This is a genomic window from Formosa algae (genome assembly GCF_001439665.1).
In the GTDB taxonomy this organism is placed as follows: Bacteria; Bacteroidota; Bacteroidia; order Flavobacteriales; family Flavobacteriaceae; genus Formosa; species Formosa algae.
Window position 1 is genome coordinate 1 of the sequence record NZ_LMAK01000002.1, and the last position, 52,884, is coordinate 52,884.

A 52,884-nucleotide genomic window follows, 5' to 3' on the forward strand; every position below is an offset into this window, starting at 1 on the left:
CTTCTCCTGCTCTTGGGATAGTATAATTTATTAAATATGCAGCAAAAACCGCCATGATACTATTAGGCAATTTTACATGATATCCCATAGGTTCTAACATAAATAACCAGCGATATGCCCGCGATAAATGACTTAGCAAACCTAGTATGGCTCCAAGTAAAATCCACCAATAATTGGCGTTTTTAAAATACACGAGAAGTTCGTCTATGGATACCTTAGACAAAGAATAGGCTATTAAAAAAACTCCCAATAAAATTGGGAGTGTGACTTTTAGTATTTTAGATAGTTTTGGATTCAATAATTTAGATCAACTTATTAGTAGCCTCGTCTGGAAATACCAAAGAAGGCTTAAATGTTTTAGCATCTTCCAAGTCCATAATACCATATGTAATTAATATTAACACATCGCCTGGCGCCACACGTCTAGCAGCTGCACCATTTAATGTAATTTCCCCACTATTACGTGGTCCTGGAATAGCGTAAGTTTCTAATCGTTCACCATTGTTATTATTTACTATCTGAACTTTTTCACCTTGAATAATGTTAGCAGCATCCATTAAATCTTCATCAATAGTTATACTACCAATGTAATTTAAATCTGCTCCTGTACATTTAACTCTGTGAATTTTCGATTTTACTACGTGAATTTGCATGTGGCAAAGTTAATTAATTTAGTGCTATATTGTCTATTAATCTTATATCGTCTGCATAAACAGCTACAAAAGCACGATATAAGGTGTTTTCTTTTTTATGTGCTATGGTTTCTAGAGTTTCAATATCTGCAATTACAAAATATTCTAACTCTAATAAAGGATGGCTTTTAAACTGACTCTCAACCCATTCTATTACTATATTAGCACGTTCTGTGCCAAACTTCTCTTTGGCGGTTTTCAATGTTTGGTATATAAAAGGTGCAGCGTCTGCATATTCAGGTTTTAAACGCACATTTCTAGAGCTCATGGCTAAGCCATTTTCTTCGCGTAAAATCTCGCAAGGCACTATATTTACAGGCACATTATGCTTGTCTACCATTTTTTTGATAATGGCTAATTGCTGAAAATCTTTTTCGCCAAAATAGGCATGATTAGGTGTAATTATTTCAAACAATCTTTTCACAATTGTTCCTACGCCGTCAAAATGTCCTGGTCTAAATTGCCCTTCCATTTTATGCTCTAAGCCATCAAAATCGTATGCGACAGCGGTAACATCTTCACCATAAATGTCTGCAACTTCGGGAGCGTACACTAAAATATCATTAGAAACGGTTTGCAATAAAGCTACATCGGTTTCTAATGTTCTTGGATATTTCACCAAATCGTCCGGATTATTAAACTGTGTAGGATTTACAAAAATGCTAACAACAAGAGCATCATTTTCATCTAAAGCACGCTTTACAAGAGACAGATGTCCAGCATGTAAAGCCCCCATAGTTGGAACCAATCCCAAAGTCCTACCTTGAGATTTTAAACGTTCTATTTCCTTTTTTAATTCCGATTGTTCTGTAATTATCTTCACTCCTCATAAAAAATTAACGGAGGCAAAGTTATTATTTTACTAGCAATCTGCATAAATTTTTGTAATTTTGCTTGTTATTTATTTTGAATTCTCAAAAGCCCAGTAATTTATGAAAGATAAGAGGATATTATATGTATCATCTGAAGTAGTTCCTTATTTACCTGAAACAGAAATCTCATCTATGTCGTTTGAAACGCCTAGAATGGTAAATCAACAAGGTGGTCAAATTAGGATTTTTATGCCTAGATATGGAAACATTAACGAGAGAAGACATCAACTACACGAAGTTATTAGATTATCTGGTATAAACCTAGTAATTAACGACTTAGACATGCCACTAATTATTAAAGTAGCATCGATCCCTAAAGAACGTATTCAAGTCTATTTTATTGATAACGACGAATATTTTAAAAGAAAAGCAACCCTAACAGACGAGAATGGCGCCTTATTTTCAGACAACGACGAGCGTGCTATTTTCTTTGCAAAAGGGGTTATAGAAACGGTAAAAAAACTAAACTGGTCTCCAGATATTATACATGTTCATGGTTGGTTAGCATCTTTACTTCCTTTGTATTTAAAAGAATATTTTGCTGAAGAACCCTTATTTAACGATAGTAAAGTAGTAACTTCTATATATAATCAAGGTTACGAGGGTACATTAAATAAAGATATGGGTGCCAAAGTAAAATTTGACAATATTAACGACGATGTTGTAAATACGTTAAGCGACCCGACTTACAATAACTTAATGAAAGTGGCTATAGATTATTCTGATGCTGTAATTATTGGTTCTGAAGATATTCCTCAGGAAATAGTAACACATATAGATAACTCTAAAAAACCAGTATTAGAATACAAAAACAAAGAAGAATTTGGCGAAGCGTATTCAAACTTTTACATGACAGAAGTTTTAAAATAATACGTTTTTATTGCTGAAAACATATGAAATAAAGGTTAAGAGCCATTACAATACTTTACATTCTACTGTTCTTTTTAACTCTTTTTATTGCTGTCAATACAAATTATTTTGATTGCAACCTAAAAACAACAGTAAGTATCGTTTTGCAAATGGTTCCAAGGACCAATTCTCCTCCCTTAGGTGAAACTTGTAAAACAGAATCTAACACTTTAAAATCACTGTATACTTCTGCAAATACAATTGCAGCTGTCACAATATCAGATTCTTATTTTAAACTATTGCAAAAAACACTTTTTTTAACACAAGCAACTAGGTTTTAAGTGTTATCAACCCTAATTATTTTAATATAGCACCTCTAAGCGTGCTAATTAATAGACGAAATAATTATAAAAGAAGACAAACAGTACATTTAAAAAATTTTCTAATAAAAGATTCTACTAATTCAAAAAATGACTTAGTTTTATCAACACAGGAAAATAATTTACTGCAGAATATCTCGTTCGAGAACTGTTTTAAATTATTTATCTAATGCATTAGATATTTATTATTTATAAACAAAAAAACTAAAATATATGTGCGGCATTGTAGGATATATAGGCTACAGAGAAGCTTACCCAATTGTAATTAACGGACTTAAACGCTTAGAATATCGTGGATATGACAGCGCAGGAATTGCCATCTACGACGGAGACGATTTAAAAGTTTGCAAAACAAAAGGTAAGGTTTCTGACCTAGAAGCGCGTGTTGAAAAAGAAATTTTAACCAAAGGTAGTGTTGCCATTGGGCACACACGTTGGGCAACACATGGTGTGCCTAACGATGTTAACTCGCATCCTCATTACTCTAATTCTGGTGATTTAGTAATTATTCACAACGGAATTATAGAAAATTACGAATCTTTAAAAAAAGAACTGATAACAAGAGGTTATACATTTAAATCAGACACAGACACGGAAGTGTTAATTAATCTGATTGAAGATGTTATGAAAAAAGAAGAAAACCTAAAACTAGGAAAAGCGGTACAAATTGCTTTAAACCAAGTGGTAGGTGCTTACGCTATTGCTGTATTCGATAAAAAGAAACCAGACGAAGTTATTGCGGCCAGACTAGGAAGCCCGTTAGCTATTGGGGTAGGTAAGAACGAATTCTTTATTGCTAGTGATGCGTCTCCGTTCTTAGAATACACTAAAAACGCGATTTATTTAGAAGATGAAGAAATGGCTATTATTCGTTTAGGAAAACAAATAAAAGTTAGAAAAATAAAAGACGATTCTATGGTCGACCCTTATGTTCAGGAACTTCAATTAAACCTTGAACAAATAGAAAAAGGAGGCTACGAACATTTTATGCTGAAAGAAATTTACGAGCAACCAAGCGCTATTCAAGATACTTTTAGAGGACGTTTATTAGCAAACGAAGCCATTATAAAAATGGCAGGTATTGAGGATAATATGAAAAAATTCTTAAACGCAGACCGTATTATTGTTGTGGCTTGCGGAACATCTTGGCATGCTGGATTGGTTTCAGAATATATTTTTGAAGACTTAGCTCGTATTCCTGTTGAAGTAGAATACGCTTCAGAATTTAGATATAGAAATCCAATAATTACTGAAAAAGATATTGTTATTGCCATTTCTCAATCTGGAGAAACTGCAGATACTTTGGCTGCTATTAAGTTAGCAAAATCTAAAGGCGCATTTGTTTTTGGTGTTTGTAACGTCGTAGGATCATCAATCGCTAGAGAATCTGATGCAGGAGCTTACACCCACGCCGGACCAGAAATTGGAGTTGCATCAACAAAAGCATTTACAACTCAAATTACAGTGTTAACCTTAATGGCGTTAAGATTAGCACGTGCTAAAGGCACCATTTCAAGTTCAGACTTCCGTCATCATTTAATAGAATTAGAATTAATCCCAGAAAAAGTTAAAAAAGCTTTAGAATCTGACGCTTACGTGAAAACCATAGCAGAAATCTATAAAGATGCTAAAAACTGTTTATACCTAGGACGTGGTTTTAATTTCCCTGTTGCTTTAGAAGGTGCTTTAAAATTAAAAGAAATCTCTTACATACATGCTGAAGGATATCCTGCTGCAGAAATGAAACATGGTCCAATTGCTTTAATTGATGAGCAAATGCCAGTTATTGTTATCGCTACTAAAAAAGGGCATTACGAGAAGGTAGTAAGTAACATTCAGGAAATAAAATCTAGAAAAGGTAAAATTATAGGAATTGTTACAGAAGGAGACGAAAGTGTAAAAGGTCTTGCAGACCATGTTATCGAAGTTCCAGAATCATCAGAATTCTTAACACCGCTTTTAACGACTATCCCGTTACAGTTATTATCATATCATATTGCTGTAAAACTAGGTAAAAATGTAGATCAGCCACGTAACTTAGCAAAATCTGTTACAGTGGAATAAAGAGTATTTATACTCGGTATAAAAAAGGCATTTAAAACTTAAGTTTTAAATGCCTTTTTTATTGTTTTAACGTTATCAAAAAATTTAAAATTCTGGCTTTATAAAGCCAGAATTTTATAAAATAGAATACTAAATCGGCTAACGTCCTGCTTTCTAGTTAGAGAGCACGTTCAAAAATAAATTAGATATATATTTAAAATCAAAAATCTCAGCTAAGAAAGTGTTCTTCTTACTCTGAATACAATTTACACACTAAAAAAACGAAATATCTTCAATTTAAAGGGGTTAGTTTTACGTAAAAAAGAGAAAAACATATTTCTTTTTAAATATAAACCATTATATTTGCAGCGCGAAAAAATAGTTATTTTTCAAGAAAATTAAGCAAAAATCTATAAACATTTAAGTAATGTCAAAAGTTACAGGTAAAGTTGCACAAATCGTTGGTCCAGTTATCGATGTTGTATTCGACTCAGAAGGAGCTCTTCCAAAAATTTACGATTCATTAGAAATTACAAGACCTGATGGTACACTTCTAGTACTAGAAGTACAATCTCACATTGGTGAGGATACTGTTCGTACCATCGCGATGGACTCTTCAGATGGATTAAGTAGAGGTACTGAAGTAGTAGCCACTGGATCTCCAATACAAATGCCAATTGGAGGTGATGTATATGGTAGACTTTTCAATGTAATTGGAGATGCTATTGATGGTTTAGGAAACTTGCCAAAAGCAGGTGACTCAGGATTACCAATCCACAGACAAGCACCAAAATTCGAAGATTTATCAACGTCTACAGAAGTTTTATTCACAGGTATTAAAGTAATCGACTTAATTGAGCCTTACGCAAAAGGAGGTAAAATTGGTTTATTCGGTGGTGCTGGTGTTGGTAAAACGGTATTAATTCAGGAGTTGATTAACAATATTGCAAAAGGTCACGGTGGACTTTCAGTATTTGCTGGAGTTGGAGAGAGAACTCGTGAAGGAAATGACCTTTTAAGAGAGATGTTAGAGTCTGGTATTATTAAATACGGAGACGACTTTATGCACTCTATGGAAGATGGAGGATGGGATTTATCTAAAGTAGATAAAAACATCATGAAAGAATCTAAAGCAACTTTCGTATTCGGACAAATGAACGAACCACCTGGAGCACGTGCGCGTGTAGCATTATCTGGTTTATCTATCGCAGAATATTTCCGTGATGGAGCTGGTGATGGTCAAGGGAAAGACGTTCTTTTCTTCGTAGATAACATTTTCCGTTTTACTCAAGCGGGTTCAGAGGTATCTGCATTATTAGGTCGTATGCCTTCTGCCGTAGGTTACCAACCAACATTAGCTACAGAAATGGGTGCGATGCAAGAACGTATTACATCAACAAAAACAGGATCTATTACATCTGTACAAGCGGTTTACGTACCTGCAGATGATTTAACTGACCCTGCTCCTGCTACAACCTTTGCTCACTTAGATGCAACAACCGTATTATCTCGTAAAATTGCTGAGCTTGGAATTTATCCAGCGGTGGATCCGTTAGATTCTACATCTAGAATTTTAACAGCAGATATTTTAGGGAAAGAACATTACGAATGTGCACAAAACGTAAAAGAGTTATTACAACGCTATAAAGAATTACAAGATATTATTGCTATTCTTGGTATGGAAGAATTATCTGAAGAAGATAAATTAGCTGTAGGTAGAGCAAGACGTGTACAACGTTTCTTATCTCAACCATTCCACGTGGCAGAACAATTTACTGGTATTCCAGGAGTTTTAGTAGATATTAAAGAAACAATTAAAGGATTTAATATGATTATGTCTGGTGAATTAGATCACTTACCAGAAGCAGCATTTAACCTTAAAGGTTCTATTGAAGAAGCTATTGAAACAGGAGATAAAATGTTAGCAGAAGCATAATTAGTTAATTGTTTTTAGTTGTTGGTTTTTAATTGAACCATCGGCCACAGACAAATAACAAACAACTATATATAATATGTATTTAGAAATTGTATCGCCAGAAGCCACTTTATTTAGTTCGGAAGTAGATGCCGTTACTGTACCAGGTGTCGATGGTGAGTTTGAAATGCTTAATCATCACGCGGCTATAGTATCACTTTTAACAGCTGGAACTGTAAAAATTAAAGTACATACACAGTCTCATTTAGATTATGATGAATTACATCCTGAAATAGAACCACACATGTCTGACAATAAGTTACTAACTGTTAAGATTAAGTCTGGTACTTTAGAATCTAAAGACAATAAAATTATAATCTTAGCCGATTAACAATTTTATTACTCATATAAAAAAGGCCTCAAAATTTAAATTTTGAGGCCTTTTTAGTTATATCAAGATTAGGTTTATTCTTTAATCAAAGTCGTGATCATCAGAATCATTATTGTTCTTATTTTATATATTAAAACACCCATTACAAGAATTGTAAAAATCAAGGATAAATAATCCTTCATATTACACTCTTTTAATCACATTAGTAACGATACCCCAAATTACAAAATCGTTGGCTTCTGTAACTAATATAGGCTCGTAATTAGGGTTTTCTGGTAGCAACCAAATTTCCCCACCATCTACTTTTAATCGTTTTACTGTAAACTCTCCATCTAAAAAACAGACTGCAATCTTATTATGTGTTGCAGATAAACTTCTGTCTATAACCAACAAATCATTATCATCTAAACCTGCACCAATCATAGATTGTCCGCTTACACGAGCAAAAAACGTAGCTTCTTTATTTCGTACCAACTCCGCATCTAAAGACAAACGTTCTTCTTTAAAATCGTCTGCTGGAGATGGAAATCCTGCAGAAATTCCTGAATCCACAAAAACAGCACCAGAATCTGGCATAATCTCTGGAGTAAAAAAGGTTAAATTTTGAGTTTTATGTAACATCATTTTACAATAATAATATCGTTAATATTGGTTGTATATTTTGGAGATAAACGCTCTTGTTTCATTTTCCAAGTACGCTGTAAATCCTGATTACCTAATTTTATAGTATGTCCTTTATACTTATTATTTAAAGCATCTATAACCTGCATTAAAGGTTTATGTTTGGGGTGTTCTGATGCAAATAAGTTTAATTGAAACGCATCATTAGGAACTAAACCTGTTACTACAATACCAGCACGTTTATATTTTACACCAGATTTAAACATCTGTTTTGCTGCAGCAATAGCATGCGTACTGATAATTAGAGACGAATCTGTAGGATATGGTAAGGTAATCATTTTACTGCCATATTCGCGTGCTTCATCCTTTTTATGCTTATCGCTACTTAAATGTACAACAATCATATGGCAACTGCTTTTTTGTTTCCGTAATTTTTCGGCACAACTTGTAGCAAAGGTAGATACTCGTTCTATAATGTTATCTAAATCAGAGATAGTTCCCTCAAAACTACGCGTTGTAGCAATGGCTTTTTTAGGAGATGGCATGTCTAAACTCAAGGTTGGTTTTCCTAACAGATCTTGTTTCAGTCGCCATTCAACAATAGAAAATTCTTTTCTAATAAATGCATCAGAAAGTTGAGTAAAATCGTATGCCGTATGACAATTAATAAATTTTAAACGTTTTGCTAAGCGTCTGCCTATTCCCCAAACATCTTCAATTTTAAACCATTTTAAAGCTTTAATTCTAGAGGCTTCAGAATCTATTAAAAATACACCTTTAGTATGATCGGGAAATTTACGGGCAATTTTATTTGCCACTTTAGACAATGCTTTTGTTGGCGCAATACCTACACAAGTTGGAATGCCTGTCCATTTTAAAATACGCATTCGCATATCGTGTCCGCAATTAACAAAATCGAAGTTTTCAAAGCCTTTAAACTCTAAGAACGCTTCATCTATACTATACACCTCAACATCTGGAGTAAATTGTTCTAAAATACGCATAACACGCGAACTCATATCTCCATACAAAGGATAGTTAGAAGAAAACACTTGAACTTGATTTGCTTTAAAGAAGGACTCGTATTTAAATGCAGGTGCGCCCATAGGCAACTGTAATGCTTTTGCTTCGTCACTACGCGCAATAACACACCCATCGTTATTAGATAAAATAGCAATAGGTTTTCCGCGTAAATTCGGATTAAAAACGCGTTCGCAAGAGGCATAAAAATTATTACAATCAACTAAAGCATACATGCGATAAAGGTACATTTTTTTCATATACCTTTATCGCTTGCAGCCTTTGCAAGGGTGTTAAAATTTAATAAGAAATGGAACTATTTGCACTTAAAAAATGTAAAATCGTCAATAGAATTTTATGCTTTTTTCAAACCAATTTTATGTCCGTAAACAGCGAAAAATAATATAAAAGCATAACATGGAATTAAAATCCAATATCCAGATGTTGCTGCGGTTGCTGTTGCAGTAGCTTGCTCCATGCCTTGTGCGATTAATACTTCCTTTTTAGAATCTACCAAAGCACCGTATAACGGCGGAATAATCGCTCCACCAGAAATAGCCATAATAAGTAATGCAGAAGCTGTTTTAGTAAATTTCCCCATTCCATTTAATGCCAAAGGCCAAATAGCTGGCCAAACTAAGGCATTAGAAATACCGAGTGCTGCTACAAATAAAACAGAAGTAAAGCCGGTAGTTGATAATACACAAATAGCGAATACTATACCTAGAATAGCACTAACTTTTAAAGCCGTTACCTGACTCACGTATTTAGGTATTAAAAACACCCCTAAAAGATAGGTTCCAACCATTGCAAAAAGTGTCATTAAAGTAAACGACTTCGCTTCTTCTCCTGGCATACCAAGGGATAAACCGTAAGAAATAATGGTATCTCCAGCAATAACTTCTACCCCAACATATAAGAACAAGGCTAATACACCCAACCATAAATGAGGGAACTGAAATATACTGGTCTTTTTAACAACAATAACACCATCTGTATCATCCTCTTCAACCTCTTCGGCTTCAACATGTGGCAATGGTGCTTTTGTAATTAGTACGGCCAAAATAAACAATACAACAGCCATAATAATATAAGGCATTACTACACTATCTGCCATTTCGTTTAAAAGGGTTGTTTTTTCTTCTAGAGACACTAAGGTTAACTGTTCTTTAATTTCGTCTATACCCGATAATAAAATAGCTCCAAAAATTAAAGACCCTAAGGCGCCTGCAACCTTATTGGCAATACCCATAATTGCAATACGTTTTGCTGCACTTTCCATAGGTCCTAAAATGGTGATGTATGGATTAGATGCTGTTTGCAATAAAGTCATTCCTAAACCTTGAATAAAAATTCCTGTTAAAAACAGCGTATATGTACGAGCTTCTGCTGCAGGAATAAACACTAAAGCACCAATTCCCATAAGCGCCAAGCCGAAAGACATTCCTTTTTTATACCCTACTTTTTCAATAATATAAGACGCTGGCAAAGCCATAACAACAAATGAAATATAAGATGCAGAAGCGACTAAATAAGACTGCGCATCTGTTAATTCATTTATAGTTTTCATAAACGGGATTAACGCCCCATTAATCCAAGTAACAAATCCGAAAATAAAAAATAATCCAGCAATAATGAATATAGGCACTAAAGAATTATTCTTCTGTGACTCTTGATTTTCTAAGGTTTTAGACATGATGATTTAGTAAGTGATTTTAAATTAATATATGATTATTTAGTTCTGAGAATCGTCACTATTAAAAATACGTTCGCGGGCTACTTTAACGTAATTTCTTCCTATTGGTATTTTTCGGTTGGCAATCTCTATAGTATTACCCTCAATAGATTTTATTTTATTTATGGAAATGGTATACGAGCGATGTACCCGTAAAAAATTAGATTTTGGTAGTTCTTCTGAAATGGCAACTAATGATTTATGAACCACATAATCTCCAAGAGGCGTAATCACTTTAATGTAATCTTTAAGACTCTCTATATACAGAATATCGTTTAAATTTACCTTAACTAATTTCTTACTTACCTTTAAAAAAATATGAGGCTCTTGCTGAATATTAGATTCTGAAGACGCATTATTTAAATAGACTTGCTGATAGACTTTATTGATTGTTTTTAAAAAGCGATTAAACGGAATAGGTTTTACCAAATAATCTAAAACATCAAGTTCAAAACTCTTAACAGCATATTCGCGATAGGCCGTAGTAAACACAATTAATGGCTTATAACTTAGGTTTTCTATAAACGCAAACCCATTAAGTTGTGGCATATTAATATCTAAAAAGATAACATCTATTTTTTCACTCTCAATTATAGGATACGCTTTTAACGGATTATTAAAAGTAGCAACAATCTCTATATGATCGAAGTTTTTTAAATGATCCTCTATAACTTTAATCGCTAAAGATTCGTCGTCTATTATTAAGCATTTAATTTTCATCGAATAGGAATTTTTAAGAACAGATTATACGTATCATCTTTAATAGTAGTTTCTAAAATGTAATTGCTACCAAACAATAAATTTAATCTGCGTTTGGTATTGGCAATGCCTATACCCTGTTCGTGTGTAATATCGGGATTAGATTTAAAACTATTCACTAAATTAAACTCTAAATGTTCTTTACCTACAACATTAAAGCTCATTTTAACGGTAACGGTGTCGCTATTTTTTAAACCGTGTTTAAAACAATTTTCTATAAATGTTAAAAACAATAAAGGCGGCACTTCTACATCTTCTATATCTCCTGTGATATCAGTTTCAAAATCAATACTTTCATTAAAGCGTAAACGTGCAATGTCTATAAAATTATTAATGTGATTTATTTCTTCAAACAAATCGGCTTTAGAGCTTTTAACTTCGTACAACACATATTGCATCATATCTGATATTTTAATTACCAGTTGCGGTGCATTATCAGACTTTGTTAATGTTAACGCATACAAATTGTTTAAAGTATTAAAAAAGAAATGTGGCTGAATTTGAGTACGTAAATATTTAAGTTCTGTACTTAATTGCAGCTTAGCCAACTCCTCATTACGTTGTTTTTCTATACTCCAGTCTATCAATAATTTTATGGCAGTAACAAATCCTATCACATACAACTCGCCTAAAACCACAGCAACTATATGATTTAATTCTAAAAATCGACCTGAATTTTCGGCTTCTGGCCAAATACTTTTAGTTACAAGCACATAATTTAACCCGGTTCTTACCAGATAAACCATGGCCAACATAAAGAGTATTGAAAACAAATAATGCCAATAGCGTTTACGTAAAATTAACTTTGGAATTAAATAGTACACATTAATATATACCACTATAATATGTATTGGAAACTCTATTAAGTTGGATTTCAATGAGTACCAATAATCGTTAAAATAACTGCCCCAACGTACAACGTTAAACATAAAGTAACCCAGCCAAAAAAGGATGTGGTATTTAACAGAAATGGATTGCTTTACTTCTAGTGTAAACAAAGGCATGATTTTTAAGATTCTACAGCGTTTCGTCGAAAACACGAACAATAATTAAGCAATTTTAATAATATAATAGTTAATTCACAATTAAATTAACCTTTCTTTATTTTTCAAAAAACGCTTATCCATAGCTTAATGTTATTTATATGTTAAATCATGTCGTTTAGATATTTTATTTTAAAACAAATGTAAAAAGGGATAAACTTGAATCAAATAACCGAGACTAAACAATCAAATTATGAAACAATTTTTAAGAATGACTTTCTTGTTTTCTTTTCTATTCTTAGGGATACAACATGTATCTGCTCAAGAAAAAGAGATTACTGGAACTGTAACCTCTCTTGGAGACGGCATGCCTGTTGCAGGAGCAAATGTACTTATAGTAGGTACAACCAATGGAACACTTACAGATTTTGATGGTAACTACACAATTACCGCAAACCTTGGCGACGTTATAAGATTCTCGTACTTAGGGATGACTACTAAAGAAGTAACCATAGCAGCGTCTAACACCTACAATGTAGAATTAAGCGAAGACAGCGAACAATTAAATGAAGTTGTAGTTACCGCTTTAGGAATTAAGAAAGAGAAAAAAGCATTAACCTACTCGGCACAAGAAGTTGGTGGAGACGAACTAACTCGTGTAAAACAAACCAACCCTATTAATAGTTTATCTGGTAAGTCGGCAGGTTTAACCATTACTAGAAGTTCTTCTGGTTTAGGTGGAGCAACTAAAGTAGTGTTAAGAGGAAATACCTCTACCACAAACAACGACCCATTATATGTTATAGACGGTATTCCAATGCTTAACAGCGGAAACGGATCTAACGGAAGTGAAGCAGGAACCGATATTTTTGGTAGCCAAACGGGTAACCGTGATGGTGGTGATGCAATGTCTTTAATTAATCCTGACGATATTGAAAGTATGACTGTTTTAAAAGGAGCATCTGCTTCTGCACTTTATGGAAGTCAGGGTGCAAATGGTGTTATTTTAATCACAACTAAAAAAGGTAAAGACGGTGCTTTAGCTGTAAACTTCAACTCTAGTTTTACGGTAGACAACGTTACATCTTTACCGGAATTACAATCGGAATATCAAAGTTTGTCTGTAGGACAAGCCATTGCAGAAAATGGTCGTGTTGCCGATGCCCAATCTTGGGGAGCGCAAACAGATGGTTTATCTAATGATGCTAAAGACTTTTTTCAAACAGGATTTACATCTATTAATGCCTTATCATTAACAGCAGGAAACCAAAAAGCTCAAACCTATTTCTCTTATGCAAATACTATTGGTGAAGGTGTTATTCCAGAAAACCGCTTAACGCGTAACAATATTACATTAAGAGAAACGGCTAAGTTTTTAGACGAAAAAATTGATGTATCAGCAAGTATAAACCTATCAGACCAACGTATTTGGAACAGACCTACAAATGGTTTATACTCTAATCCGTTAACTGGTGTGTATTTACATCCTGTTGGAATTAGCAGAGATTTATACAAAGACAAGTACGAGTATTTTAATACTGAATTAAACCAAATGGACCAGTATGCAACATCTTTCGATGAAAACATTCAGCAAAATCCATATTGGTTAATTAATCGTAATCCAAGTAAAGATATTGCACAACGTGTTTTAGCAAACGTATCTGTAAAATATCAAATTACAGATGCCTTCTCTTTACAGTCTAGAGGAAGTTTTGACAAATCTTTTTATACATTCGATAAAAGACAATATGCTGGAACAGATCCTGTAAACTCTGGAGATAACGGACGTTACATTTTAGAAAAAACGGAGAATTCTCAACAATACATCGACTTAATTGCTAATTACAATACAGATTTTAGTGAAGACTTTACATTTTCTGGACTTTTAGGAACAAGCTTAACAAAATACAAAATCGGAGATCAGGTGTATTTAGATTCTGGTCGTGATGGCGATGGTTTAATCTACCCAAACGTATTTACAATTGCGAATTTTGCTTCAACAAACAACATCAGACAATCTGTTTCTAACAGAGAAGTGCAATCTGTATTTGGATCGGCAAACTTTGGCTATAAAGACATGTTATTTTTAGATGTTACAGGACGTTCAGACTGGTCGTCTACTTTAGTGAATACAGATTCTAATTCATTCTTTTACCCTTCTGTTGGTTTAACTACAGTTCTAACCGAAATGATTGATATGCCTGATTTTATATCTTTCGCTAAAGTTAGAGGATCTTATGCCGAAGTTGGTAAAGATATTCCTGTATATGCTACAGTGCCTTTAAACGCTATTAACAATACAAATACCGGAATTGGAACAGCAACATTTGCCCCATTAGAAGGTGAAACGTTAGAACCAGAAAGACAAAAAGGTTTTGAAATTGGTACAGAATGGAGATTCTTAGGAAACAGATTAAGCTTAGATTTCACTTACTACAACTCGAATACATTTAACCAAATTTTCTATATCCAAGCAGAACCTAATCCTAACGGATATTCTCAAAACATTGTAAATGCTGGAGAAATTTCTAGTGATGGTATCGAATTAGTGGTATCTGGAAAACCTGTTGTAACAGACAAATTTACATGGAACACTACAGTAAACTTTGCACAAAACTCTAATAAAGTAGTTGCTGTACACCCTTCACTACAAGACGGCGAAGCTATTATTACAGCTAGAGGTGTAAATGGTTACGAGTATTCTTTAATAGAAGGTGAAGACTTTGGTAGTATTAAAGCAAGATCTTTAATTAGAGACGAAAATGGCACTCCAGTTATTAACTCTTCAGGAACCTTAATGTCTACAGATTTTGAAACTGTAGCGCATGCACAACCAGACTTTACTTTAGGGTGGAACAACAGTTTCGAGATTGGAAATTTTAATGTAAACTTCCTTATCGACGGTAAATTTGGTGGAGATGTAATGAGTGTAACAGAAGCCGTAAACGATAAATACGGTGTATCTCAAGCCTCTGCAAATACAAGAAATACTAATGACGGTATGGTTAACGTAGTTGATGAAAGCGGAGCTGCTTCTCAAATTAGTGCTCAAGAATATTACAATGCTATTGGAGGTAGAGATGGTATGTTAGGAGAATATGTTTACGACGCTACTAATGTTAGCTTAAGAGAACTGTCTGTAGGGTACAGATTACAATTAGAAAACACCAGTTTAGTAGATAATATCAACTTCTCTTTAATAGCAAATAATCTTTTCTTTTTCTATAAAGACGCACCATTCGACCCGAACATTGCTGCTAGTACAGGAATGGGATTACAAGGAGTAGACATTTATAACCAGCCTTCTACAAGAAGTATCGGGTTAAACATTAACGTAAATTTCTAAGAAACATGAAAAACATATATAAATACACACTAGCTACAGTTGTTGCTATGAGTTTAACAAACTGTACTGGAGATTTCGAAGATATCAATACCGATCCTTATGGAATTTCTCAAGAAAGCCTAACACAACAAAACAACCATATTGGCTCAAGATTTTCACCATTATTTTCAAATGTAATTCGTGCAGAACCTGCTTGGAACTACCAATTACAACAGAATCTTAATGCCGATGTCTTTTCGGGCTATATGACTGCGCCAACACCGTTTGCAGGTAATATTAACAATCAGACCTACGCCTTAGTTAATGGATGGAATGGTTTTATTTGGAGTGATGCTTACGATGCTAACGACGGTAACGGAGTAATGCCATACGCTAGGGAAATAACACAACAAGTTGAACTTTCAGGAGATGAAAGCGGTGTTAAATTCGTGTACTTAGCAAATATCATTAAAGTAATGGCCATGCACCGTATCTCAGATATATTCGGACCAATTCGTTATTCCAAATACAACGACTACGATACTACTGGAGAATACGACTCTCAAGAAGCAGCGTATACAGCATTCTTTTCAGATTTAGACGAAGCTATTACAGGATTAGAAGCTTTTGAAGGCGATTCACAATTTGTAGCCTTCGATCAATCTTCACTAGGCGGCGATATTGCAAAATGGAGGACTTTTGCAAACACTTTACGTTTACGTTTAGCAATTCGTGTATCTAAAGTAGATCCTACCCTAGCACAAACAGAAGGCGAAAAAGCCTTAAGCAGTCCAGTTGGATTATTAGATACTGAAAATATGTTAGTAGACATGGGCGGATTTGTTCACCCAGTACTTACTATTAGTAAAGTGTGGGGCGATATTTTAATGAGTGCAGAAATGGAATCTATTTTAACTGGTTTCAACGATAATAGAATTGAAAAATACTTTGATGCTCCTGCAGACGCTAGTTTAGGAAGTTACAAAGGTATCCGTCAAGGGATAGAAATTCAAGCTAAAACAGAGTATGGAAGCCACTCTACTGTTGGTGATGCTGTAGCAGGAACCGATAAAATTTGGATGACAGCTGCAGAAACATATTTCTTAAAAGCTGAAGCTGCCTTAAGAGGTTGGGCTGGCGCTGGAGATGCAAAAACAAATTACGAAGCTGGCGTACGTGCTTCATTTGCTCAATTTGGTGCAAGTGGCGTAGAAGATTACTTAGCAGACACCACTAGTTCTCCAGCAGATTATATAGATGTTAAGAATGCAGCAAATAACTACACTTACCCAAGTGATGTTAAAATAGCATACGATGAGTCTGGATCTAATGAAGAGCAATTGGAACAAATTATAACTCAAAAATGGATTGCGATGTTCCCTGACGGACAAGAAGCGTGGAGTGAGTTTAGACGTACCGGTTACCCAAGAGTATTCCCTGTGGTTGTAAACAACAGTGGCGGTGATATTGATACAGATATTCAAATTCGTAGAATCAATTTTGTAGATACCGAAAAGAATACAAACGGAGAAAATGTAGATGCTGCCGTGGGTATGTTAAAAGGTCCAGACACTGGAGGCACAAGACTTTGGTGGGATACAGGTTTATCTAATTTTTAATTCATAGACTACATTAATAAGTGTTGAATGAGTTCACAAAGCAAACGGGAGTGCCATCTCGTTTGCTTTAACAAAAAAAATATTAAAATGAAAGTAGATAGTACTGATTTAAAAAGTATAGCCTACACCGAGGCTGGAAAATTTGAAGATACACGGTTTGAAAAAATACACAATGTCATTTTCAACTCTTCAAATGAAGCATCAATTATTGTTGCAGAAGAAATAGCGGCATTAATCAAAGAAAAAGAAGCACAAAATCAACCTTGTGTTTTAGGTTTAGCCACAGGCTCTTCTCCTATAAAAGTATATGAAGAATTAGTTAGAATGCACAACGAAGAAGGCTTAAGTTTTTCTAATGTAGTTACATTTAACTTAGACGAATATTACCCCATGGGAAAAGACAATATTCAGAGTTATTTTCACTTCATGCATGAGCACCTTTTTAATCATGTAGATATTCTTCCAGAACACATAAACATTCCAAACGGAATGGTAAAAGCAGACGATTTATATCAGTATTGTATAGATTATGAATTGAAGATAAAATCGTACGGCGGATTAGATTTTCAACTTTTAGGAATAGGACGTACTGGACATATTGGTTTCAACGAACCTGGTTCGCATTTAAACTCTGGAACTAGAAGTATTACTCTAGATCATGTTACACGCGCAGACGCCGCACCTGCATTTTTAGGCATAGATAATGTACCAAGAAAAGCCATTACTATGGGTATTGGCACCGTAAAAAGCGCCAAACGCATTGTATTATTAGGTTGGGGATTAAACAAAGCCAAAATTCTTAAAAAAACTATTGAAGGCGAAGAAACCTCTAGCGTACCCGCAACTTATTTACAAGATCACGATAACACCACCTTTGTTATTGATAGCGAAGCCTCTTCTGAATTAACACGCGTAAAAACACCTTGGCTAGTAACCTCTTGTCATTGGACAGATACCTTAAAATTAAAAGCCGTAGTCTGGTTAAGCGAGTTATTAACCAAACCAATTTTAAAACTAACAGACAAGGATTACAACGACAATGGGATGTCTGGACTGTTAACCGAAGAAGGCACTGCTTACGATTTAAACATTAAAATGTTTAACAAACTGCAACATACCATTACAGGTTGGCCTGGAGGAAAACCTAATGCAGATGACACATATAGACCAGAGCGTGCAAACCCAGCTAAAAAACGTGTTATTATTTTTAGTCCGCATCCAGATGACGATGTTATTTCTATGGGTGGAACTTTCGATAGGCTAGTCGAACAAGGTCACGAAGTACACATTGCATACCAAACCTCAGGAAACATTGCTGTTTCAGATGAAGAAGCTTTAAAATTTGCCGAAATCATTTGCAAATTAAACCCAGATAATAGCGAAGCTCAGGATATCATCGCCTTTCTAAAAGAAAAAACAGACAAGGATATAGACTCTAAAGCATTAAGGCAATTAAAAGGCTTAATTAGACAAAGCGAATCGTTAGCGGCAACACGCTATTTAGGCGTAAACGATGCAAATGTTCATTTTTTAAATCTTCCGTTTTATGAAACTGGAACTATTAAAAAAGGAAATTTAACGGCAGATGACATTAATATCATGGCTTCTTTAATTGAAGCTGTAGAACCGCATCAAATCTATGCTGCTGGCGATTTAGCAGATCCGCATGGCACGCACAAAGTCTGCTTAGATGCTCTATTTGAAGCTATCGATATTTTAAAACCAAAACCGTTTATGGACGCGTGTTGGGTTTGGCTATATCGTGGTGCTTGGCACGAATGGGAATCTTACGAAATTGAAATGGCTGTACCCATGAGTCCTGACCAGGTGCTTAAAAAACGACATGCCATATTTTACCATCAATCACAAAAAGATGGTGTTATGTTTCAGGGTGACGATTCTAGAGAATTTTGGGTTCGTGCAGAAGACAGAAATCGCCTAACAGCAAAAAAATACAATGATTTAGGCTTAGCAGATTATGCTGCTATAGAAGCCTTTAAACGTTATCATTTCTAAGCAATGACAAAAATTTTCATATTCATTTTTGGTTTAATAACATGTAGTTGTTGGTCTCAATCCTCAGAGACCTTCAACGTAATGCCTTGGCCCAAAAGCATACAAGAAAACAAGCAATCGCTAACCATAACAGCAGATTTAACCATCTCTATAGACGGTCCGTCTCCAGAACGCGTTCAGTATAATGCGACACAATTTTTAAGACGATTATCCGGACGAACAGGTATATTTATAAATACAGGTTTCCCAACTTCGGCAAAAGAGAATAGCAATGCGACTATTAAAATCAGCTATAAAACCAAAGGTGAATTAAGTGTAGATAACGATGAATCGTACCAATTAAATGTAACCAACACCGGAGCAACTATAACCGCAAATACAGATATTGGCGCTTTAAGAGGTATTGAAACGTTATTACAATTAACGAGCAACAATGCTACACAATTCTACTTTAAAGGTGTTTCAATTTCTGATGCTCCACGATTTGTATGGCGTGGTTTAATGATAGATGTGTCTAGGCATTTCCATCCTGTGGCTGTTTTAAAACGGAATTTAGATGCTATGGCTTCGGTTAAAATGAATGTGTTTCACTGGCATTTAATAGACGATCAAGGCATTCGAATACAATCTAAAGTATATCCGCAGTTAACCGAATTAGCTTCAGATGGATTATTTTACACCCAAGAGCAAATTAAAGACGTTGTGGCTTACGCTTCAAAGTTAGGAATACGCGTCGTTCCAGAAATCGATGTTCCTGGACATGCAACTGCTATATTAACAGCCTTTCCTGAATTAGGAAGTCAACCTGGAGTAACATATAATGTAGAACGTTTTTCTGGGGTTTTCGATCCCACTTTAGATCCTACAAACGACCAAACTTATGTCTTTTTAGAAAACCTTTTTACTGAAATCGCACCATTATTCCCGGATCCTTATTTCCATATTGGAGGCGATGAAAACGAAGGGAAACATTGGGACGCTAATGAAACGATTCAGAAATTTAAAAAAGAACATCACTTAAAAACTAATCATGACTTACAGACTCATTTCAATATTAAATTAGAAAAAATACTAAATAAATTAGGAAAAAATCTTGTGGGTTGGGATGAGATTATGACACCAACCATGCCAACTACAGCAGTAATTCATTCTTGGAGATCGGAAAACGAAGGACTGCCAAAAGGAGGTTCTTTAATTGAAGCCGCAAAACAAGGCTACAATACTATTTTATCTAACGGATTTTATATAGACCGCATGGAGTCTGTTGTAAAACATTACCAAAATGAACCTATTGGCGACATTACATTAACAGCAGAAGAAGAAGCGCGAATACTTGGTGGAGAAGCCACCATGTGGAGCGAACTTGCCACTTGTGAAACTATAGATTCTAGAATTTGGCCAAGAACTGCAGCAATTGCAGAACGTTTATGGTCACCTAAAGATATCAACGATGTGGATCATATGTTAAAACGTTTAGAAGTGGTTAATTTTAGACTAGAAGAATTAGGGTTAACACACATAAAAAACAAAGCTGTTATTCTAAGAAACCTATCCAATAATCAAGATATTTCTTCTTTAGAAACCTTAATGGATATTTGTGAACCGCTTAAAATCTATTCAAGAAATGAAGGCGGAACGGAATATAAAACCTTCTCCCCGTTTCGGTTATTTGCAGATGCTTGTACCGTAGATGCTAAAGATGCGGTAAAATTTAATAGGTTAGTAAAAGACTATTTAACTTCACCTACAGAGACTACAAAATCAGAAATTAAAGAGTATTTAAGCCTATGGTCCAAAAACTACGAAGCCTTTTCTAAACTCAATAAAACACCACTTTTAAACGATTTAGAACCTCTATCTAAAAACTTGTCGGAGGTCTCAAAAATTATACTTGATAATTTCGACAACAAAACAATTAGCACGACTGATAAATCCAAATTAGAAAACAGTTTATCTGTTTTAAAACAAGATCATGTAGATGTCGAGATTGTCATTGTAACGGCTTTAGAGACTCTTTTAAAAAATAAATAGCACTTCATTTTAGTTTGTTTGACGGCCCCGACACTTTAGAAAGTTCGGGGTTTGTTTTGTTTTAACATGTCTTACATCTTCAGAAATACACTAAAATAATGTATCATAAATTTGCTTTAATGTAGACACCACCGCTTCTATTTCTTCTTCATTTAAATGGCCAAATCCAAAACGTATAGCACACGTATTTTTATCTTGATATAAAATGGTTTTAGGAATAAAGACATTCTGTTTTTCGGCTTCTTCAGCCAGTTTCAACAATGAAATTTCTGGTTTAAATTGTAACCAAATCGCTAATCCGCCAGAGGGTAATTCCCAATGAATCTTATCCCCAAAATGGGTATTTAAACTATCGCATAAAACATCGCGACGTTGTTTGTAAATAATAATATTCTTCTTCACTAAGCGGTTAATCTCACCTTCATAAATCAATTCAGAAAGCATTTGTTCCTGAATTAAATCGCCTTGCTGATCTAATAATTGCAAGTAATTTTTTGCCTCGGAAATTAAATTACCGGGTGCCACAACAAATCCTGTTTGAAAACTAGGAAACAAAGACTGCCCGAGTTTTCCTAAATAAATTACGAGTCCGTTAGCATCTGAACTCGCTAAAGGCAACATAGCGGAGCCTTCAAACTGAAAATCGTAATCAAAATCGTCTTCAATAATCGCAAATTTATACTGCTTTGCTAATTGCAGTAATTTTAATCGGCGTTCTGCACTTAATGTAATGGTAGTAGGATAATCTCTGTGCGCGCAAATGTAAACACACCTAATTCTCCCTTTTTGAAAATGTGTTTTAATATAATCTACATCTAATCCATCTGCATCAACAGGAATTGTTTTAATGGTGGCTCCAACTTGTTGAAAAATCATATTCGCTGCATAATGACTTAAATTCCCCACCAAAACAATATCGTTTCGTTTAATTAGTAATTGCGATACGATATACAAACTCATTTCTGTACTTCGCGTACTTATTAAATTATTGGGTTTAATATGGAATCCGCGAGTGGCATTTAAATAATTACATAACTGATTTTCAAATTCAGAATACGCTCCATCTCCTGCCCGATTCCATTTTTTAATTAAAGGTTTTCGTTTCATCGCACTACTATACCATCTTGAAAACTGAACGGTTGGATGTAAACGTAAATCTGGTTTTCCATCGTTAATAACATATTCCGCTTTAGTGGTTTGCTGTGTAGATGCTAAATGCAAAGCATTTTGAAACGGAAATCCCGTAGTTTCTGAATACGCATACGCCTGATTAAACTGCTGAACAGTGGCTTTAATTTTAGCCGTCTTTTGTTCAGGAAACAACACAAAAGTACCCTTATTAGCTAAAATTTCTACCCAGCCTTGAGCCGCCAACTCATCGTAAATGGCAACAGCTGTATTACGGTGAATTTTTAATAACTGACTTAAAACTCGTGTTCCTGGTAAAAGCGTTCCTTTTAGTAAATACCCACGTTGTATTAAATTCACAATTTGCTCTGAAACCTGAATATAGAGTGGTTTTGATTTCGTTTTATCAAAATCAATTAATTTTATAAAAAGAGCTTCAACCGGACTATTCATTGTTTTAAAACTGGACTATTTTAATAGTCCGTAAAGTTACGACATTTGTAGCGTTTTAATTTCAACACATGACAGTAACTAAAATTTTATCAGCCCTAACTATTCTTTCATCTACTTTTGCATTTGCACAAGAAGCTATGCCCGAAGAAGCACTAGATGAAGTTATTATAACTTCTAGTCGAATAGAATTACCATTCTCTAAAAACTCAAGATCCATAAATATTATTACAGCTGAAGATATTAAAGCATCTGCAGCAACAAATGTAGCCGATTTATTACAGCAAGTTGCTGGGGTAGATATTAGACGTCGTGGTACGGCAGGTATGCAAGCCGATTTATATATTCGAGGCGGTAGTTTTGACCAAACTTTACTACTTATAGATGGTATTAAAGTAGAAGATTCTCAAACTGGCCACCATACATTAAATATGGCTTTACCTATTGATGTTATAGAACGTATTGAAATTATTTCTGGTCCAGCAGCAAGAGTATTTGGCCAAAATGCATTTACGGGAGCTGTAAATATTGTTACTAAAAGACAAACCGCAGATTTACTTTCTGTAGAAACTCAAGCAGGTTCTTTTCACACTTTAAATGGCGCGATTACTGGCGGTGTAAATTTAAAAGATTCTAACCATTTGGTTCATGTCTCTAGAAATACGTCTGAAGGTTATAGACATAATACAGATTACGACAATCAGAATTATTTTCTTAAAAGTACATTCAATAAAAGTAAACTTCCTATAAATGTTATAGCCAGCATGTCTGAACGTAAATTTGGAGCCAATGGGTTTTACGCTACTCCAAGCGCTACAGAACAATACGAAGAAACACAAACTAGTTTAATAGGTGTCTCTACAAAAATTAAAAAAGACAGTTGGATTTTTAAACCTCAAGTATATTGGAGACGCAATCAAGACATGTATTTATATACTAGAGACCAACCTACAGGCTACAGAAATTTACATATTACCAATAAAGTAGGCACAGAATTAAACGGTTCTTATACTTCGGATTTAGGAATTACTGGTTTTGGTGTAGACTTATCTAAAACCTATATTGTTAGTAATAATTTGGGGGATCACAATCGTTTTATGTCTTCTATGTTTTTAGAGCATCAATTTAAACTACTAAATGATAAACTCGATATTACTCCAGGCGTTGCTGTCACTTATTTTTCAGATTTTAAATGGCATGCATTTCCAGGAGTAGATTTAGGTTACGAGATTAATTCTAATTTTAAAGTATACGGAAACATTGGCTACACTTACAGAATTCCTACATATACAGATTTATACTATAGCGATCCGACAACGCTTGGAAATGAAAATTTAGATCCAGAAGAAGCCATTGCAGAAGAACTTGGTATTAAATATAATCATCAGAATTTTTCAGCATCACTTGCTCTTTTTAACAGAGATTCTAAAAATTTAATTGATTATACTAAAACCAATGAAGACGATTTATGGGAAGCGTCGAACATTAGAGAATTAAACACTAAAGGTTTAGATGCTTACTTAAATTACGACTTTGAAATAGGCGCAAACCCTCAAACTATTAATGTGTCTTATACTTATATAAATGATGAAGTTCAAGATGTAAATGCAGACTATTCAAGATATTCTATAAACTCTTTAAAGCATCATATTGTAGGGAGATATAGTTCAGAATTTATAAAAAACGTATCCCAATCTATAATTTACAAATATGCCGAACGTACTGCTGGAGATAGCTATACAGTAGTAGATGCAAGTGTTAATTACACTTTAAAAACACTAGAGTTTTCGGTCATTGCAAACAATATTTTTAATGAAGAATACACCGAAGCGAATTTAGTACCCATGCCTAAAGGCAATCTGATATTTGGTCTAAAATACACCTTCAGATAAAATAATAAGCTAACATTTTATTACCTTGCAGGTTTAATTATTTTTCACTTTTGACTTTAAATCTGCAAGACATACCTCGCGTAAAAACAATTACTAAAGAGGAGTTTATAACCCACTATTTTAAGCCACAAAAACCTGTGGTAATTGAGCATTTTATAGATGATTGGCCAGCCTATTCTAAATGGAATTTAGAATATATTAAATCTGTTGCAGGCGATAAAACGGTTCCGCTTTACGATGATAGACCTGTAAACCACAAAGATGGATTTAACGAGCCACATTCTAAAATGAAAATGGCAGATTATATTGATTTGCTAAAACGTGAACCCACAAAGTATAGAATTTTTCTTTGGAACATTTTAAAGGAAGTCCCGCAGCTTCAAAACGATTTTACATTTCCTGATTTTGGCATTCGCCTGATGAAAAAATTACCGATGCTGTTTTTTGGCGGAACAGACTCGTATACCTTTATGCATTATGATATTGATTTGGCTAATATTTTTCATTTTCATTTTGAAGGAAAAAAAGAGATTATATTATTCGACCAAAAACAAAATAAATTCTTGTACAAAGTCCCTTATGCTTTAATTACACGAGAGGATATCGATTTTCAAAATCCCGATTTTAAACAATGGCCTGCATTAAAAAAAGCTAACGGTTATAAAACAATATTAAACCATGGTGAAGTACTCTATATGCCAGAAGGCTATTGGCATTATATGCGGTATATTACACCTGGTTTTTCCATGAGTCTTCGTGCTATAGCAAGACATCCTAAAAACTTAAGTCGTGCGATTTACAATGTATTTATCATGCGAAATATTGATAATGTGATGCGAAAAATAAAAGGACAAAAATGGATTGATTGGAAAAATAAAAACGCAATAACGAGAACTTCTAAATATAATTCCTAAATTTCAGTATAAAACCTATATTTGACCAAAATTTAAATCCTATGAAAAATCTACTATTAATCGCATGTTTATGCGTGGTTTCATTCGCAAATGCACAAGCTTTTAGAGGCAAAGGTGATCAGAAATTTCAAATTGGCGCAAGCTTTCAAGACAACGGCACAGGAATTAACGGTACTTACGATTTTGGTGTCGGAGAAAATATCTCGTTCGGAGTATCTTCAACATATGTTCTTGGTGTAAATGATAATTTAGATGCAGACTTTGGTGATCGTTTTGATATTAAAGCCCGTTTTAATGCTAATTTATCTTCTGTTATTGGTATGGACGAATTAGATGTGTATCCTGGTTTAAGTTTTAGTACCAAAAATTTTGGTGGTCACGTTGGTGCAAGATATTTCTTTACTGATGGTTTTGGAGTGTACTCTGAAATGAGTTTTCCAATTGCAAAATATGAAAGTGGAAGTTTAAGTTCTGAAGAAAAATTAAACAATCAGTTTGTATTTAATATTGGGGCATCTTTTAACCTATAAGTCACAACATAATAATTTAAAAAAGAGCTTCAATAGTATTGAAGCTCTTTTTTTATGGAATTAACTCTTTAATTTTATCGTAAACCATAGGCGATTCCCAACCACGATACAGTAAATAATCTGCTAATTTTTTTCGTTTTTTGTAGGTATTAGACTCTTTAATCGCTTCACATCTGCGAGCCGCTAAAGCATCAAAAGTGCCATAGTAATCTAAGGCGTCTAATTCTTTTAAACCGATTTGTATATTAAACCGACTTATTTGACGTCGTTTTAATTCTAGTGTCAAACGGTTTCTTCCCCAGTGTTTAAATTTAAATTTTCCACGTACATAAGCCTTAGCAAAACGTTCTTCGTTTAAAAAATTATGGTCTAATAAATGTACAATTACAGCATCAATGGCATCCGGAATCATGCGCATGCCTCTTAGTTTATCTTGTACTTCTTTATGGCACCGCTCTTGGTAAGCACAATAACGCTCTAAAGCGCGCTTGGCTTCTTCAACCGTATATGTTTTATGTGTATCTATATTCAATTCAAAAAAATATCTAAAATTAATCTACTAAATAATAATGAAAATTTATGATTTTATTAAAAAAAACAGATATAACATATCATATTAACTTCATTTATCACTAAAAATTATCACAAAAAATGATTTTATTATAATTTTTTATGTAATTTGTAAATACCAATTTAACATGTATCTCACAAAAGATACCATAAAAGTAACCTATTTCCTCCCATATGAAAAAAAACTACTACTTAACCTTAGTGCTAATTTGTTGTACCATAACTTTTGGTTTTGCACAAATATTTGATAATACCTGTACCAATTTTACTACTCCTGGATGGTCATTTTACAGTGTAGGACAACGTAATGGTGAAGAATTTTGGCGTTTAAATAACAATAACGACTATGTTATAAGTGAAACCTTTGGAGCTTATGAGAACCTAGTATTAACATCTAATTTGAGATATGCTGGGACAAATGGTGAATGTACAATAGAAATTTCTAATGATGGCGGAACCACCTGGAATGCTGGCTCTTACACAGCAAGTAATATATATAATACATATGTTAATTACATTTACAACATTGGAACTCTTACAGGTACCAATAACAAAATAAGATGGAAGAGAAACTCTAGTGGAACACAACCGCTTAGAATAAATCGTGTAACCTTAACAGGCGACACAATCACTACTAGTGGAGATTGTGCTAGCGAATCTTTTGTTGACGTAAATAATGACTCTAGCAATAGTTATTCTACAAAAAATTGGACTGGAGACAATGGTATCGATTGGACCGCTACAGACGCTAGGTCTGATGTTGACCTAGATGGAGATGAAGCCATTATGTTGAAAACAGGCTCACTAACTAATGATAGCTCTTTCCCTGGAGGTTGCGGTGTAATCTCTTTTAATTATGCCCAAATCTATAGCAACACCTCAACTTTAAAAGTTTTCATTAACGGCACTCAATATGGAGGTGACATTTCAGTATCTAGCACATCTAGTAGCACATTTACTACAACAATAAATGTTACGGGTTCAATAAATGTCGAGTTACGTAACAGCGGAAATAGAACTTTAATTTCAAATCTAAGTTGGACTTGTTATACAGGAACCCCTAATCCAGAACTACAATTAGTAGACAACACATCTACAAATCAAAATTGTGGTTACACCATAGATTATGGAAGTCAAGCAATTTCTACAAATACAGATCTTACTTTCGATATAGAAAATAATGGTAGTGCAGATTTAGATGTAAGTTCATTAAATATTACAGGAAATTATACAATAGTTTCTCCAGCAACACCATTTAGTATAGCTTCAGGCAATACACAAACTGTAACTGTAAGGTTTACACCAACAGTTACTGGTACTAGTACAGGGAGCATCACCATAAATAATAACGATTTAGACGAAGTAACTTGTACCGTAAATTTAACCGGAGAAGGATACTCACCAACTCCAGAGATAGATATTGAACGTAATACAGGTGCTTCCATACCAAATGGATCGACACCAAGCGTAGGTTATAACACTATTTTTGCAGCTACTGTCATGGGTAATTCTACAGCCCCAAAAACATACTATGTGAGTAGTGAAGGAACTGCAGGTTTAGACCTTACAAGTATCACCTCATCTAATCCTACAGAATTTACAATTATCACAAATCCAGGAACAACATCAATCACACCTGGTAATGAAGAAGGCTTCGAAATTACATTTTCACCAAGTAGTGTCGGGACAAGAACGGCAACCATTACAGTTATTAGTAATGATGCAGATGAAGACCCGTATACTTTCGAAGTTCAAGGAACTGGCGATTGCGCTGCCGGTACACTAACATTATCTCCTGCCACAGGTCCAATTGGGACTGTAGTCAATATAAATTCGACCACGAGTAATTTTGGAGCATCTACCACAGCTACTGTTAATGGTGTTTCTGCAACTTTAACTGTTATCTCATCATCAGAAGTAGAGGTTACAATTCCTGCTGGTGCAACGACCGGAAGTATAGAAATCACAGACGATTTAGGTTGCTTAAGTTCTAAATTATTTACCGTTATAGAGCAACAAATTTCTAGTTGCGAAGGGAGTTCTGGTATAACACCTTCAGATTTATTTATTAGTGAAGTTACAGATCACAGTACAGGCTCACACTCTTACGTAGAAATTTATAACGGTACTGGCGCTAGTATAAACCTTACAAACTACGAAATTCAAATTTTTAATAATGGAGGATCAAGTCCTACTAGTACCACAACATTAACAGGTACCATTGCTAATAATGATGTATTTGTCTTTGCTTTCGGAGGCTCGGATGCCACAACAAACTATGCAACGCATGGTTACGACCAATCTAGTAATATAAGTGGTGTTAATGAAGATGATAACATAAGATTGTATAGCACTGTAACAGGTAACTGGATCGATCTTTGGGGAGACACCACAGGGACCTCTTTTACTGTTGCAACTAAGGATTATACATACAGAAGAAAAAACTCTGGAATTACCGTTCCAAGCACCACATGGAATGCTAGTGATTGGGACAGCTTTACACCTGTAGATTATGACGATATAGGAACCTATGATTTTTCATCGGGATCAGCTCCAATCATTAACGGTATTACAAGTACAGCAACAGCCTGTAACGAAGTCACTATAAGCGTTTCTGCAAGCGAAGGTTTTAGTGGTGGTAATGCATTACAATATGTATGGTATGTATACAAACCAGAAGAGTCGGGTTTAGGATGGCAAACTATTTCTAATGGTGGTATTTACACCACATCTAGCGCTTCTCCCGATTTGATTATTTCTGATGCGAGTAGTGTTTTAGACTATCAGTACTATTGCGAAGTTAGAGAAGATGATGCTTCGTGCTATCAATCCTCTACAGCCACACAAGTTGATATAAGCGGCGCAGTCTGGAATGGCACAAATTGGACTTGGGACGATGGCACAGCAACAAACACAGTACCAACAATTGGAACAAATGTTATTATAGACGGAAATTACAACACCTCTACAGGCGGCGCAGAAACAAGTTTTGAAGCCTGTAAATGTACTGTAAATGCATCAAGTACTTTAATTATAGAAGACAACACTTATGTGGTTGTCGGAAACGATCTTACAGTAAATGGTAACATTATTGTTAAAACAGATGGGGCATTCGTCCAGATTGATGATGATGCTGTTGTAAGTGGAGCTGTGCTAACCGATAAAACTAAAATTCAAGTAGAAAAAGAAACGTCTAATTTAGGTTCTTCTTATGAGTACACGTATTGGAGCACTCCTGTAATTGGAGAAACGATTAGCGACGGCTTAAGCGATGCAAATAGTAATAGAATTTTCTCCTACAGCGGACAAAATTATTTAGATGCAACACAAGAAACGAATAATGACAATAGCGCATTGGCAGGCCAAGATGATATAGATGATAATGGAGATGATTGGCAATATACTTCAGGAAGTACCATAATGATACCCGGAGTAGGATATGCAGCAACACATAATCGATCTAGCTCTTTCCCCGGACAGTTTACATATGTATTTGAAGGACCATTTAATACGGGAGAATACAATATCCCTATTTACAGAAACGACTCTGAATTAAATGATAATAATTGGAATCTTATTGGTAATCCTTATCCTTCCGCCATAGATGCCGATCTGTTTTTATCTGCCAATAGTACAATCAGTCAAAATATAGGAGCTACTAATGGGGCAATTTATTTATGGTCTCAGATCACAGCTGCTTCAAATACCACTAATGGAAACGAAGGCAATAATTTTGCTCAAAGCGACTATGCAATTATTAACGGAACAGGACAAACTAGTGGCGGTGATGGTATTATGCCTACAAGACACATTCCTTCTGGACAAAGTTTCTTTATATCTATGGACAATGCAGCAACTTCTACAGTATTTTCTGGCGATATCAAAACCACCAATGTTGTTTTTAATAACAGCATGCGAGTAACTGGTAATAATACTCAGTTTTTTAGAACTACTGCAAATGAAGCTAATAAACTTTGGGTTAATTTAACCACAGACAATGGGGTCACTAATCAAACACTTATAGCATATCTGGATGGTGCAACAGATGACGATGATGGCACTTTTTATGATGCACAACGTAGTGTTACGGAAGACATTAATGCTGTAATATTCACGTATATACCAACACGTCCAGATAGCAGATACGTTATTCAAGCGAAGCAATCTAGCAGCTTATCTTTAGATGAAACAATTCCACTTGGATTTAAAACAACTATTGAAGACCCTACAATTTACAGTTTGTCTATACCCCAGACAGAAGGTTCGTTTATGACGGATAACATCATCTATTTACACGATAAACTCTTAAACACTGTACATGAGCTATCCAACAGTAACTATACATTTACGTCTGAAATAGGGCTGTTTGATGAGCGTTTCGAAATTATATTTTCACAACAAAAACTCTCTATAGACGACAGCGTATTAAATGCGAACAGCATAAGTATTATAGAATTAAGTGATGGAAAAGTAAAAATCACCTCTAGTAGCAATGTGACGATTACTCATGTTGATATTTTTGATTTATTAGGAAGACGCATTTACAATTTAGAAGGTACAAGTGCCTCAGAAATTTATGATTTATCTAGACTTAGTAATGCGGCTTATATTGCCAAAGTTTCGCTATCTAACGGACAAATAATTAATAAAAAAGCAATGAAGCAACAGTAGTATTACTCTAGCAAAACATAAAAAAAGCCTCATAAAATTATGAGGCTTTTTTAGTTTATAATGTATATTTTAATGCTAATATAAGATTCCTTCCTGGCGCAGAAATTCCCGAAGAATACGGGCGATAGCGCTGATCTGTAATATTTTCTAAACTCGCAGTTACTAATAATTCAGAGTTAAACTTATATTGAGTCCTTAAGTTTAATGTGCACCACGATGGCGAATACGGATTACCATCTGCATCACTTGCATAAATATAATCTTTACTTTGTTCGGAAGGTGCTAAATCCAAATAAGACATTTCAGCATTATACATTGCAAAAGCATCAATTGTAATTTTGTTATGTTGCCAAGACAGATGTGTATTTCCAAAATTAGGTGCTGCATGTCGTAACGGAGACTGCTCCCCTTCTTCTAATTCGTAACCTCCAATAACATTATATTGCGAAGTTAACTTTAAAGCCTCTGTAAAAGAAATTTGTATACCTGCTTCAAAACCATAAATACGAGCTTCTGCTGCATTCTGCATAGCCTGCACTCGGCTGTCTTCTCCATTATATTCTATATAAGATGCTCCATTCAATTCAAAATCTCTGCGTACTAAAGCATCATCTAAAAAGGTATAATAAGTTGCAGCATCTATTATTATTTTATCTTCAAAATTAAGACGCACACTTAAATCTCCTGTATAAGCATATTCTGGATTAAGATCATCGTTAGGCACTACAACAGCTCCTGGCTCAGAATCGAAAACCTTTCCAATATCGTCAATATTTGGCGCTCTAAAAGCTGTTGAAAAATTCAATTTCCATTGAATAATATCCGCAGGAATCCAACTTACACCCGCAGTTCCGGTTAAAGCACCAGTATTAATATCGGCAGTATCAAACGGAAGATTTAAAAATACATTGTTTTCTTCAAAACTCGCATTTGCTATAACATGATTATATCGCAATCCCGTTTGTAAAACAAACTGAGAACTTGGTTTATATTTTAAGTTGGTATAAGCAGACATAGACGACCAATCTGAGCCATTTGGATATCTTGAAATCGCAGGAATTATAATATTGCTTTCTATATCTTCTTCTCTTCCGTAAGAATGCACTTTATTATACACGTACTCTAAACCATAAAAGAATTCTGTTTTTAAGCTTAACTGCTTTTCAAAATCTAAATTGGCTGAAATTGCATCTACATGTTCTTCGGTTGAGTTTCTTGTGGTAGATTGATAATCTCTATCGATTCTACTTTCTTGAAAATTCTGATAGGCAACATTGGCTTGAATTTTATCGTAAAATGCGGAACGACTACTCAATTTTGTAAATTGAAAGTTAGACATAAACCAGCGTTGTGGGCCATAATTCCATTCTGCAGAACGCAAATGATCGTCCTTATAACGTATCAACCTATCATATCTTGAGTATTCTGAAGTTGTAGAATAATACAGGCCCAAATCGTAAGTTACATTATCTTTTGGTGCAAGTCTTATCTTCTGCATCAGGTTGATTTGATCGTAACCTGTAGGATTCTGAATTTTAGGATTTTTATTTTCAACAATATTATCTACACCATTTTCAGTTACTACATATTCTGTTCGCAAATAATCATCTGGACCATGACTTCCCATTCTTAAATCGTCAAAATCAGTATAACTCACACTACTTAAAAACGCCCATTTTTTTAAGCCAATATTAAAATCCAAATGCCCCGTCTTTTCATTATTAGCTGTAGCATAACGCAACACTGAGTTTGCAGCAAAAGACGCATCTTTAGAATAAGACAATTCTGGTTTTTTAGTATAAAAACTCATGACTCCACCAATAGCATCACTCCCATACACCACAGATCCAGCACCTATAATGACTTCTGTATGTTGTATAGAAAAAGGATCTATAGAAATCACATTCTGTACATTTCCATCTCTAAAAATGGCATTATTCATACGTACACCATCTACCGTAATTAATAATCTGTTGGTAGACAATCCACGAATCATAGGGCTTCCTCCTCCCAATTGACTTTTTTGAATGTAAACATTACCTGTGTTTTCTAAAAGATCTGCGCTTGTTTGAGGATTATCGAACATAATTTCCTCTAAAGATAGCGACACCACTTTTTGAGGAATATCGCGTTTAACTTGTCCAAATTTAGATGCTGAAATTAGCACTTCGTCTAAGCCTTCTGTAGACGGATCTAAATACACAACAACAGCTTTTACTAACCTAGATTTCGTTGCAGAAAATTCTTGAAACGACAAATGCTTAAAGAACACAACATCTTCATTTTTAAATGTATTAAGCGACACTTCTCCTTCTAAATTAGAAATTTCACTTTGTGTTTTATCTATATTAAAAACCGCTACTCCAGCAATAGGTTCCTTATTCTGGCTATTTAAAATGGTAATATTTTGAGCATGTATAGAAAGGGAAATAAGTAATAGAAATACTAAAAGTAATTTTTTATTCATACAGAATATTAGGTCGATTGTTAATTAAATACTTGACTAAAAATGGCTAATGATTTTGGCTTCCTAAACTGCCCAAGATGCAATTCGTAGTACAACAGTAACATATCTAAGAACGATTGTCGTTGCTTAGAATTCATTTTCATTGTTCCTAAGTCATCAAAAATTATGCCTAATGAAGACTTTAAATATTTTAAATTATCTCCAGATATGGAATATATTCCGGTAGCGTATTTTTCGAACTGTCCGGTAGACAAATTAAAATAATTATAGTCGCTATTTGTAGTGTCTGGTGCGCAGCCTAAATATTTGGTTAAATGCACTAAAAACACCAGATGAAAGTTTGCAGACTCTGAGGTTTCGTCTAAAACCATAAATGCATTTTCTAAGAATTCAAACAATTCTGCATCGCCTTCTTCTTCTTTTAAAACCATTGCTAAAACATCTGCTAAAAACATAACAATAGCACTCTTTACAACCTGAGTGTGCAAGGTAGAATACAACACATTAAGCTTGACATCTTTTAAGGTTTGTAACGATCTGTTTTTTTTGAAATCTGCTTCAATCTGAATTTGAGACAACAGCTGAAAATATGCTACGCGGGCTTTCCCTTTTCTACTTTTAAAAACACCACGCAATAAAAAACTCACGACACCAAAATCTTTGGTATAACAACTTACAATAAGATCGTTATCGCGATACTTTAGCTTGGATAATACAATGGCACTTGAAGAATTAAACATTACCGAATAATCATTAATTTAAGCACTTTAGTTTGAAATGTTTCGGTATCTGAGAGCATGATAATATACACCCCGGAATGCACGACGTTATTTGCTAAGTTTCTGCCATTCCAAAACGCAGTTCCTCCATCAATCTCTAAATTATAACCACTATATCTTGAATTAATATTTGATTGTGCTTCTGCAACCAAATTTCCTTCAATATCTGTAATTTTAATATTTACATGATCTGTTAAACCTTTAATTTTCACTAAATCTTCTGTAATATTAAAGGTTGGTCTGACCGGATTTGGATACACATAGGCATCTTCGTAAGAATCTTCTGTTGAAGAACTCCCAGAGTTATATGCGACTAATCCGCTTTCTGTAGCAATATACACCTTACCGTTACTGCTATCTATACTAATATCTGTAACATTATTTGATGGTAAAGGTGAATTGTCTTTTGTGAAATGAAAGATCGTTTCTTGCCCGTCTGATGAAAAATAAAATACACCTGAACCAATAGTTCCAATCCATTTATTATTAGAACCGTCGACTTCTATACTTGTAATAAATTCTAACGATAATAATTCGCTGGCTACACCATCATCTAAAACAACAATTTCACTGGCTTCAACAGTACTTGCAGTAAAAAAACTAGACGTATTATAAAGCACACGTAAGCCTCTAATGGTACCAATCCATAACTGATTGCTGTTATCTATAGCAACAGCCGTAACTACAGTACTAGGCATATTTTCAGACTCTTCGCTTAAGCTTCTAATTTGAGAAGTTCCTGCGCTATAATCGTAACCAACTACACCATTAACATAACCTCCGGTCCATACAACTCCAGAATTATCGATAGCAATATCTGAAAACCCCCATTCTCCATTTAATCCATCAGAATATAAGCCTTCAAAACTGTACGATTTCCATTGATTTGTATCTGGATCGTAAGATTTTAGAGGACTCGATATACGTCCGCTTAAACTCCATAACAATCCGTCACTATCAAAAGTTGAAGGATTTACACGAATATCTGTAGATCCTGAAATCTCTATAGGCTCTAAACCACTGTTAGTTTCGTCATGTAAAGTCGTTACTACATCTGCTTCGACTTCTAAAATACCATCGTAAAACGAACTTATAAAGACCTGATTAATCTTATTAGGGTTGATGGAAATGTTGGTTAAATTTCGAGCTCCTAAAATACTATCTGTAGAAATGTTTTTCCAGACATCACTTTTTAAATGACTAATACCACGTGTTCTAAGCGGAAAAGGATTATAAGACACTGTATAATCGCCATAAGTCACCCAAACATTGTTATACTCTGCCTCTACAGAATAAGGTATATTCATTAATGGCCCATCCGGACGAATCTCTTCAAAATTAGTAGTGCTTCCTATTGCCGTTTTTAGAACACCGGAACTATCTGTCCCTATATAAAAATGGTCTATGGTAGTTATTGCCGATGTATAATTAGTATCATTAGCACCAACTTCTTCCAATAAACTAAACGAACTTGAATATAAATACACATGATCTGCTGTGGTAATAATCAACTCGTCGTTTGCCGACTTAACATCTACTGGTGCACTTGAAAAGACTCTTAAACTACTAAGACTAGTTCCATTAACACTTAATATAGCACGACTTGAATTCACGGTATACACAACACCACCTACAGCTTCTACAGCAGTAAAATTACCTGAAGAAATTGTGGTCCATTGGTTATAATCTATTAAATTACTATTATCTATTTCGGCACGTTTTAAACCTGTACCATCCATGCAAGACGCATAAATGTAGCCATTAGCAATAGTAGTTTGTGTAACTATAGTTTGTACACCTGCATTACCTATAAAATAAGTATCACCAAATTCTAAGCGACTTAAATCGTATACAGACACGCCATAATTTGTAGAAATATATAGCAAACCTTCATATTCATTAAAATGATTAATTTGCTTATTTACTGTTGGAATAGTAGACTTATCAACAATATCGACAACGGTTAAAACTTCTGAGGTTTCTTCTAAAACAACTTCCATTAACCCACTCTCGTAGCCTATAACCAAAGCACCATAATCTGGACTATAATGAAGTGTTGAAATATTTTCTCCAGACAAACCTTGTATAGTAGAAAGCGTATTGATTTCTTGAGTTAAAATATCGTAAGTAAAGACTGCATTTTCTGCTACGGCATAAATTTTATTCTCGCTAGCAGTAACATCTATAATATTATAATATGAAAAATACCCATCCCATGTTTCAGAATAATCTTGAGCCATTGAAATGAATGGACACAATACCAAAAAAAGGATAAATACACGTTTAAACATAAAAGCTTTTTAATGTTTCAAATATATTTATAAGTAACGAGTTTTATAGCAAAATAATATATTAAAGAAAAAAAGCTTCCTAAAATAGGAAGCTTTTAAATATTTTAGCCTTCAAACTCCATCTCGTCTCCGCCACCGCCTTCGTTATCTCTGCGGTCTTGACGACTTTTCTGTTGATTGAATCTATATGTAAATGCCAAATTGAATGAGCGTTGTCTGAATTGAAATTCGCTATCGCTAATATACGTTTCTGTAGTAGAAAGCATAGATCTTTTCATAGAATTAAACACATCGCTTACATTAAAAGTAATAGATGCATTTTTATTAAACACTTCTTTACTAAACGCTAAACTACAATAAAACATACCGTCTGTTTTATTTTGTGCATCTTCTTCTGGGCCACGATACATTAATCGAGTTTGCCAATCTATTTCTCCAGGTAGAGTTACTTTGTTATTTAAACGAATAAACCAGCTTAAGTTATCTGCATCAAAATTAACCCCATTATAATCCCCTCTTGTAATAGAATTATAGAAATTGAAATTCGCATTTACGTTCCATTTTTTAGTTGGACTATAAGTTGTTGTAAACTCAAATCCGTAACGGTCGTTTGTTGCCAAGTTAATTGGCGAACGCTTAATTACTGGAATATCTGTACCACCAACCACAACAGTTTCTCCTGTTGCTTCTGTTATAAAAGTAAATACATCTGTAGCATGTTGGTAATAAATAGATGAGTTTAAAGTAACATCTCCAAACTTGTATAAATATCCTAAATCTACAGAAGACGAATAACTAGGATCTAAATCTGGATTTCCTTGAAATAAATTCGTCGTACTACTTCGGGATGGGAACGGATTTATATAACGTGATCGTGGTCTTCTAATACGTCTGTTATACCCTAACATGATGCTTTGATCTTCAGAAAATTCGTATCCTAAATTTACTGTAGGAAACAATCCTAAGTAATCTTTATCTTCATAATCGTCGCTAGTGACTTGGTCTATAACAATTCCCGTAGCCTCCATTCTCAGTCCTAATAAATAAGAAAATTTATCTTTTATCTTGTTTCCGTATTGCGTATACACCGCATTAATACGCTCTTTATAAACTAAGTTATTACTAACATCTGTATCGGTAACAAATTCATCATCTATATAATAAGCCAACGTATAATCTGTGTCTAACGTATTGAAATTACCACGGTATCCAAATTCAAACTGACTATCTTCTCCCAACGGAAGTACGTAATCTGTTTGTAATAATACACGATCTTGTTCTTCTAAAGTTCTTACTTGCTCAGAATCAAAGCCATTTTCTGTAATAAGAGAATTTTCATCTTCTGAAGTATTTTCATATTGAAAATCGAAAGTTAATTTATGGCCTGGCTTATCTGAAAATTGCTTATCGAAATTTAAAGCGTATTGTATGGTTTTATCATCTTCTAATTCCGGATCGAAACGATAGGTTTCATTAATAAGATTTCCGTCACTATCAACCTCTAAAATATCATTAGTGGTATTTGAACTGTTATCATTGTTTTTATAAAACACAGATCCCGTTACCGATGTATTATCTGTAATATACCACTCTACACCAAAATTGGTATTTAATCCTTTTCTTATTCTATCGTAATCACGATATTCATTTAAATAAGTATTCTCAAGATCGTCTATAACATTACCATCATCATCGTACTCATAATTAAAGTATTCTGTTTCTGTAGTAGATTCTCCAGGAGATTCTCGGTATGAATACCCTGTAGTATTAAAAAAATTAAAATTCCCTGTACGGTAGTTAATATTCCCAGAAATACCCGCAGCGTTTGGATACCCTCCATTTGCTGTGATAGAACCGTTTAAACCTTGTAATTTACTACGTCTTAAAATGATATTTAAGATTCCTCCTGTTCCTTCTGCATCATATCTTGCTGATGGAGATGTTATAACCTCTACACGCTCTATAGCATCTGCAGGTAATTGATTTAGAGCTTCATTAGAGCTTAACCCCACTAAACCAGAAGGTTTCCCATTAATAAGAATGGTAACATTATCATTTCCCCTTAAAGCAATATTCCCCTCAACATCTACAGAAACTGAAGGTACATTATCTAACACATCGCTTACCGTACCACCACTTACAGTTAAATCTTGACCAACATTATAAATCTTTTTGTCAAGTTTAATATCTACTGTTGTTTTTTCTGCAATAATCTCTACTTCGGCTAAAGATTCTGTATCTAATGCTAAGCTAATATTACCTAAATCTATGTTTTTAGATAAATTTCTATTTTGAAGTGTTTGTTTTTTGAATGAAATATATTCAAAAGAGATATTGTAAGTTCCAACGGGCACAGAAATACTAAATTTACCTTGATCGTCTGTAATACCACCGGTAACCACACTATTATCAGTACTATTTCTAAAGGCTACTGTTGCATATTCTAGAGGCAGACTTGTTTCTCGTTCAATAACGTGTCCTGTTATTGTAATCTCTTTACCTGATTGCGCTTGCACATTAAGGCAAAATATAAAAAGCAGCAGACTACATACTACTTGTTTTATTAAATTCATTGAGTTGTTGTTTTAATTAAATAAGACCGCAAGAAACGAAATTGGTTTAGTTGATCTTAGTTAAAAGATTGTTAAAAGAAAAAAGCCCCTAAATTTTTAATTGAATTAGAGGCTTTACTATTTATATGATGCTTGTAATATCTTGTGGTGGCCTGCCTATTACAGCACGCTCTCCATTTACAACAATCGGGCGTTCAATAAGTTTTGGATACTCAATCATAGCATCGATAATTGCTTCATCTGTTAGATTAACATCTCTAAAATTTTCTTTCCAAACTGATTCGTTTTTCCGCACCAAATCGATGGGCATAATATCTAACAATTCGATAATACGTGTTAGTTCTGCTTTTGTTGGAACATCTTCCAAGTATTTTACAACAGTAAATTCTTTTCCTGAAGCTTCAAGAATATCTAATGCTTCGCGCGATTTACTACATCTGTTATTGTGATAAATTGTAATCATATTTTAATTGTGATTATAAGTTATTAGTATCTTCTGTTTTTTGTCCCATCATCATTAAATAGGCTTTTAAAAAGGCATCTATATTTCCGTCCATAACAGCATCTACATTTCCAGTTTCGTGTGCTGTTCTAACATCTTTTACTAGTTTATATGGATGCATTACATAGTTTCGAATCTGACTTCCCCACTCTATTTTCATCTTTCCTGCTTCTATATCTTCGCGTTGTGCTAATTGTTTCTGCAATTCTATTTCGTACAACTGAGATTTTAACATTTGAAGGGCTCAAGATCTGTTATCGTGTTGCGATCTTGTTTCTGAACATGAAATTTGAATACCTGTTGGTTTATGTGTTAACTGCACTTTAGTTTCTACCTTGTTCACATTTTGACCGCCCGCTCCGCTTGAACGTGCCGTAGTAATTTCAATATCTGCAGGATTAATATCTATCTCTATCGTATCATCAACCAAAGGATAAACATACACTGAAGCAAAACTTGTGTGTCGTTTCGCATTACTATCAAACGGAGAAATTCGTACTAAACGATGCACACCATTTTCTCCTTTTAACCAACCAAAAGCAAAATCGCCTTCTATCTCTAAGGTTACTGTTTTTATTCCGGCTACATCGCCTGCTTGATAGTTTAATTCTTTGATTTTAAATCCGCTTTTTTCGGCATACATTAAGTACATGCGCATAAGCATATTTGCCCAATCGCAACTTTCTGTTCCTCCAGCCCCTGCTGTAATTTGCAATACCGCGCTTAAACCATCGCCTTCTTCAGACAACATATTTTTAAACTCGATATCTTCTAAAAGGGTTTGTGCTTTTTCGAATTGTTGGGTAACTTCTTCTATAGACGTATCGCCTTCTTTGTAGAACTCGTACAAGACTTCTAAATCTCCTACGAGTGTTGTTGCAGTATTAAAATCTTCTACCCATTTCTTTTTAACACGAAGTGATTTCATAATCACTTCAGCTGCTTTTGAATCGTTCCAAAAATTAGGATCGAAGGTTTGCTCCTCCTCGTTTTGTATTTCTATGAGTTTGACATCTATGTCAAAGATATTGCCTTAACGACGTAAGGCGGTGTGAAAGATCTTTAATTTGATCTGCTGTTATCATATGCATTAAATTTTACTCAAAAGTACTATACTTTTTTTCAAAAAATAAATCTCATGGCATATTATTGTTCATAGTTTACCTCTACAGCAAATTTAGATTCTTGCTCGCCATAAGCGTACATAATTTGTTTTAATGGCGGACAATCCTTATAATCTCTACCATGGGCTACTTTTATATGATTGTGATCTGCAAGAATATTATTTCCCGGATCAAAACCTATCCAACCTAAATTAGGGATATAAACTTCTGCCCAAGCATACATTTCTGAATCTCCAAAAAAGCCATCGCCCTGATGTAAATATCCTGAAACATAACGTGCTGGCACTTTATTTACTCGCGCTATAGCACAAAACAAATGCACAAAATCTGAACTCACACCTTCTTTTTTTTCTAAAACGGTTTCCAGAAGCATGTCTTCTGTAGTTTCTCCAGCTTTAAAAGTAATCAAGTCGTAAACCCAAGTGTTTAATTGTTTTACATTATCTAAAATATGTTTTGATGTTTCAAATTCAAAAAGTTTCACAGCGACTTTAGGTAAAGCCGTAAGCTCTGTAGCATTTAGAAACGCTTCAAAATCTACTTTAAAATCAAGAACCTCAATGGCTTTATAATCGTCTTCTACAGTAAACTCAGGATTTGGTTCAATTGGACTAATTTCACTTTTATTTAATTTAAAAATAGCTTCAAAGGTTAAATTATTGAAAGGCTTCTTGGTATGAATTCTAGTCGTTTCAAAATTATATCCATTTATAGATTTTTCAATAGAGTTATCATCTGAAACGGAATAACTACTTGAAATTAAATCTTGACTTGAATTAGTTTCTGGTGTAACCATAAACTGCCAATACGATTCAAAAACAGGGTTTTCGTAAGTGTTTTCTGTCGTATATTTTATTGTATAATTGAACATATTTTAAACTAGATTTAAAATTCAAATTAAAACATTTTATCAATACCTTTTTCTTTTAATGATAAAAATATTCATCTTCAAGTTTTTCACTTAATTTAATTAAGCTAGAAAACGTATGTGCGATAAATTCTTTCACATTGTCTTCAATATCTTCAACCGTCTTGTATTTATACTCGCACATCATTTTTCCTATTAAAAACAAAGCCGTATTTTTTTCGTGCGCTTTTAATGGATCTAACATGGTTATATGCTCTTTAATCTGAGACAAACAATATAAAACTGTTCTAGGACTATTCGGATTAAGCATTAAAAATTCTATAACCGTACTTTGAGTTGGCGGCTTTCTATAAACTCTTCGGTTAATATCGAAAGAATCTACACATTTTAAAAGTGTAGTCCACTCGTAACTCTTTTTTAAATGCTTTGGTTTGCTTGAAGTCACTTGTTCTGCAGCATCGTATTTTATTTGTAAGATTCGTGTAACCTGTGTAGCACGTTCTATGTTTATACCTAATTTAATTAATGCATATACTTCGTCATGTAACATTGTACCTCTAATCTTACCTTTTAAAATGGTAGATTGATGCATAATGTGACTTGTAAAATCATGAAGTCCGCGAGTTACAAAATAGTCTTTAGAGTAATTCATCACCGAATGATAAAACTTATTTATCGTTTCATAACAGTCGTTAGAAATTAAATCTCTAGAACTATTTGCATTTTCACGCGCATAACATATACACTTTAAAATGGAATAGTGTTTATCTGGATTAAGCGCTACATTATAAAGCACATCTTGCTCTATCAATACCTCATCCTTTTCATCTTCTTCTCCCACCATTTCGTATATAGATTGTAGTACAAATTGGCGATCTCTAGATAATTTATTGGGTGCATCTAAAGACGAAAAGTAATTTACGTTTGTAAAGCGCGCTGTATGTTCTGCACGTTCTATATAACGTCCCATCCAAAATAAGTTATTGGCTATTCTTGCTAACATATATTATTTATTTTTTTAAAACCCAAGTATCTTTTGAACCTCCTCCTTGAGACGAGTTCACTATTAAATTTCCTTTCTTTAAGGCGACACGTGTCAGACCTCCTTTTAATACAAACTCTTTATCTTGACCTAACAATGTAAAGGTTCTTAAATCGACATGGCGTTGCTCGAAAGATTGGCAATCTTCGATATACGTTGCATGCACAGAAAGCGACATAATAGGTTGTGCAATATATTTTCTTGGATTTTGAAGAATCACTTTTTTAACATCTGCAATTTCAGCTTTAGTTAATCTGTTACCTATTGAAATACCATAACCTCCTGCTTCATCTACTGGCTTAACAACTAAATTATGAATATTTTCTAGAACAAACTTTAAGTCTGTTGGTCGACTACAATGGTAGGTATGCACATTATTTAAAATAGGTTTTTCGCCTAAATAAAATTTAATAATTTCTGGCATGTAGGTATAAATCGCTTTATCATCGGCCACTCCTGTTCCAGGTGCATTTACTAAGGTTACATTTCCGTTTTTATAGGCCGAAAATAATCCAGGCACACCGATAGCAGAATCTTTTTTAAACTCTAAAGGATCTAAGAAACCATCATCAATTCGTCTATAAACAACATCTACTTTTTTAAGTCCGCTAATGGTTTTCATGTACAGAAAATCGTTTTCTACAACCAAATCACGACCTTCAACTAATTCTATACCCATAGTTTTTGCCAAGTAGGAATGTTCAAAGTATGCAGAATTGAATACTCCTGGCGTAATTACTACACAAGTAGGAACATCGACACCTTTTGGCTTAACAGATTCCATAATCTCTAATAAATTCTCTGAATAGTCTGTAACCGTATGAATATCATAATGATTAAAAACCCCAAATAACGAGCGCTTTAGTGCATTACGATTATAGATTACATAACTCACACCAGACGGACACCTAATATTATCTTCTAAGACATAATATTTACCGTCGGAGTGTTTAATAAGATCTGTACCAGAGATGTGGTTATAGATACCTCCTACAGGATCCAAATTATCCATTTGTCTCAGGTAGTTGGCAGAAGAGCTTATTAATTCCATAGGAACCAAACCAGCTTTTATAATATTCTTATCGTGATATATATCCCAAATAAATGCATTTAAAGCCTTACACCTCTGAATGACACCCTTTTCAATAGTAGCCCATTCTTCGCCGTCTATAATCCTAGGAAACAAATCGAAAGGAAATATTTTTTCCTGTGCTTTCTCATCATTATAAACTTGAAATGTAATTCCTTGATTAAAAAATGACGTTTTAGCTTTATTATTTAAATTGATAAAATCTTCAATGGATTGATCATTATATATATCAAAAAGTTTCTGATATACTTTTCTAACATTTTGTTTTTTATCGAAAATTTCATCAAACAAATTTTCATTACCATCATATGAAGAAAAAAGATGCTTAAAATTAGTTGGCTTCATGCATTTTACGTTTTTTCTAAATTACTTATTATTTCTTATCTAGTCTATAAAATATGTTTATTAATTTCACATTATTAACTATATTTTAATAAAAATAACAAGTTGTTAATAAAAAATTCATAATTATAACACATCCAAATAAAATTTAATGATTTAAAAAGATATTAAGAGAGAATCTGTTAACTTTCTTCATTAATTATTTTTTAAATATAGATTCATGATTATTGATTTAAGAAGTGACACGGTAACTAAACCAACTTCAGAAATGCTGGACGCCATGATGTCTGCAAAAGTTGGTGACGATGTTTATAAAGAAGACGATACTATAAACAAATTAGAAAAACGCATTGCTGAAATGTTTGGCAAATCGCACGCCATGTTTTTCCCAAGCGGTACAATGGCTAACCAAACAGCCATTAAAATACACACACAACCTGGAGAACAAGTGATTTGCGATAAATATGCACACATATATAATTATGAAGGCGGAGGCGCATCTTTTAATAGCGGGGTGTCTTGCAAACTTATTAACGGCAATCGCGGCATGTTTACAGCTGAAGATGTGACAGCAGCCATTAATCCACCAGATTTTTATCACAGTCCGTTATCATCACTAGTCGAAGTTGAAAACACTACAAATAAAGGAGGCGGCGCATGTTGGGATCTTAACGAGCTTGAAAAAATAAAAACCATCTGTAAAACCCATAATTTAGGCTATCATTTAGATGGTGCACGTTTATGGAATGCATTAGTTGCTAAAAATGAAACTGCTACTCAATACGGAGCATTATTCGATACAATTTCTGTTTGCCTTAGCAAAGGATTAGGATGCCCAATAGGATCTATATTAACAGGTGATGAAGCATTTATGAATAAAGCTCTACGTGTACGAAAAATACTTGGTGGCGGTATGCGCCAGGGAGGATTTTTAGCAGCAGCTGGTCTGTACGCTCTAGACCATAATATAACACGTTTAGCAGAAGACCATAAAAGAGCGAAAGAATTAGGCCAACAATTAAGTACATGCTCTAGCATAAAATCTGTCGAACCCTCTGAAACAAATATTGTGATTTTTGAACTCCATGATGATGTTGATAGTAATCAATTCATCTTAAAACTAAAAGCTCATAATATATTAATAAGTGATATGGGACAAGGTAAATTAAGATTAGTAACCCATCTTGATTATACAGACAGCATGCATAATAAGGTATTAGAGATTTTGCATACATTATAATAGTAAAGAAAAAAAAGCCATCAAAAACATATTTCTGATGGCTTTTAAATGTATTGAAATCTATACGCTATACAACACCTTGCGCTAACATCGCGTCTGCGACCTTAACAAACCCGGCAATATTTGCCCCTTTTACATAATCTACATATCCGTCTTCTTCTGTACCATAGGCCACACAAGATGCATGAATATCGTTCATGATTTGATGTAATTTAGAATCTACTTCTTCTCTTGTCCAATTTAAACGTAATGAATTTTGACTCATCTCTAAACCAGAAGTAGCTACGCCACCTGCATTTGATGCTTTACCTGGAGAAAATAATAATTTAGCACCTTGAATAATGGCAATTGCTTCTGGAGTTGTTGGCATATTAGCACCTTCTGCAACAGCAATTACATGATTAGCGACTAACGCTTCCGCATCAACTGCATTTAATTCATTTTGTGTTGCACATGGCATGGCCACATCGCAATTTACAGACCAAGGTCTTTCTCCTGCAACAAATTTAGCCGATGGATACGCTTCAACATATTCGTTAATACGACCGCGTTTAACATTTTTAAGCTCTTTAATAAAGGCTAGTTTTTCTTCATCTATACCCTCTTCATCAAAAATATATCCTGAAGAATCTGAAAGTGTCACAACTTTAGCTCCAAATTCTGTAGCTTTTTCACAAGCAAATTGAGCCACGTTTCCAGAACCAGAAATCACGATTGTTTTCCCTTCAAAAGATTCGTTACGTGTTTCCAACATGTTTTTTGCAAAATACACTGCACCATAACCTGTAGCTTCTGGTCTAATTAAAGATCCGCCATATTCCATACCTTTACCTGTTAATACACCGGTAAACTCATTACGTAATCTTTTGTATTGACCAAACAGGTATCCTATTTCTCTTCCTCCTACACCAATATCTCCCGCAGGAATATCTGTATTCGGACCAATATGACGACTTAATTCAGACATGAATGATTGACAAAAGCGCATCACCTCATTATCACTTTTTCCTTTAGGATCGAAATCACTTCCACCTTTTCCACCACCCATTGGTAATGTTGTTAAGGAGTTTTTAAATGTTTGTTCGAAACCTAAAAACTTTAGAATACTTAAATTCACTGAAGGGTGGAAACGTAAGCCTCCTTTATAAGGTCCAATTGCCGAATTAAATTCTATTCTAAAACCTCTATTCACTTGAGTCGCTCCTTTATCATCTATCCAAGGCACCCTAAATATTATAGTACGTTCCGGTTCAACCATACGTTCTAATAACATTTTACCCTTGTATTTTGGATTGTTTTCGATAAACGGAATTACAGTTTCTGCAACTTCGTGAACAGCTTGAAGGAACTCTGGTTCATGACCATCTCTCTGTTTTACAAGCTCTATAAAAGCATCTATTTGTTTTTTCATTTTAAAAAAATTATGATACCGCTAAGTAATCATTCGTTTTGAAGTACAAATATACATTATCTCTAATTATTAAACTCTTTCTGTCTCAAATTCGTAATTATTTTCGTGTTAAATAATTCTTAACACATAAAATAAGTTTTATTTGATTGATAAAAATCATTTTATATATTTGTATCTGCTATTAATGCTACTAACAGCATATATTTAACTCAAATACAATGCTTGATAAACAAAAGCTACTTTTAATCTTAATTTTATTTAGTTCATTAAACTTTTCTTATGCTCAAACAGGGTATGAGATTGGCTTATTAGTTGGTCCCGCTCAGATGCGTTCGGATTTCGGATTAAGAGAAGACAAAGATACAAACTCAGGAAACATTGGATTTGGAGCAGGTTTAATGTTTGACATTAACCCTATGGATTGGGGGTCTAGACGTGATTATGTTTACGATCATTTCAAATTGCGTTTCGACCTGTCTTACAACAAAACAAATTTACAACACTACGGTCAATATGTAGACCCAGATCAAACTGGTGAAAATGCAGAAAGATTAAGAAACCAACGTGGTGAAGCTAAAAATTTTAGCGGAGGTATTGCTTTAGAATATTACCCTTTAAGTTTAAGAAACTTTTTTTATAACTTTTTCGACTTTTCTCCTTATCTTATTTTAGGAGCTCAAATGACATATGCTAATCCAGATTCTAACGTTACTGATGCTAGCCAAATATATGCTCCTTGGGGATTAAGCGCTGTAAATACAGAATCGTTCTACACCACTGCCTTAAATACAGGTGTTGGGATACGATATAAAGTGAGTGGTTACTCAGATTTTTTATTAGAAGCAAAGTGGCAATTCTTTAATAGCGACTGGGTAGACGGATTAAATCATGATTTAAGTTACAACAAAAACAACGACTCATTAATTTGGGTTAGTGTAGGTTATGTTTACTATCTTAATTAAGATTTTCTCACATAATTTAGTATCCTTAAGCATACTATAAAAATTTAGATTTCTCTTCAAATATCAAACTTCAATATGTACCTTTATTTTTAAATAATAAAGCTATATCATGTGCCCTAAATCACACTCATTTTTCATCATTTTCTGTCTTTTTGTATTGGCTTCGTGTACCGAAAAAAAAGAAATTACATTTTCTGAACAAAATATTACCACACCAAACAACACTATTGTCGACATTAATATTCCTAAAGCAGAAGGAGGAGATAATGTTTCTGTACTTATAAACGAAAGTTTAAATCAGTTTGTAGAGACCGCTTTACAGTACAATCAGGAGGAACCATCTCAAGGTTCTATTTCTGAAAACATTGATAATTTCAATACAGAATACATCAATTTTAAAAATCAATTCCCTGAAAGTGTCCAAGAATGGGAAGCTCAAATAGACGGAGAAGTTATGTTTAAATCTCCAGACATTATCAGTATTTCTCTATCATCCTACACAAATACAGGAGGAGCCCATGGTGTTTTAGTGATTACCTTCTTAAATTTTAATGCACATACAGGCGAACTTATTACTACCGATAAACTCTTTAAAAACACTGAAGAATTCATCTCGTTTGCAAACCCATATTTTAACGAAGAGATCTCAGAGAAAGAAGATATGTATATGGATCCAGAAAATTTTATCTTGCCTCAAAATATAGGGTACAGCCCAGATGGATTAATATTATTATATAATACTTACGAAATAGCACCTTATGCTGCAGGAATAACAGAGTTTGTTATACCGTTTAGTGAAGCAAATTCCTATTTAAATATTAATGGCATTTAAAAAATAAATACGATTATGAACAAGATATATTATTTGAAAACATGTAATACATGTATGCGTATTATTAAGGAATTAAACTTACCAAGCGAAGTAATTCTTCAAGATATTAAAGAAACACCTATAACGGTTGCTCAGCTTGAAGACATGCATAAATTATCGCATAGTTATGAAGCCCTTTTTAGTAAACGCGCTAAATTATATAAAGAAATGGATTTAAAAAATCAATCTTTAGAGGAGCTAGATTACAAAAATTACATATTAGAACACTATACGTTTTTAAGCCGTCCAGTACTTATTTACAATAACGAAATCTTTATAGGAAACAGCAAGAAAAACGTTGCAGCAGCCAAAGCAGCTTTACATGAATAAACGCATATTAGCTTTAATTGCTCTATTTTTAGTTCAGCTCTTTTATGGTTTAAACTACTCTTTTGCAAACGATGTTATTGACGGCGGATATATTAAACCTTTCGGGTTTATACTCCTACGTTTATTGGGAGCAACTACCCTATTCTGGATTGTTGGTTTGTTTACGCCAAAACAAAAAATAGATAAAGAAGATTACTTAACATTTATTATCGCCGCATTTTTTGGCATGTGTTTAAATATGCTCTCCTTTTTTAAAGGATTAGAATTTACCACACCCATTCATGCTTCAGTAATATCTACCATTACACCTATTGTAGTTATTGTATTGTCTTCTATTTATCTGAAGGAAAGAATAACGCCATTAAAAATACTCGGCATTATTCTAGGTTTTACAGGTGCTGTAATTTTAAGCGCTTACGGAAAACCCATTCACCCTGCAGATAATATTATTTTAGGAAACTGTTTAATTATTCTCAATGCCACAGCATTTAGTGTATACCTTATTATTGCAAAAAGGCTGACTGGAAAATATCATCCGTTAACCATTATTAAATGGCTCTTTTTACTCGGTTTAATAATGACAACACCCTTTGGCTTACAAGAATTTAACGCCGTACAGTGGCATACATTTTCGCCTTATATTGCATTTTCTGCATTCTTTGTCGTTGTTTTTGCAACCTTTGGAGCTTACCTACTAAACATCCTTGGTCTCACCCAATTAAAAGCATCAACAGCTGGTACATTTGTATATATACAACCTGTTATAGCTGCTATTTTTGCTTTAATTATAGGGAGCGACACCATTAACATAGTAAAAATAATAACCGCTATTTTAATTTTTATGGGTGTCTATTTAGTGACCAAAAAAACAGAGTAATCTTACTTTTTTAAAGGTTTTGGTACTTTATTAAATACCCGTGTATCGGCTTTAGTAAGCACTTTAAAATCTTCTGTTTTAGGGAAAGCATTCGCCATATCCATTAACACTTCTGGTAACGATGTCAGTTTTCTTTCTTTTAAATCGATCCATCCACCTAACATTTCGCAGTGTGCAAGATTTTCGCCTTTATCATTATAAAAATTGTGCTCAAATTTAAAGAATCTTCCATCCTCGCTAATTCCAGAAACTTCAAGTCCAACGGTAATTGGCTGACCTAAAAATGCTTCCTTAAAATAATACATATGCTCGTAAAACACCACTGGACCAATGTTGTGCTTAGCCATATCTTTAGACGAAAACCCACTTTCTAATAAAAATGCCATTCGCGTATGACTCATAAAATTAGTATAAGCAGAATTTGCTAAATGCCGATTCGCATCAATATCACTCCATCTAATTTCAAATTGTTTAGTATACATGCCTTAAAATTTATTTCAAAAATAAAAAATAATAGTCTGTATACATTCAGTTTTAGAATTTTCTATACGCTTAACTTTAACTACCTTTGCATAACTTTTTAATTATAGTTTATGATATATTCAATGACGGGTTACGGTAAATCTGTAATACAATTACCAACCAAAAAAATTTCTATAGAAATAAAATCACTTAATAGTAAGAATCTGGATTTAAACACGCGAATGCCGTCTTTCTATAGAGAAAAAGAATTGAATTTACGTAAACTTATAGCCGACAAGTTAGAACGTGGGAAAATTGACTTTTCCATTTTTGTTGAAATTACTGGTGAAGAAACCTCTACACAAATTAATAAACCCGTTGTAAAAGAGTATTTAAAGCAACTTCGCGAGATTGTTGATGGTGATGAAACCGAATTGCTTAAAATGGCTGTACGTTTTCCTGATGCCTTGAGTACAGAGCGCCAAGATATGGACGAAAACGAGTGGGCTACTATTCTAAAAGAAATTCACGAAGCTTTAAACCATATTAGCGAATACAGACTTGACGAAGGTAAAGTTTTAGAAGCCGATTTTAAAAAACGAATAGTAACTATAGAGTCGCTATTAGAACAAGTAATTACTATAGATCCAGAACGTATTGAAGGTGTTAGAGAACGCTTACGTAAAGGTGTTGAAGAATTGAAAGAGAAAGTTGACGAGAACAGATTCGAACAAGAATTGGTGTACTACATTGAAAAATACGATATCACTGAAGAAAAAGTCCGCTTAAAAAATCATTTAGAATACTTTATGACCTCTTTAAATTCTAAAGATTCTAACGGAAAAAAACTAGGATTTATCGGACAAGAATTAGGTCGAGAGATAAACACTATTGGTTCGAAAAGTAACTATGCACCTATGCAAAAATTAGTTGTGCAAATGAAAGACGAATTAGAAAAAATTAAAGAACAACTTTTAAACGTTTTATAACATGTCTAAAGGAAAACTTATCGTGTTTTCTGCACCATCTGGTTCTGGAAAAACAACCATAGTAAGACATTTACTTGGTCTTGAAAATTTAAATTTAGAATTCTCAATTTCAGCAACTTCACGCGAAAAACGCGGTACAGAAGAACACGCTAAAGATTATTATTTCTTATCGCTAGAAGAATTTAAAAACAATATAAAAACCGATGCCTTTTTAGAATGGGAAGAAGTCTATCGCGATAACTTTTACGGTACTTTAAAAACTGAAGTTGAGCGTATTTGGGCCCAAGGTAAACACGTTATTTTTGATATTGATGTCTCTGGCGGATTGCGTATAAAACGTAAATTTCCAGAAGAAACCCTTTCTATTTTTGTAAAACCACCAAGTATAGACGAATTAAAAATTCGTTTAAAAAAGCGTAAAACAGAGTCTGAAGACAAAATAAATATGCGTGTCGCAAAAGCATCTGCCGAACTTGCAACAGCACCACTTTTTGATTGTATTATTGAAAACGACACTTTAGAACATGCGCTTGTAGAAGCAGAGAAAGTGGTTTCAGAATTCATAAATAAAGATTAATAATTTATGAAAATCGGGCTTTACTTTGGCACCTTTAACCCTATACATACGGGACATTTAATTATTGCAAACCACATGGCAGAATATAGCGACCTAGAACAAGTCTGGATGGTTGTAACGCCACATAATCCGTTTAAAAAGAAAAATACACTATTAGACAATCATCATAGATTTGAAATGGTATATCAGGCTACCAAAGATTATGACAAACTAAGTGTAAGCGATATTGAGTTTAATTTACCACAGCCAAGTTATACGATTAACACGCTGACTTATCTTTTTGAAAAACATCCAAATCATGAGTTTTCATTAATCATGGGCGAGGATAATTTAAAAGGGTTCCATAAGTGGAAAAACAACGATATTATTCTAAAAAATCACGATTTATATGTGTATCCGAGAATTTCTGAAGGCAAAACAGAAGCCCAACTGAAAAATCACCCGAAGATACACCGTATAGATGCTCCTGTTGTAGAAATATCTTCAACATTTATAAGACAAGCCATACGTGACGGCAAGAATTGTAAACCTCTACTTTCTGAGCCTGTAGCGCATTATATAGACATTATGAATTTTTATAAATAAAAAAAGGCGAGATTTAAATCTCGCCTTTTTTGTTTGTCTTTTTCAATACATCTTTTAATATTCCCAACGCACAAAAGCTTCCATAGCGGCATAATG

Annotated in this window: 41 protein-coding genes and 1 pseudogene; 20 read left to right on the forward strand and 22 right to left on the reverse strand. The window is 34.0% G+C overall.

Annotated features, from left to right (window positions below):
- The 3 genes from AST99_RS18390 to panC all read right to left on the reverse strand — a co-directional run.
- Positions 1–223, reverse strand: a 223-nt coding sequence (locus AST99_RS18390; RefSeq protein ID WP_338044061.1) for a lysylphosphatidylglycerol synthase domain-containing protein, incomplete at its 3' end; no start/stop codon positions are given.
- Between the two features lie 79 nt (positions 224–302).
- A complete protein-coding gene (gene panD, locus AST99_RS00010) occupies positions 303–653 on the reverse strand; it encodes an aspartate 1-decarboxylase (RefSeq protein ID WP_057777829.1) in 351 nt (116 codons plus the stop codon).
- Between the two features lie 13 nt (positions 654–666).
- Positions 667–1,515 (reverse strand): pantoate--beta-alanine ligase, encoded by an 849-nt coding sequence (gene panC / locus AST99_RS00015; protein ID WP_057777832.1) that lies wholly within the window; start codon positions 1,513–1,515, stop codon positions 667–669.
- Positions 1,516–1,624: 109 nt separating this feature from the next.
- Between panC and AST99_RS00020 the strand changes: the two genes are divergently transcribed.
- Positions 1,625–2,434: a glycogen/starch synthase gene (locus tag AST99_RS00020; protein WP_057777834.1), complete on the forward strand. Its 810-nt coding sequence runs from the start codon at positions 1,625–1,627 to the stop codon at positions 2,432–2,434.
- A 103-nt stretch (positions 2,435–2,537) separates the two neighbouring features.
- Here AST99_RS00020 and AST99_RS18520 read toward each other — a convergent pair whose 3' ends face one another.
- A complete protein-coding gene (locus AST99_RS18520; protein ID WP_157486266.1) occupies positions 2,538–2,687 on the reverse strand; it encodes a hypothetical protein in 150 nt (49 codons plus the stop codon).
- Positions 2,688–3,006: 319 nt separating this feature from the next.
- Here AST99_RS18520 and glmS point away from each other — a divergent pair, with 319 nt between their 5' ends.
- From glmS to AST99_RS00035, 3 genes are all read left to right on the forward strand, one after another.
- A complete protein-coding gene (gene glmS / locus AST99_RS00025; RefSeq protein ID WP_057777835.1) occupies positions 3,007–4,857 on the forward strand; it encodes a glutamine--fructose-6-phosphate transaminase (isomerizing) in 1,851 nt (616 codons plus the stop codon).
- A gap of 406 nt (positions 4,858–5,263) precedes the next feature.
- Positions 5,264–6,772 (forward strand): F0F1 ATP synthase subunit beta, encoded by a 1,509-nt coding sequence (gene atpD / locus AST99_RS00030; protein ID WP_057777837.1) that lies wholly within the window; start codon positions 5,264–5,266, stop codon positions 6,770–6,772.
- Positions 6,773–6,848: 76 nt separating this feature from the next.
- Complete coding sequence (locus tag AST99_RS00035; protein WP_057777839.1) at positions 6,849–7,142, forward strand: F0F1 ATP synthase subunit delta/epsilon; 294 nt, start codon at positions 6,849–6,851, stop codon at positions 7,140–7,142.
- Positions 7,143–7,325: 183 nt separating this feature from the next.
- On the opposite strand, the gene AST99_RS00040 is transcribed toward AST99_RS00035, so the two are convergent.
- From AST99_RS00040 to AST99_RS00060, 5 genes are all read right to left on the reverse strand, one after another.
- Positions 7,326–7,766: a LexA family protein gene (locus AST99_RS00040; protein ID WP_057777841.1), complete on the reverse strand. Its 441-nt coding sequence runs from the start codon at positions 7,764–7,766 to the stop codon at positions 7,326–7,328.
- Positions 7,763–9,019: a Y-family DNA polymerase gene (locus tag AST99_RS00045; protein WP_057777902.1), complete on the reverse strand. Its 1,257-nt coding sequence runs from the start codon at positions 9,017–9,019 to the stop codon at positions 7,763–7,765. The genes AST99_RS00040 and AST99_RS00045 overlap by 4 nt, the downstream gene beginning before the upstream one ends.
- Before the next feature lie 119 nt (positions 9,020–9,138).
- Positions 9,139–10,479, reverse strand: coding sequence for a sugar MFS transporter (locus AST99_RS00050; protein WP_057777843.1), 1,341 nt, complete (start codon positions 10,477–10,479; stop codon positions 9,139–9,141).
- A gap of 39 nt (positions 10,480–10,518) precedes the next feature.
- On the reverse strand, positions 10,519–11,238 hold the full coding sequence (locus AST99_RS00055) for a LytR/AlgR family response regulator transcription factor (protein ID WP_057777845.1): 720 nt from the start codon (positions 11,236–11,238) through the stop codon (positions 10,519–10,521).
- Positions 11,235–12,281, reverse strand: a complete 1,047-nt coding sequence (locus AST99_RS00060; protein ID WP_057777847.1) for a sensor histidine kinase — start codon at positions 12,279–12,281, stop codon at positions 11,235–11,237. The genes AST99_RS00055 and AST99_RS00060 overlap by 4 nt, the downstream gene beginning before the upstream one ends.
- A 232-nt stretch (positions 12,282–12,513) precedes the next feature.
- Between AST99_RS00060 and AST99_RS00065 the strand changes: the two genes are divergently transcribed.
- The 4 genes from AST99_RS00065 to AST99_RS00080 all read left to right on the forward strand — a co-directional run bounded on the left by AST99_RS00065 (position 12,514) and on the right by AST99_RS00080 (position 21,251).
- Entirely contained in the window at positions 12,514–15,606 is a 3,093-nt protein-coding gene (locus tag AST99_RS00065; protein ID WP_069727770.1) for a SusC/RagA family TonB-linked outer membrane protein, read from the forward strand.
- A gap of 5 nt (positions 15,607–15,611) precedes the next feature.
- Positions 15,612–17,204 (forward strand): RagB/SusD family nutrient uptake outer membrane protein, encoded by a 1,593-nt coding sequence (locus AST99_RS00070; RefSeq protein WP_057777851.1) that lies wholly within the window; start codon positions 15,612–15,614, stop codon positions 17,202–17,204.
- An 87-nt stretch (positions 17,205–17,291) separates the two neighbouring features.
- A complete protein-coding gene (nagB, locus tag AST99_RS00075; protein ID WP_057777852.1) occupies positions 17,292–19,220 on the forward strand; it encodes a glucosamine-6-phosphate deaminase in 1,929 nt (642 codons plus the stop codon).
- An 81-nt stretch (positions 19,221–19,301) separates the two neighbouring features.
- Positions 19,302–21,251 carry a beta-N-acetylhexosaminidase gene (locus AST99_RS00080; RefSeq protein ID WP_232301559.1) on the forward strand — a complete coding sequence of 650 codons (1,950 nt, stop codon included), beginning with the start codon at positions 19,302–19,304 and terminating at the stop codon, positions 21,249–21,251.
- Positions 21,252–21,341: 90 nt separating this feature from the next.
- Here AST99_RS00080 and AST99_RS00085 read toward each other — a convergent pair whose 3' ends face one another.
- On the reverse strand, positions 21,342–22,832 hold the full coding sequence (locus AST99_RS00085; protein ID WP_057777856.1) for an aminotransferase-like domain-containing protein: 1,491 nt from the start codon (positions 22,830–22,832) through the stop codon (positions 21,342–21,344).
- A gap of 68 nt (positions 22,833–22,900) precedes the next feature.
- Here AST99_RS00085 and AST99_RS00090 point away from each other — a divergent pair, with 68 nt between their 5' ends.
- The 3 genes from AST99_RS00090 to AST99_RS00100 are packed head-to-tail and all read left to right on the forward strand — an operon-like array spanning position 22,901 to position 26,165.
- Positions 22,901–24,721, forward strand: a complete 1,821-nt coding sequence (locus AST99_RS00090) for a TonB-dependent receptor plug domain-containing protein (protein ID WP_057777858.1) — start codon at positions 22,901–22,903, stop codon at positions 24,719–24,721.
- 50 nt (positions 24,722–24,771) lie between these two features.
- Positions 24,772–25,635 (forward strand): cupin-like domain-containing protein, encoded by an 864-nt coding sequence (locus tag AST99_RS00095; RefSeq protein ID WP_057777861.1) that lies wholly within the window; start codon positions 24,772–24,774, stop codon positions 25,633–25,635.
- Between the two features lie 41 nt (positions 25,636–25,676).
- Positions 25,677–26,165 (forward strand): DUF6646 family protein, encoded by a 489-nt coding sequence (locus AST99_RS00100; RefSeq protein ID WP_057777863.1) that lies wholly within the window; start codon positions 25,677–25,679, stop codon positions 26,163–26,165.
- 52 nt (positions 26,166–26,217) lie between these two features.
- Here the strand turns inward: AST99_RS00100 and AST99_RS00105 are convergent, their stop codons facing one another.
- Positions 26,218–26,691 carry a regulatory protein RecX gene (locus tag AST99_RS00105; protein WP_057777904.1) on the reverse strand — a complete coding sequence of 158 codons (474 nt, stop codon included), beginning with the start codon at positions 26,689–26,691 and terminating at the stop codon, positions 26,218–26,220.
- A gap of 218 nt (positions 26,692–26,909) precedes the next feature.
- Here AST99_RS00105 and AST99_RS00110 point away from each other — a divergent pair, with 218 nt between their 5' ends.
- Positions 26,910–31,406, forward strand: a complete 4,497-nt coding sequence (locus AST99_RS00110; protein ID WP_057777864.1) for a choice-of-anchor D domain-containing protein — start codon at positions 26,910–26,912, stop codon at positions 31,404–31,406.
- Between the two features lie 55 nt (positions 31,407–31,461).
- Here AST99_RS00110 and AST99_RS00115 read toward each other — a convergent pair whose 3' ends face one another.
- The 9 genes and pseudogenes from AST99_RS00115 to AST99_RS00155 form a co-directional block, all read right to left on the reverse strand.
- The gene (locus tag AST99_RS00115) at positions 31,462–33,873 is read right to left on the reverse strand and encodes a TonB-dependent receptor plug domain-containing protein (protein WP_057777866.1); all 2,412 of its coding nucleotides are present in this window, start codon (positions 33,871–33,873) and stop codon (positions 31,462–31,464) included.
- Positions 33,874–33,893: 20 nt separating this feature from the next.
- On the reverse strand, positions 33,894–34,613 hold the full coding sequence (gene recO, locus AST99_RS00120; protein WP_057777868.1) for a DNA repair protein RecO: 720 nt from the start codon (positions 34,611–34,613) through the stop codon (positions 33,894–33,896).
- On the reverse strand, positions 34,613–36,943 hold the full coding sequence (porZ, locus tag AST99_RS00125) for a type IX secretion system anionic LPS delivery protein PorZ (protein ID WP_057777870.1): 2,331 nt from the start codon (positions 36,941–36,943) through the stop codon (positions 34,613–34,615). Before porZ ends, recO begins: the two co-directional genes overlap by 1 nt.
- Positions 36,944–37,047: 104 nt before the next feature.
- Positions 37,048–39,516 carry a TonB-dependent receptor gene (locus AST99_RS00130; RefSeq protein WP_057777872.1) on the reverse strand — a complete coding sequence of 823 codons (2,469 nt, stop codon included), beginning with the start codon at positions 39,514–39,516 and terminating at the stop codon, positions 37,048–37,050.
- A gap of 121 nt (positions 39,517–39,637) precedes the next feature.
- On the reverse strand, positions 39,638–39,979 hold the full coding sequence (gene arsC, locus AST99_RS00135) for an arsenate reductase (glutaredoxin) (protein ID WP_057777874.1): 342 nt from the start codon (positions 39,977–39,979) through the stop codon (positions 39,638–39,640).
- Between the two features lie 13 nt (positions 39,980–39,992).
- Positions 39,993–41,103, reverse strand: a pseudogene (gene prfB, locus AST99_RS00140) (peptide chain release factor 2).
- A 61-nt stretch (positions 41,104–41,164) separates the two neighbouring features.
- Positions 41,165–42,013 carry a transglutaminase domain-containing protein gene (locus AST99_RS00145; RefSeq protein ID WP_057777876.1) on the reverse strand — a complete coding sequence of 283 codons (849 nt, stop codon included), beginning with the start codon at positions 42,011–42,013 and terminating at the stop codon, positions 41,165–41,167.
- A 55-nt stretch (positions 42,014–42,068) separates the two neighbouring features.
- Positions 42,069–43,013, reverse strand: a complete 945-nt coding sequence (locus AST99_RS00150; RefSeq protein ID WP_057777878.1) for an alpha-E domain-containing protein — start codon at positions 43,011–43,013, stop codon at positions 42,069–42,071.
- Between the two features lie 7 nt (positions 43,014–43,020).
- On the reverse strand, positions 43,021–44,487 hold the full coding sequence (locus AST99_RS00155; protein ID WP_057777880.1) for a circularly permuted type 2 ATP-grasp protein: 1,467 nt from the start codon (positions 44,485–44,487) through the stop codon (positions 43,021–43,023).
- 217 nt (positions 44,488–44,704) lie between these two features.
- Here AST99_RS00155 and AST99_RS00160 point away from each other — a divergent pair, with 217 nt between their 5' ends.
- Entirely contained in the window at positions 44,705–45,724 is a 1,020-nt protein-coding gene (locus tag AST99_RS00160; RefSeq protein ID WP_057777881.1) for a threonine aldolase family protein, read from the forward strand.
- Between the two features lie 67 nt (positions 45,725–45,791).
- Here AST99_RS00160 and gdhA read toward each other — a convergent pair whose 3' ends face one another.
- Complete coding sequence (gdhA, locus tag AST99_RS00165) at positions 45,792–47,135, reverse strand: NADP-specific glutamate dehydrogenase (RefSeq protein WP_057777883.1); 1,344 nt, start codon at positions 47,133–47,135, stop codon at positions 45,792–45,794.
- A gap of 218 nt (positions 47,136–47,353) precedes the next feature.
- On the opposite strand from gdhA, the gene AST99_RS00170 reads away from it, so the two are divergent.
- The 4 genes from AST99_RS00170 to AST99_RS00185 all read left to right on the forward strand — a co-directional run bounded on the left by AST99_RS00170 (position 47,354) and on the right by AST99_RS00185 (position 50,175).
- Positions 47,354–48,097: a THC0290_0291 family protein gene (locus AST99_RS00170; RefSeq protein WP_057777885.1), complete on the forward strand. Its 744-nt coding sequence runs from the start codon at positions 47,354–47,356 to the stop codon at positions 48,095–48,097.
- A 109-nt stretch (positions 48,098–48,206) separates the two neighbouring features.
- A complete protein-coding gene (locus tag AST99_RS00175; RefSeq protein WP_057777887.1) occupies positions 48,207–48,929 on the forward strand; it encodes a DUF3298 and DUF4163 domain-containing protein in 723 nt (240 codons plus the stop codon).
- A gap of 15 nt (positions 48,930–48,944) precedes the next feature.
- Positions 48,945–49,298, forward strand: a complete 354-nt coding sequence (locus AST99_RS00180; protein WP_057777889.1) for an arsenate reductase family protein — start codon at positions 48,945–48,947, stop codon at positions 49,296–49,298.
- Positions 49,291–50,175, forward strand: a complete 885-nt coding sequence (locus tag AST99_RS00185; RefSeq protein WP_057777891.1) for a DMT family transporter — start codon at positions 49,291–49,293, stop codon at positions 50,173–50,175. Before AST99_RS00180 ends, AST99_RS00185 begins: the two co-directional genes overlap by 8 nt.
- Positions 50,176–50,177: 2 nt before the next feature.
- Here AST99_RS00185 and AST99_RS00190 read toward each other — a convergent pair whose 3' ends face one another.
- A complete protein-coding gene (locus tag AST99_RS00190; protein ID WP_057777893.1) occupies positions 50,178–50,657 on the reverse strand; it encodes an acyl-CoA thioesterase in 480 nt (159 codons plus the stop codon).
- A gap of 111 nt (positions 50,658–50,768) precedes the next feature.
- Here AST99_RS00190 and AST99_RS00195 point away from each other — a divergent pair, with 111 nt between their 5' ends.
- From AST99_RS00195 to nadD, 3 genes are read left to right on the forward strand one after another with little or no spacing between them, the layout of a single operon-like run.
- On the forward strand, positions 50,769–51,626 hold the full coding sequence (locus AST99_RS00195) for a YicC/YloC family endoribonuclease (protein WP_057777896.1): 858 nt from the start codon (positions 50,769–50,771) through the stop codon (positions 51,624–51,626).
- Between the two features lies 1 nt (position 51,627).
- Positions 51,628–52,203: a guanylate kinase gene (gene gmk, locus AST99_RS00200; RefSeq protein ID WP_057777897.1), complete on the forward strand. Its 576-nt coding sequence runs from the start codon at positions 51,628–51,630 to the stop codon at positions 52,201–52,203.
- A 6-nt stretch (positions 52,204–52,209) separates the two neighbouring features.
- Entirely contained in the window at positions 52,210–52,788 is a 579-nt protein-coding gene (gene nadD, locus AST99_RS00205) for a nicotinate (nicotinamide) nucleotide adenylyltransferase (RefSeq protein ID WP_057777899.1), read from the forward strand.
- Positions 52,789–52,884: the final 96 nt, after the last annotated feature.

Bases quoted from the DNA above. Each gene is read 5' to 3' on its own strand.
- panD (WP_057777829.1), bottom strand. From the start codon at position 653: ATGCAAATTCACGTAGTAAAATCGAAAATTCACAGAGTTAAATGTACA.
- AST99_RS00020 (WP_057777834.1), top strand. From the start codon at position 1,625: ATGAAAGATAAGAGGATATTATATGTATCATCTGAAGTAGTTCCTTAT.
- glmS (WP_057777835.1), top strand. From the start codon at position 3,007: ATGTGCGGCATTGTAGGATATATAGGCTACAGAGAAGCTTACCCAATT.
- atpD (WP_057777837.1), top strand. From the start codon at position 5,264: ATGTCAAAAGTTACAGGTAAAGTTGCACAAATCGTTGGTCCAGTTATC.
- AST99_RS00035 (WP_057777839.1), top strand. From the start codon at position 6,849: ATGTATTTAGAAATTGTATCGCCAGAAGCCACTTTATTTAGTTCGGAA.
- AST99_RS00040 (WP_057777841.1), bottom strand. From the start codon at position 7,766: ATGATGTTACATAAAACTCAAAATTTAACCTTTTTTACTCCAGAGATT.
- AST99_RS00045 (WP_057777902.1), bottom strand. From the start codon at position 9,019: ATGTATGCTTTAGTTGATTGTAATAATTTTTATGCCTCTTGCGAACGC.
- AST99_RS00050 (WP_057777843.1), bottom strand. From the start codon at position 10,479: ATGTCTAAAACCTTAGAAAATCAAGAGTCACAGAAGAATAATTCTTTA.
- AST99_RS00055 (WP_057777845.1), bottom strand. From the start codon at position 11,238: ATGAAAATTAAATGCTTAATAATAGACGACGAATCTTTAGCGATTAAA.
- AST99_RS00060 (WP_057777847.1), bottom strand. From the start codon at position 12,281: ATGCCTTTGTTTACACTAGAAGTAAAGCAATCCATTTCTGTTAAATAC.
- AST99_RS00065 (WP_069727770.1), top strand. From the start codon at position 12,514: ATGAAACAATTTTTAAGAATGACTTTCTTGTTTTCTTTTCTATTCTTA.
- AST99_RS00070 (WP_057777851.1), top strand. From the start codon at position 15,612: ATGAAAAACATATATAAATACACACTAGCTACAGTTGTTGCTATGAGT.
- nagB (WP_057777852.1), top strand. From the start codon at position 17,292: ATGAAAGTAGATAGTACTGATTTAAAAAGTATAGCCTACACCGAGGCT.
- AST99_RS00080 (WP_232301559.1), top strand. From the start codon at position 19,302: ATGCCTTGGCCCAAAAGCATACAAGAAAACAAGCAATCGCTAACCATA.
- AST99_RS00085 (WP_057777856.1), bottom strand. From the start codon at position 22,832: ATGAATAGTCCGGTTGAAGCTCTTTTTATAAAATTAATTGATTTTGAT.
- AST99_RS00090 (WP_057777858.1), top strand. From the start codon at position 22,901: ATGACAGTAACTAAAATTTTATCAGCCCTAACTATTCTTTCATCTACT.
- AST99_RS00100 (WP_057777863.1), top strand. From the start codon at position 25,677: ATGAAAAATCTACTATTAATCGCATGTTTATGCGTGGTTTCATTCGCA.
- AST99_RS00110 (WP_057777864.1), top strand. From the start codon at position 26,910: ATGAAAAAAAACTACTACTTAACCTTAGTGCTAATTTGTTGTACCATA.
- AST99_RS00115 (WP_057777866.1), bottom strand. From the start codon at position 33,873: ATGAATAAAAAATTACTTTTAGTATTTCTATTACTTATTTCCCTTTCT.
- recO (WP_057777868.1), bottom strand. From the start codon at position 34,613: ATGTTTAATTCTTCAAGTGCCATTGTATTATCCAAGCTAAAGTATCGC.
- porZ (WP_057777870.1), bottom strand. From the start codon at position 36,943: ATGTTTAAACGTGTATTTATCCTTTTTTTGGTATTGTGTCCATTCATT.
- AST99_RS00130 (WP_057777872.1), bottom strand. From the start codon at position 39,516: ATGAATTTAATAAAACAAGTAGTATGTAGTCTGCTGCTTTTTATATTT.
- arsC (WP_057777874.1), bottom strand. From the start codon at position 39,979: ATGATTACAATTTATCACAATAACAGATGTAGTAAATCGCGCGAAGCA.
- AST99_RS00145 (WP_057777876.1), bottom strand. From the start codon at position 42,013: ATGTTCAATTATACAATAAAATATACGACAGAAAACACTTACGAAAAC.
- AST99_RS00150 (WP_057777878.1), bottom strand. From the start codon at position 43,013: ATGTTAGCAAGAATAGCCAATAACTTATTTTGGATGGGACGTTATATA.
- AST99_RS00155 (WP_057777880.1), bottom strand. From the start codon at position 44,487: ATGAAGCCAACTAATTTTAAGCATCTTTTTTCTTCATATGATGGTAAT.
- AST99_RS00160 (WP_057777881.1), top strand. From the start codon at position 44,705: ATGATTATTGATTTAAGAAGTGACACGGTAACTAAACCAACTTCAGAA.
- gdhA (WP_057777883.1), bottom strand. From the start codon at position 47,135: ATGAAAAAACAAATAGATGCTTTTATAGAGCTTGTAAAACAGAGAGAT.
- AST99_RS00170 (WP_057777885.1), top strand. From the start codon at position 47,354: ATGCTTGATAAACAAAAGCTACTTTTAATCTTAATTTTATTTAGTTCA.
- AST99_RS00175 (WP_057777887.1), top strand. From the start codon at position 48,207: ATGTGCCCTAAATCACACTCATTTTTCATCATTTTCTGTCTTTTTGTA.
- AST99_RS00180 (WP_057777889.1), top strand. From the start codon at position 48,945: ATGAACAAGATATATTATTTGAAAACATGTAATACATGTATGCGTATT.
- AST99_RS00185 (WP_057777891.1), top strand. From the start codon at position 49,291: ATGAATAAACGCATATTAGCTTTAATTGCTCTATTTTTAGTTCAGCTC.
- AST99_RS00190 (WP_057777893.1), bottom strand. From the start codon at position 50,657: ATGTATACTAAACAATTTGAAATTAGATGGAGTGATATTGATGCGAAT.
- AST99_RS00195 (WP_057777896.1), top strand. From the start codon at position 50,769: ATGATATATTCAATGACGGGTTACGGTAAATCTGTAATACAATTACCA.
- gmk (WP_057777897.1), top strand. From the start codon at position 51,628: ATGTCTAAAGGAAAACTTATCGTGTTTTCTGCACCATCTGGTTCTGGA.
- nadD (WP_057777899.1), top strand. From the start codon at position 52,210: ATGAAAATCGGGCTTTACTTTGGCACCTTTAACCCTATACATACGGGA.